Raw genomic sequence first — 57,671 nt, 5'->3', positions numbered from 1 at the left:
GAGCACTTGGCTTGATATTCATCGGATCAGAAAGCCAAGCCTCGTAGTTAGAAAAGCGAGCGCCATGAAAATACATGCCGCTCAGCCAGACAAAGATGACAGCTAAGTGTCCGAAGTGCGCGCTAAAGATTTTGCGCGATACGTCTTCTAGATCACTGGTATGACTATCGAAATCGTTGCCGAGAGCGTGAAGGTTCCAAATCCATGTTGTGGTTTTTGGACCTTTTACCAAGGTGCGGTCGAAGTGTCCTGGTTTTGCCCACTTCTCGAAAGAAGTGGGAACCGGGTCTTTATCGACGACAACCCTTACTTTCGCTTCGCCTCCAGGAGGGCCACCAGTAGGAGGTCTGGTAATTGTCATGAGGAATCTCCTCTCTAGACAAGGAACGAGAAATACCCCGAAGGGATGTGCTTTTTATCAATGAGGAAAGCTCGACCCGTTGGACGGCTTTCCTTTGAAACGAGATACCCGATTTGAAAACGTCAAAGGGAATACCTTCTGTTGTTGATGATATGGCTTGCGTCTGGAAGTCTTTGGAAGCCCTTAACAATAATTCAAATTTGAGCAAATCAAGGTCTACTTTGGCTTGTAATCCGAAAACCCCTCGAAAAAAAGTCAAGGGGAGTCTGCTTATTTTTCACAAAACGCAACAATTACCGGATGTGTCTAATGTACATAGTGACTTCGCTTTGGTTAGCGTTGAGGAAGAACAGAATATTTTGCGATGTAGAGCCGAGGAATGGCATAAGCTTTCTCTGTGTCTACAGGTGGCTGACTCTTTTTCAGTGAGTAATGCACTCTCAAAAAGGTAAACATACAGAAAATTTACCCAATACTAGAGAAGAGGTGGAACTGTATTCGGCTATAGTGCCTATGGACGGCTTCAGTTAAGATGGAATGCCCGTGGCAAAAGGAGATTGCGTGTTGGCTAGGAATCGCCAGTGGACAAGTGTGAGAGTATTTTTTTCGTTTCTGATGGCAGTGGTTTTTGCCTGGGGTTTAGTAGGATGTGGCGAACGCATTGAGACACCCCAGATCGGTAATACTAACGGGGCATCCAAAACTCAGTTATCTGGTTCACTTTCGGAGGTTGCACCGCCTCCTGTCATTCAGCAGCTAAGCCAAAGCTTGGAAGCTTACCAGCCGCAAGTGGCGATCGCAAGTCCTATAGCTGATCAAGTTCTCCAAGACACAACCGTATCTGTGCAATTCCAGGTTCAGGATTTGCCTATATTTAAAGACCCAGATCTAGGCTTAGGTCCTCATCTACACGTCATTCTGGACAACGAACCCTATAAAGCCGTTTATGACTTAAAGCAGCCCCTAGTTTTTGAAGACGTAGCTCCTGGAACTCATACATTAAGAGTTTTCGCCTCCCGTCCCTGGCACGAGAGCTTCAAAAACGAAGGAGCATATGCTCAAACAACCTTTCACATCTTCACAAAGACAACTGACAATAACCCCAACCCTGCTCTACCACTCCTAACCTACAGCCGTCCCACAGGCAGCTATGGAGCCGAGCCAATCATGCTCGACTTCTACCTGACTAACGCTCCCCTCCACATCGTTGCTCAGGAAAACCCTGATGATGAGATTGCTGACTGGCGGATTCAGGTGACAGTAAACGGTCAAAGTTTTGTTCTTGACCGATGGCAGCCGATTTATCTCAAAGGATTTAAACCGGGCAAAAACTGGGTGCAGTTAGAGTTTCTTGATGAGCAGGGGAACCCTGTCAAAAACGTTTTTAACGACACCGTCCGGCTGATCAACTACGAGCCGAAGGGCAAAGACACCCTTGCAAAATTAGTACGCGGTGAACTTTCCGCAGAAGCGGCTCGTGGCATTGTCCCCAATGCTAAAGTCATACCGATACCGATACCATCACCTGCCATAACGCCAACTCCCATCCCCTCACCCGAACCTGTAGTGCCTGAGGAGCCAGAGCTGACACCAGAACCGGACGACACCTCAGCAACGCCCAGCGAACTTCCAACAGAAGCAGAGGAACCAACCCCAACTGATGAACTAGTTCCAGTTGAGCCAGTACCGTCTGAAAAACCTAAATCAGGTGGCTTCTTTAATCGTTTCCGTCGTCCAGCAGCAGTTCCTATCCCAGCGCCTGAACTGCCAGAAGAACTAGAGGCTCCTACCCCCGAACTTATAGTGCCTGAGGAGCCAGAGCTGACACCAGAACCGGACACCTCAGCAACGCCCACCGAACTTCCAACAGAAACAGAGGAACCAACTCCAACCGATGAATTAGTCCCAGCGGAGCCAGTACCGTCTGAAAAACCTAAATCAGGTGGCTTCTTTAATCGTTTCCGTCGCCCGGCTGCCGCTCCTATCCCAGCGCCTGAACTGCCAGAAGAACTAGAGGCTCCTACCCCCGAACTTGTAGTGCCTGAGGAGCCAGAGCTGACACCAGAACCAGACACCTCAGCAACGCCCAGCGAACTTCCAACAGAAGCAGAAGAATCAACTCCTGCTGATGAAGCGGCTCATACTCCGCCCGTCTCCGTGGAAAACCCTAAACCTAGGGGTTTCTTTGGTCGGTTCCGGCGTCCTGTCGAGGCTCCCACACCATTACCTGCACAACAACTACCAGAGACACTGGAAGCTCCCTCCTCTGAACCATCCATTGTCCCAGAGCAACCAGAGCAGTTGGTAATCCCAAGTGAGCCTCCAGCAACTGTGGAGGAACTAACGACTGAACCTGAAAAGCTAGAAGTGGAACCTGCCCCAGTGATTAAGCCAGTTCCAGTACCAATAGAGCCGAGAGGCAAAGGTTTCTTCAATCGTTTGCGATCGCCAGCTCCTACTAAACCCATGCTAGATACTGGCTTACCACCAACCCTACCGGAGATTATCGAGACACCATCCCCAGAACTGTCGGAGCCAGATCTGTTACCAACTACCCCACCAGACGCTACACCCACAGAGGACTCACTTACAGAAACCGCACCAGCCGCTTCAGCTCCTGAAACACCAGAAACACCTAGCCCAGAACCAGCGGCGGCGGCACCAAAACTGGATTTGAAGGAAGTGTTTCTCACTCCTCCCGCCCTAAGTCCACCCCCTCGTATCATCCAAGCTCCTGCTGATATTAAATCAGACATACCGAGCCGCTTCCTCAAAAAATCAGTACCTGAGTCTCCAACAGATGTTTTAGAACCCGTGGAAGCCCCAGCCGCTGATTCAGAAGCTATTGATGTTCCACTAGAGGCAGAAGAGACTTCCTAAGTTCGCTAAGGTAAAGAAGTCTAAAGATACGGCTCATGTAAGGAAAAAGATTCAATGTCGCCTCGTGTGCGATCGCCAGAACTGCCCCAAAATAGAATCTGGTTCAATACAGACCACCCGTTGTTTCTCAAAGACTTAAGAGGACGGGTGGTTATTCTTGACTTTTGGACATACTGCTGCATCAACTGCCTGCATATCCTGCCAGACCTAAAATACTTGGAACAAAAGTATAAGGATAGCCTTACCGTTATTGGTGTCCACTCCGCCAAGTTTGATAACGAGAAAGAAGCAGAAAGTATCCGTCAAGCCATTCTCCGCTATGACATTGAGCATCCAGTCTTGGTTGACACTGATTTCAATGTCTGGCAACAATATGCAGTTCGAGCTTGGCCAACCTTAGTGGTGATTGATCCACAGGGGTATGTAATTGGCTCTGTAGCAGGTGAGGGCAATCGAGAGGCGTTAGATGAGCTAATTAGCCAGATAATTGACGAACACCACAAGAAAGGAACAACCAACTTTCAGGAACTCAGCCTTACTTTAGAAAAACAGCGGCAACCTCTAACAACACCTCTAGCTTTTCCGGGTAAAGTGCTAGCAGATGAAGCTGGACAACGCCTGTTTATTGCGGACTCTGGTCATCATCGTCTTGTGGTCAGTAGTTTATCGGGTGAAGTTCAGTATGTAATCGGTACTGGCAAATCAGGATTAACCGACGGCTCGTTCTCAGAAGCTCAATTCTTTGCTCCTCAAGGTATGGCACTTGATGCCAAAAATCAGCAACTGTATGTTGCTGATACAGAAAACCATTGCATACGGCAAATTGACCTTAAGGCTCAGCAGGTGAAGACTATTGCTGGGACTGGAGAGCAAAGTCACCAAATTCGTCCTCATGGTGGTGTGGCTTTAGAGACATCGTTAAATTCCCCCTGGGATTTGGCAAAAGTGGATAATCGCCTCCTGATTGCAATGGCTGGTTCCCACCAAATTTGGGAAATGCAGCTAGAAACGAGTAGGGTTAGCACTTATGCTGGCACGGGTGCAGAAGCTTGTATCGATGGAACACTCGCTGAGGCGGCTTTTGCTCAACCTAGTGGACTGACAACTGATGGTCGAGAGTTATACGTCGCTGATAGTGAAGTTAGCTCGATTCGGGGTGTGGGTATCGTTGACAATCGTCCAGTACGAACAGTTTGTGGCAGTGGTGAACTGTTTGGGTTTGGTGATGTCGATGGTGAAGGATTGGAGGTTCGACTTCAACACTGCTTAGGGGTTGAATATACGGAGGATTGTCTTTGGGTGGCTGATAGCTATAACCACAAAATTAAGCGCGTTGACCCTCGTACTGGTAGTTGTCAAACGGTGTTGGGAGATGGAACGGCTGGCTATCAGGATGGTCAGGGAACAGCTACTCGTTTCTCAGAACCATCAGGGTTGAGTGCGATCGCCAATCATCTCTATATTGCCGATACCAATAATCATGTTATCCGCCATCTTGACCTTGGCACTCTCCAGGTAACGACTTTACAGTTTCCTGGACTATGCACACCAGACGCATGTCTTCCTGCTTTTACCCCTTCGCCTCTTCCTTCTTCACAAGATTAATTCGCTTATTCTCCCATCTCATCCTCTTTTGAAGCAGAGAGAACCCGCAAGACTGTCTCAACATTGGTTACGTCACCAACTAGTCGTCGGACAGGCTGTGGCCAAACTCGAAGCAGGGTTGGTGTTGCTGAAATATGATTTGCCTCTGCTTGGTCAGGGTGCTTGAAAACATCAATTATTTTTAGAGTGTAAGGATGATGTAGAGAATTCTCTAATAGCTCATGCAGACCTTTAAGTGTATGCTCTGTCGCCTCACTATTCCCAGAAACAAATAAACGTAGAACATAACTGTGAGTACGTCGTGGCTGAGGATGAAGTTCAATTTCCTCAGAGGTGCTAATTGATGCCAAAGGTTGTAGTTCCTCGGAAGCTGTTGTGGTATCTTTATCGACCGAATGCTGTATCTGAAGCAACCCTCGCGCCCTTAGTTCGGTTTCCGAAGACCTAATGTCCTGGCTAACAATGGCTTCTTGCTTGGCATATTTTTTTGGAGAAACTGAAGAGTAGTCTGCTCTAAAGGAAAAAGAGTCAGGCAAGCGCACCGTGCGATCAAAACGCACAATTAGGTCATGGTCTTCCCACAGTTGAGGGAACTGAGAACGATAAGTTTCCAGCACACTTGAGTCGCATGACTCTTCCTGCCAAGGAGCCACTTGCCAGACTAAATTACCCGTATCAAAGACAGCATTCAGCAGGGCCTGATGATGTTGCACGGGTCGATAAAGTTCTGCTGATGTTCGCACTTGCTGAGTCCGAGGGTCGAGCCATCGATCTACAGCCGCTGTGTACCCTGGTACTAAAAAATGAGGTGGCTCCGGTAAACCTAATAGTTCTTGTAAGCCCACACACAGATGTAAATGCCAATGACCCTGCTTTGTCGGGTCAATACCATAAATTAGATCTCCCCCTGGCGTAAAAATGGCAATGCCTTTAAATAACTGGGGCAAGAGTGGTTTTTGTAGTTTCAATGCAAAGAGCCAGGGACTGGAGCAGTAGGAATAGAGCGTTAGAGCGTTGCCGTGTCAGAACTGTTGTTTTCAGGAATCGTAGAAAAATTCTCTTACAATCCTCTCGTTCGTCATCTGTATTCATAGGTTATTCGTCCTGGATTACCTGTGAAGAAGGAACGAGCGGTAAAAATAAAAGCGTTCTAGTGGATTTTATACGAACCCTAGGCTTCCTGTCTTACCTCTTGCCTACAATCCAGTCCCATTCATTCTATATGCGACCGCGTAGCATCATCGCCATCTCGTTTTGAGTCGGCGACATTTCCAAGGCAGTTTCTTCTGTGATACGCCCTTCCTGATAAAGGTTGAACAGAGATTTGTTCATCGTAATCATGCCATCATACTCACCCTCCTCCATAAGGGCTGCAATCTCATCGTTCTTCCCTTTCTGGATGTAGTCCTTAACCGTCTCTGTATTCACCATGATGTCGTGAAAAGCAGCACGCTTACCATCGGTTGTACGGCATAATCCTTGAGCAATGATTGCTACAAGAGATTCTGAAATTGCCGCCCGCATCGCTGGCTGCTCTTCAGCACTGTAGAGTGTGAAAATCCGCTCTAGGGTTTTGACAGCACTATTCGTATGCAGCGTACCCATAACCAAGTGACCTGTTTGAGCTGCTTTCAGCGCGGTGTTTACTGTCTCTCTATCTCGCATTTCCCCAATCAGAATTACATCAGGGTCTTCCCGCAGAGACGCTTTCAACGCATTATCAAATTTCAGGGTATGTATTCCAACTTCCCGCTGTCTAATCAGCGCTTTGCGACTTTGGTGAACGAATTCAATCGGGTCTTCGATAGTGATGATATGTTTGGGCATCTCCTTATTGATGTAGTCCACCATTGCTGCTAGCGTTGTGGACTTACCTGAACCCGTAGGACCTGTCACCAAAATTAAACCCTTATGGGAGTGACAAATATCCTTGAGTATAGGTGGCATCCGAAGTTGCTCTAGAGTCAAGATAGTCAAAGGAATAAGTCGCATCACCATCCCAGGACCACGTAGGCTGTCGAAGATATTAATCCGCACTCGCGCATAATCATATTCAGCAGCGCCATCAAACTCCAGGGTGTCCTGAAATTGACGGATTTCTTCGTCCTTTAGTACTTCGCGCAGCCAACTCATAAACGTGGCTCGGTCTGTCATTGGATAGTCAGTGGGTTCCATTTCACCACGGTTGCGAAAACGGGGAACCTCACCAACGCCGATGTGAATGTCAGAAAAGCCTTTATCAAAAGCTTGACGAGTAAGCTGAGCCAAAGTCGGTTGCCCTGGTGAAAGACTTGCGTCACGCATTGGCATCCGGGCTTTAGCGGCTGACGCGGCTGGAGGAGCAGTCTTTGAAGACGCTTGTACACCTGGATTAGCCGCGCGTGGAGGGGGAGCAGCGGCACCAGGCTGTTGCAGTGTTTGTGAAGGTATCCGTTGCGTAGCTACACCAGCGGCTTGTCCAGCAGCAGTACTCCTTGGTGGTGGCGCTGGTGGAACACGGGGGGGAGGTGGCGGTGAGATCGGCTGACGCTGTGGGTCTGTCATATTTCAACTACGACTTGGCTTGTGAGAATTGATTTTATGAACTCTTCTTTACAGTATTCCCAAACCTTAGGGTTCACTATCATTTACACACAACATTACTAAATCTGCTTGTAATTGTCTAAAACCACTGAATGAAAGCTCTTGAACATTGGTGAATAGAGACTGAATTTATGGTTTACAGCCTGTGAGGGGAATTATGAGAGTCAGGCTCAAAAATTATAAGAAGTGTTAAGCAAGACCAACAAGCTTGTTGATACGTTCCTACTTAGAGAAGTTTTGCGAGTCAGTTATCTATCCTATGGGACTGGAAATAAAGATAACTTAGTGCCTCTATCTTTTGGAAGATTATTTTTCCTAGTTATTACGGAGACTGTAGTTTATGTAACGATTTAGATCCATAAATGTTCCCAGGTGAGTGTAAATTTTTTTAAACATAAGCTCATCTGATTCGAGACATTACCTATACTGATTTTCACTAAGGAAATCCGCAAGGATTAGAAAAAGACTTTTCTCAAAATTCACTTTTTTTTAATGACAACTGGAGGAACAATATGCAATTGACAACACGCGAGAGCTTGGCAAAGACTTATTCTTTAGTGATGGTCAAAAGCTTTTTGATTTGGACTTTTACATTAGCCGTTTGCTTACTGGTAGTCGGTTTTCCCTTGATTGTATTGATGGTTACCATTGGCTCACTTTTGGCGATCGCATTACAATCTGTGCTACCTGTTAGTGCCGTTTTACTAGTAGCAGGAAGCTTAATTAGCATCAATGTTTTAGCCGTTTTAGTAGGCGCAGCCGCATTAACCTTTAAAGGTATTCATCCTAGCGAAGTTAGTTGGTTGAGCTGGCTACATGGTGAGCCTGATGCTTTGCATACCGCCGTTTATGCAGCTTGCCCTCTTACCTGCGATTTGAGATCGTAGAAATCAGGTAAAGACCACGAGCAACTGTTGGTCAATCTTTAATCAATTATTAAGTTTTGAATACAACAGCTTTGCTACCCGGTCAAAACCGGGTTTTTTCATGTTCAAACTTTGCTGCATCAAGGCAATCAAGTTTTTAAACAGGAAGGATGTCAAACGCTTGCCAGACGGGATAAGCTCAAGGGCAGACTGATAGCTGTAGACTAATAGCTCCCTCAAGAGTAAGACTGCTTTTCCGATTCGTTGCAACTTAACAAACTTTCATGACACCATCGCCGCTTCCGATTTGTATTACTTTAGGAACTCGTCCTGAGGCGATTAAACTCGCATCGGTAATCCAACAGTTTCGCCAATGTGCTGCCTTTAAGACTCATGTAATTTTGACGGGTCAGCATCGAGAGATGGTTGAGCAGGTTATGCAGCTATTTGAACTCAGTGCTGACCAAGACTTAGAAATCATGACCAGTAAGCAAACGCTGACGGATATCACCTGTCGGAGTTTGCGAGGGTTGGAAACGGTGTTTCAGGAGATTGAGCCGAAGCTCGTTATTGTCCAGGGAGATACAACCACGGCTTTTGCGGCAACGTTAGCGGCACTGTACCAACAAATTCCTGTGGGTCATGTAGAAGCGGGATTGCGTACAGATGATTTATTCAATCCCTACCCAGAAGAAGCTAATCGGCGTTTGATTTCCCAGCTAGCGCAGCTAAACTTTGCCCCAACTTCCTTAGCTGTAGAACATCTGAAACGTTCTGGGATTGTCGGGGAAATTCACCAAACTGGTAACACGGTGATTGATGCCTTGCTATCTGTAGCAAAGCGTGAACCGCCATGTAATATCAATGGCTTGGACTGGGGAAAGTACCGCACACTTTTGGCAACCGTGCATCGACGGGAGAATTGGGGCGAACCTCTGCGGGATATTGCTCAAGGATTTCTGCAAATTTTGGATAAGTTTCCCGATACGGCTTTACTGCTGCCACTACACCGTAATCCTACAGTTAGGGAGCCACTGCAAGCGCTTTTAGGCGACCATCCGAGGGTGTTCTTGACGGAACCACTGGATTATGCGGAATTGGTAGGCGCGATCGCACGTTGTTATCTTTTGCTGACAGACTCAGGAGGATTGCAGGAAGAAGCACCGAGTTTAGGTAAGCCAGTACTAGTATTGCGGGAAACCACCGAACGACCAGAAGCAATAGACGCAGGTACAGCCAAACTGGTGGGGACAAATCCGGCTCAAATTGTGGCAACAGCTAGCGAATTATTAAGTGATGCGAGTGCTTATGATGCGATGGCAACAGCGATTAATCCCTTTGGGGATGGTCATGCGGCTGAAAGAATTTTGGGAATCGTGAAAAACTATTTTGGGTTGTAGAAGCGATCACAATCAGCCAGATCTAGAGCAGAATTGCCATTAAATTGGTTAGAAAAAAAGCGATGTACACAGCAGGTAATCCAGACCCGCAGAAGGTTCCTGGAGATGTCAAATTCGCTAAGCAGCCCGGACTCGTCTTCAATGCAATGGTGGTTGTAGCCTTTGTCCTGGGTCTGTTCTGTTACTCCTTACCTGGTCTGCACATCGTTCTCAACCCCAGCATCATTAATGTTTTGCTAGCACCGTTATATTTCTTAGCGTTTATCCATGTGACAGCCCTGGTGGCGCTGGTGTCCCTACTGTTTTGGCTGAGTACTTTAGGAACAGATTCATCAATTACCTATGTAAGTGCCATCTTTTTTCCCTGTATGTTACTTTGGCTGGTACTCGTGTGGGTTTGGGTACTTCACCCACCTGTTCCTGTCAAAAAATTATCGGTTCGACGCTGGGAGCGATACAAAGGGTGGTTTGCGCCAATGATGCTATGGGTATTGTCAATTCTCTGGGCAACCCATATTCCACTATCTGTTAATTTCGCCCTTCACAAGTCAGAGTTTGAGAAATTAAGCGATCGCGTAATAGCGGAGCCGTCTGGGAAAATAGATTTCACACCTGTTAAGCCTATGGGAACTTTTTCGATCTCCGGAGCATTTCGTCAGTCCAAGACCATCGCCTCGATTGAAACTACCAGCGATCACAGTTTATGGGCGCATGAGGGGTTCGTGCGAGATTTATCTCGAAAACCAGGCGGACTCGAAGCTAATACCTATAGCCTCGCCCCTTACAGCAACAATGGCGATCAGGATATTGTTTACCTGGGTGATGGTTGGTATGTTTTCCAGAATCTCTTGGATTGAAGATACAAACTCTACAACAAAAGAACACCAAAAGTGCGATCGCAAAACCTCCTGAGCGATTCTCTCATCCTCCAATTAAGTCCCGTTCGATTTCCTGATCCATGACTACCCCTTCGCTAGCCGCTTTCAAAGCTGCACCAGCCCTAAAAAAGACATAGGATTGGCATTTTACCAATCCTACACCTTAAAAATTCAAACTAAAACGTCAAGCACTAAGGCTTACCAATTGTCGGTGCGACTAGAGACACTACTGGCTCATTCCTCTTTGCCACGGCTGGTTGAGCCAATGTAGGCACCGAAGCACGCAATCGAACTGTCAACTGCTGTGTCGTGGAGTCGTAAATCTGAGTCAGCATCTTGGGATACAAGCCAAAGCCAATAATTGGAACCAAGAGGCAAGCAACGATAAACACCTCTCGTGGTTCAGCATCAATAAGGGCTTCGTGTTCGACTAATTCCTTATTCTCCGGACCATAGAAGATCTCCCGGAGATTAGACAGCAGATAGATTGGTGTCAGAATTACCCCAACGGCTGCCAGGAATATCACAATTACTTTAAAAGTAGAGCTGTAGGCATCACTGGTTGCAAAGCCAACAAAAATCATCAACTCGGCAACAAATCCGCTCATCCCTGGTAACGCCAAAGAGGCTAGTGAACAGGTAGTCCACATCGCGAAAATCTTCTTCATCCTTTGACCCACACCCCCCATTTCATCCAGCATCAGGGTGTGCGTCCGGTCATACGTTGCACCAACCAAGAAGAAGAGGCTTGCACCAATCAAACCGTGGGACACCATTTGCAGGACTGCGCCACTCAATCCTAAGTCGGTAAAGGAAGCAATACCAATCAACACAAATCCCATGTGGGAAATCGAGGAGTAGGCAATCTTACGCTTCAAGTTACGCTGAGCAAAGGAAGTCAGAGCAGCGTAAACTATATTGACCACTCCCAAAATCACCAACGCTGGTGCGAAGACAGCATGGGCATCAGGCAGCATCCCGGCATTCATCCGAAGTAAAGCATAACCACCCATTTTCAGGAGAATTCCTGCCAGTAACATATGTACTGGAGCCGTTGCTTCCCCATGGGCATCCGGAAGCCAGGTATGTAAGGGAAAGATCGGGAGCTTAACGCCGTAGGCAATCAGGAATGCCGCGTAGAGCAGGAGTTGGAAGTTGAGGGCATAATCCTTGGCAGCAAGCGCACTCATATCAAACGTTACGGTATCGCCGTAAAACGCCATCGCTAACGCTGCTACCAAGATAAATAGCGAACCCCCAGCCGTGTACAAAATAAACTTCGTTGCTGCGTAGAGACGCTTTTTGCCTCCCCAAATTGACAACAACAGGTAAACCGGAATTAGTTCCAGTTCCCAGACGAGGAAGAACAACAGCATATCCTGAACAGCAAATACGGCAATTTGACCGCCATACATGGCTAGCATCAGGAAGTAAAACAGCTTCGGCTTGAACGTTACAGGCCAGGCGGCTAAAGTTGCCAGCGTCGTCATAAAGCCTGTCAGCAAAACTAAAGGCATTGATAAACCATCAACACCCACCGACCAATTCAAGTCTAGTTGGGGTACCCAAGAGTATTTCTCAACTAGTTGCAGTCCAGGAGTGGCAAAGTCATACTGACTGCCGAACACATAAACAATTAGGGCAAAATCAATCAAGCCCACGATCAGAGCGTACCAACGCTCCCACATACCATTTTTATTTGGCAGCAACGGAATCAGCAGCGAGGCTGCGATCGGAAACAGAATTATCGTTGTTAGCCAGGGAAAATCTGTCAAGTTCATGCTTCGTTGTTAGTTTTTAGTTTTTTGTTGTTAGTTAGGAGTCACTAAGTTTTTAGGGTTTAGAGCCTATCTAAAAAATCCTGAGTGGCAATGACCAATCATCCTCGTGTTTATCTTGATTTGCATCTATGGTTTTCCTATCTGATCTCAACAGCTTAGAGAAGCTTTTAGTGGTTAGCACTTGACTTATCACCTGAATTGCCTGACGACAAGCTATCTAACCACTAATACCCAATAACCAACAACTAACAACTTTTTAGGTAATGCCAGAGAAAATCACTAAACCCAATACCGCTCCAAAGATAATCAGAGCATAGAATTGAGCGCGACCATTCTCTAGATACTTCAGACCTTCGCCACTGAGCAACGTGAACAAGCCAGTTAGGTTAACTGCACCATCAACAACTCGGTAGTCCACTTCCATAATTTGGCGGGCTATCCGACGCAATCCCATCACAAAAACGCTGTGATAAATGTTGTCGATGTACCATTTGTTGAGAGACAGTTCGTACAGTGGCTTGATTTTTTGTGCGATCGCAGTAGGGTCGATCTTACCCCTCAAGTACATCAGTGAAGCCAGCGTAATTCCAATCAGGGCAATTCCCACAGAATTACCGCCCATAATCAGAAATTCCGTCCAGTCAAATCCCTCTGCCTGTAATGCTACTTCCGCCGCTGTTTCGCCTGCTGGGTGAATGAACTCCTCGAAGTAGTTATCAAACGGCATTCCAACCAAACCAATCAACGTCGATGGCACTGCCAGCAGTAGCAAAGGTAGCGTCATCGTTAACGGGGACTCATGAGGCAAGTCACTGTGATGACCAGGATCGTGTTCATGATCCGTCTCGGCTGACAATTCTCTGGTATCCATAGCACCAGGCCCAAAAGCTGGTACAGGTCTACCCGCTTCTGCTAAAAGCTGATGCCGGATTTGGGTGTCCTTACCCCGAAATTCTCCCTCAAAGGTTCTGAAATACATCCGGAACATATAGAAAGCGGTTAATCCTGCTGTTGACCAGCCAATCAACCACAATGCAGGATTCACTCCGAACGCACTCCCCAAGATTTCATCCTTTGACCAGAAACCAGCAAAAGGTGGAATTCCCGAAATTGCCAGAGTCCCAATCAAAAACGTTAAGGAGGTAATGGGCATAAACTTGCGTAAGCCCCCCATCATCCGCATGTCCTGCGCCAAAGCGGGGTCGTGACCGACAACGGCTTCCATGCCATGAATCACTGAACCCGAACCGAGGAACAGCATTGCTTTGAAATAAGCGTGGGTCATCAGGTGGAATAAGCCAGCCGTATAAGCTCCAATCCCCATCGCCATTACCATGTAGCCCAACTGGGAGATCGTGGAATAGGCTAGACCTTTTTTGATGTCATTTTGCGTAATTGCGATCGAGGCACCCAGAAACGCGGTAAATGCTCCTGTCCAAGCAATCACACTCATGACCACGGGAATGCCTTCAAATACTGGATACATCCGGGCAATTAAAAACACCCCAGCCGCCACCATCGTTGCAGCGTGAATCAAAGCTGAAATTGGTGTTGGGCCCTCCATCGCATCAGGAAGCCAGACATGGAGGGGAAATTGTGCTGACTTCGCGACTGGTCCTAAGAACACCAAAATCGCAAACAGGGCAGCTAAACCACCGCTGATATAACCGGAGGCAACAAAGTCTTGTAGACGGCTACCCATTACATCAAACTCGAAGCTATTCGTTGCCCAGTAAAGCCCCAGAATTCCCAACAGTAAACCAAAGTCACCCACACGGTTAACAACAAACGCTTTTTGACAGGCATCTGCTGCGGGTTTTCGGTCATACCAGAATCCAACTAGCAGGTAAGAACACATACCCACTAGTTCCCAAAAAATATAAACCTGCACCAAGTTAGGACTAACGACTAAACCCAACATTGAGGAACTAAACAGGCTCAAATAGGCATAGAAGCGAACATATCCTGGGTCATGAGCCATGTAGCCGTCGGTATAGATCATTACCAACAAGGCTACGGTTGTCACAATCACCAGCATCAAAGCGGTCAAATGATCGACTGTATAGCCCATCATTAAGTGAAAATTTCCGGCAGCTGCCCACTCAATAGTGCGGGTAAATGGCTCATGCCCGTGAAATTGACTCCAAAGCAACGCCAAGGAGAGGGCCATCGAAGCTCCCAACGTGGAGACAATAAACACGGCGTTCAACTGCCGCAGACGATTAGTTGCTTTGTTGAATGAGATTAGTCCTAGTCCTACCACCATTGCCGCTAGTAAGGGCAAGACTGGAATTAACCAGGCATATTGGTAAAGCGGTTCCATTGAAGACAGCCTACTTTAGATTTCTTTACTATTTTGGCAAACCGTTACTACAGTGACATATACCTACTTAAAAAAAAAGGCTAACTCTAACCTTTAGAAGTAATTGTCAAAGCACCCATACCATACAAAAACCATCGGTTGATGATTTATACCGATGGTCATACATAGATAAAACTAATGTTCGTTTATTAAAGATTGTGTGTTGACCTAAGCCTTGGTCGCTCAGGCAAAACCAACTTCATACCTTTGGGAAAAGAGCCTATGGCTCAAGTATGAGGTTGTTCAAAGAAGCCCTAGGCTGACTTGGGTAAAGAACTTAGCATCAGTTTTTTGAGTGCAATTTGTAGATCCTCCCGCCCCTGGAAACCGTCAAGTCGCTGAATCACCTGACCATCCTCGATAAAGAGTAACGTGGGCAGAGACTTGATGCGATAGATCGTAGCAAGCTTTAGATTCTCATCGGCGTTTACTCTCACCAACTTGACTTGATCGCTCCAGTCTGACTGAAATCCTCGGAGGATTGGGTGAATAATCCGGCATAGCCCACACCAAGGTGCCCAAAAATCGACTAGAACGGGTGTAGAAGATTCTAAAACTTCTTGTCTAAAAGTCCGCTCGTTTACAGACAACACCATGCTCCCTCGAAATATATCGCTTTTTACAATTGTTTGGGATCATGCTACATCCAATTGGGATCATGTGAGCAAGAAAAGTACCTGTAATACTTAAAATACATATCGACGAGTTATCGTAGTACATGTATTACAGATTAATCGTTGCTGTTGCTTGAATGAGTAGGGGATGTACCCACCACAACAGCACAATAAAGCCGATGACACCCAAGTACGCAGGACGAGCAAACTCCTCCCATTTTAAGTGCTGCCGTCCCTGGAGAATCGCCAAGAAGGGAATAACAGATGTGCGGGCTTTAGCTGCCTCAAATGCCTCACCATAGCGGGCTAATAGGCGTTTATCGCCGTGCCAAACGGCAAAAAGATGGTGCAAGACCAAACCAACAGAAGTCAATAGCGTAAACGAGGTACCAATCCAGAGGGTATGAGCAACACACCAGATTACTTGTCCAACCATCTGGGGGTGACGAGTAATCCGAATGATCCCAATCTCAAATAGGTGAACTTGTGGCTTTTGGATGGCGGCAATTTCCAGCAAGTTGAACGTCGCTGGATACAGAAACAGAAAAGAAATCGCTGAAAGCACCCAGACAACGGTTTGAATACCCGGAGTTCCCTGCACCTGCCAGAGTTGCAAACCATCATAGCGGTGATTAAAAAAGTAAATTATTAATACAACTGCGAAGGGGAGACTCACAAGGGCAAACAGAACCCGGTAGAGCCTTGCACCGATGCGTTGTTCACCCCAAGGGCGTAGTGCCGCTAAACCACTATGCGCGATCGCAAACCCAATAAGCAATCCAGCCATCACAAAGTGGCTGGATGTCAGCCAATCCGAGGACTTCATATAAATTAAAGTAGATTCTTCAAACATTCCATCCTAGCAAGGATTGGAGAGGGAGTTGATCCCTAGGTATGTTACTGTCGATTTCAGCAGAGGCTTACACATTCGCTTATTGGGGGCAATCTATGGCTTGAGCTAACAGTTCACTCTTCTCTAGTCCTTGGTTGTTTCAGTTGCTCCTTTCTCTCAGGTATAGCCGTATGTCTGACCTTCCTTTCACTCTAGATCAACTCCGTATTCTCAAAGCGATCGCTGCTGAGGGGAGTTTTAAACGTGCTGCTGATAGTTTGTACGTTTCACAACCCGCCGTTAGCTTACAGGTTCAGAATTTAGAGCGGCAACTCGATGTGCCGCTATTTGATCGAGGCGGACGCCGCGCCCAACTCACGGAAGCGGGACACCTACTCCTGAGTTATGGAGAAAAAATTTTGACCCTTTGCCAGGAAACTTGCCGCGCTATTGAAGACTTGCAAAATCTCCAAGGCGGTACTCTCATTGTTGGGGCATCTCAAACCACAGGCACCTATCTCCTGCCTCGGATGATTGGTTTATTTAGACAACGCTATCCTGATGTCGCGGTACAGTTGCAGGTTCACTCGACTCGCCGGACTTCGTGGAGCGTCGCTAATGGACAAGTGGATTTGGCAATCATTGGTGGCGAAGTACCCGCTGAGCTACAAGAAACCTTAGAAATTATCCCGTATGCCGAAGATGAACTGGCGTTAATCTTGCCAGTCTTCCACCCCTTGTCAAAAATCGGTACGATCCAGAAAGAGGATTTGTACAAGTTGCAGTTTATTGCCTTAGATTCCCAATCCACAATTCGTAAGGTAATTGACCAAGTGTTAACTCGCTGTGGCATTGATACTCGGCGCCTGAGGGTGGAGATGGAACTCAATTCAATTGAGGCGATTAAAAATGCTGTGCAATCGGGGTTGGGAGCCTCCTTTGTCTCAATTTCCGCGATCGAAAAAGAGTTACAAATGGGCGTTCTGCACCGTGCCCCCATTGATGAAGTCGTAGTGAAGCGAGGACTGTCTGTCATTGTCAATCCCCATCGCTACCGTTCTAAGGCAGCCGAAGCGTTTAGTCGCGAGATTTTGCCGGAGTTTACGTCTCACCTTTTACAACCGCCAACGGTAGTTCCCTCGGTAATCTCAGCGGAAACACTCAAGACAGCTTCTTCCCACATAACAGGAAGCTAACTTAGAGTTGGTTAGGGGCTGAGGCATGAACTGAGCGTTGAGCGAAGATGGCTAAAGTGAGAAGAGAAAAAAAATCAGTGGCTGACTTTCCCTAGTGCCTAATCCTTAGTCCCGACGCTCTCTCGAACATGGAAATTTACTGCACTCGTCCTGCTTGCCCTCGCCCCCAAAACTTCTTTGCTGATCTCGATGACAGAGAAACGCTCAAGACAACTCAGCAGAAATACTGCACAGCTTGTGGAATGCCGCTGATTTTAGTCGGTCGTTACATTCCCTCAAGGTTGCTAGGGCAAGGTGGATTTGGCGCAGCATTTCTGGCACGCGATCGCTATACTCCAGCCATGCGTCAGTGCGTGGTTAAGCAATTTCAACCGTCGGGTGACTTGAACCCGCAACAGCTAAAAATTGCCCAAGACTTATTTGAGCGGGAGGCAGAAGTTTTAGAGCAACTGGGCAGCGAAAATGACCAGATTCCTAATTTGTTTGCCTTTTTTCAGCTCAGTGTCCCCACCCAGCAAATCGGAAAAGATGACCAGTTTTTCTATTTGGTGCAGGAATTCATTGATGGGAAGGACTTGGAGGGGGAACTGGCTGAGAAAGGGAAATTCTCGGAAGCTGAGGTTCTGGAAGTGCTGCGAGAAATCCTCAAAGTGCTAAAGTTTGTCCATGAAAATGGTTCGATTCATCGAGATATCAAGCCCTCCAACATCATGCGCCATCGCAACGGGCGACTGTATCTCTTGGATTTTGGAGCAGTCAAACAGGTAACGAAAGCTGGAGCCGCCGGAGGGGCGGCTGGGCGCTCTACTGGCATTTATTCAATGGGATTTGCACCGCCAGAGCAGATGTCAGGTTCTCAAGTCTACCCATCAACTGACTTATATGCCCTTGCCGTGACATTGATTACATTGCTGACAGGTAAAGAGGCAGGGGAACTCTATGACTCCTACAACAACCAGTGGAATTGGAGAAACGATGCTCAGGTTAGTGACACACTAGCAGATGTTCTAGACCGGATGCTGTTGGCAACGCCGAATCAACGCTATGGCTCAGCACAGGAAGTCATGGATGCCCTGGACTATCGACCAACGCCTCAACCGCTGCCATCTCCACCACCGACTAATCCTCTACCACAGCGAACCACAGCACCCCCAACTAATCCGCTGCCTGTTCAAACATCTACACCTACGGCTGCACCGCCAGTTTCTCAACCGCCCAGTAACCCACCCGTAACAGTAGCCCCTAGTAGTCCTCCCCGCTCTAGACGTGGCACCTTTTCGACACTAGAGCTACTCCGTGGAGCTGCCTTCACAGGATTTGAGGGTGCATTGTTGTTTATTGCCTTGGGTAGCCTCCTACCATCACCCGCTCTTGGTATTGGCTTGTGGGGCATGGTTATGGGGGGGCTAATCTTTGCTCAGTTCCGTCGGGTTATAGAAAAGTTTGACTTCGTTATCATTGCAGTAATTACGCTGTTACCGCTTGTGTTCTTTCCGGCTTTACGCAACGATATGGTGATTCAGACTGTTATCGTGCTATCCGTTTTAGCCGCCGCTGGAGCGATCGCAGTAACAGCACTTTTTCGTCTGGTTTATCTGCTTTTATCCCGGTTGCTTTAAATCCCTGCAAGCGCCTTCCGGTGTCACCCGTTCATGTCCCAGAAAAACGAAACTGTAGTTCTTTTGCTTTCTTTGCTCGTTACGGTTGCACTCGTAGCGACTGGCTTGTGGTGGTTCACAAATCGAGGTGGCATTAATCTGGGAGGCTTAACGGGAAGCGACAATTCAGGTTCAACAACCTCGGCGGGACGGACATCTAATCAACCAGTTGAAGCACGAATTAGCCTAGGAGACAAGCTTTTATTCTCTTCAGGAGAAACACCTGAGAAACAAGCGGCTGTAGAAGCGATCGCTTCTAGTAACTACGAAGCGGCTGTTTCTAACTTGGAAGCGGCACTAAAAAGCGATCGCAACGACCCAGAAGCACTGATTTACCTCAACAATGCTCGTATCGGCAACCGAAAGTCTTATGCAATTGCTGCCTCTATTCCAATAGGTACTGCCCAGAATCCTTCTAAGGAAGTCCTACGCGGTGTTGCTCAGGCTCAAAATGAAGTTAATCAAGCTGGTGGAATTGGTGGTGTTCCCTTAAAGGTAATCATTGCTAATGATGACAATGATCCAAATGTTGCTCAACAAGTTGCTGAAGCCCTAGTAGAGAATCAACAAGTCTTGGGTGTTGTCGGGAACTTTGATAGTGATGTTACCCTTGCGGCGGGGAAAGTCTATGAAAAGGGTCAACTGGTACAGATTTCTCCCACAAGCACGTCCGTGCAGCTCTCAAACGCAGGTGAGTATATCTTCCGTACTGTACCAAGCGATCGCTTTGCGGGAAATGCGCTGTCTCGTTATATGTTGACTCAGCTCAAAAAACAAAAAGCGGCTGTCTTTTTTAATTCCAAAAGTAATTACAGCCAATCTCTAAAAAATGAATTCTCCACTACCCTGCTTGGCGATGGTGGAGAGGTAGTAGCTGAGTTTGACTTCAGTAGCCCTAATTTTGATGTTGCCAGTAGTGTCCAAGAAGCCATAGGACAAGGCGCAGAAGTTTTGATGCTTGCTCCCAATACAGCAGCTCTCGATCAGGCATTGCAAGTGGTGCAAGTGAATGAAAAACGTTTGCCAGTCTTAGCTGGAGATAGTGGGTACAGTTTTAAAACTCTAGAAGTTGGTCGTAGTAACGCAGTTGGCATGGTATTGGCTGTACCCTGGCATATTTTAGGTAACCCTGAAGCAGAGTTTCCAAAAGCCGCTAATCAACTTTGGGGAGCAGAGATCAATTGGCGGACAGCGATGGCGTATGATGCCACTAAAGCGCTAATTGCTGGAATCGAGCAAAATCCAACACGTACAGGTGTTCAACAAGCACTTTCTGCATCAAACTTCTCTGCCACAGGCGCTGCGAATCCGATTCGATTTTTACCTTCAGGCGATCGCAATCAAGTCGTACAATTGGTAACCATTCAGCCTGTAAATAATAAAGACCCTGGTTATGAATTTATTCCAGTACGCGAATAAAGCTGGTACCTAACCTATTGGTTATAAAGAGAAATAAACTTTCTTAACTTTGCTTAAAGCGCAAGTGCTTAGAAAGCGGATACCAGGAGAGCTTTTACTAGAAATTTAAACTACACACGCCAAGATGAAATAAACCCGTCCTCATTAGGGTCGGAGTACAACCTATTTCAATTCAGGATTATGTCTCAGAAAAACGAATCTACAGTTTTGGTCTTAGCTTTCCTGATTACAGCCGCACTACTAGGCGCAGGCTTCTGGTGGTTTACCCGTAGTTCTGGCTTTAATCCTGGAACTTTAACTGGAGGAGGCAATGACACCCAGCCAAATCAACCACAAGCATCTCCATCTGCTTCCAACCCTACTTTTACATCCCCAACGAGTGTACCCAGTGGAACAACAGTCAGAATCGAAGGTTCCACCAGTATGGTACAGATTAATCAAGCACTCAAAGGCAGCTTTGAGAAGCAATTTCCTGGTACAAAAATTAATACTCAAGCGAGGGGAACAGAAAAAGGGATTCAGGAACTCCAAGCGGGAATTGTAGATATTGCAGCAATTTCTCGTCCTCTCACCTCTCAAGAACAATCCCAAGGTTTGACAGCGGTACCTGTGGCTAAGGATGCCATAGCGATTGTTGTTGGCGAGAACAATCCTTTCCGGAAAGGACTAACCAGTGAGCAAGTTGTCTGGATTTTTACAGGACAGATCACAAATTGGTCAGAGGTAGGAGGAACAACTGGAACCATTCGGGTAATTAACCGACCACCCTTCAGCGGTACCCATCAAGCATTTCGAGAACTGGTGCTAAAAGGCGGAAATTTTGGCACAACGTCTAATATCACAACCCTAGAAAGGGATGCTACCACACCCTTACTTCAAGCTTTACAAACTGATGGAATTGGGTATGCGACCTATGCTCAAGTCGCAAATCAACAGACAGTGCGAACAGTTGCGGTTGATGGCTTAACTCCGGAAGCCGCTAGTTACCCCTATCAACGAGAGTTGTACTACGTTTACAAACAACCTGCTAGCCCCCAGGTTGATGCCTTTCTAGGTTATTTGAACTCACCCCAAGCACAACAAGCGATCGCACCTACCAATTGAGACACACGGCTACGGTAAGTGACTACATGCCTGTTTGAGTTAAATTTGTGATACTGCGCTGTATGTAGACAAAGAATAGACTTCTTGCATAAGTGGCAAAGCTTTGGGAGCTAAGTATTACTGTCTCCCTTGATTCATTAACTCTTACTTTTCTTTAAATCCCTACCGTCCATGTCCCAAAAAAACGAAACGAAAGTTCTTATTTTGTCTCTACTGGTTACAGCAGCTTTATTGGGAATTGGTTTTTGGTGGTTTACAAGACAAACTGGAGTGAATCCAGACAGTTTTTCTGGCTCAAAGTCCGGTCAACCTGGCTTAGATACCACTTCTGGAAGCCCAGAAAGCCGGATAAGTTTGGGAGATAAAATTCTCGTCACTGCTGATACAAACCCTAGAAAACAGGCGGGAGTCCAAGCATTTGCCAAGGGAGACTTTGCCACAGCTACCACTGAGTTTCAGGCATCGCTGCAAAGCAACCGCAACGATCCAGAAGCATTAATTTATCTAAATAATGCCAAGATTGGTCAAGGTAAGGGCATCAAAATTGCAGTGAGTGTGCCCATTGGCGGCAATTTGAATGTCGCAAAAGAAATATTGCGAGGGGTTGCTCAAGCACAAGATGAGGTGAATAAAAGTGGTGGGATTAATGGAGCATTATTGCAGGTAGAGATTGCCAATGATGATAATGCCTCTCTAGTCGCAAAACAACTCGCTGACAACTTTGTCAAAGACCCAAGTATTTTAGCGGTAATAGGGCATAACTCCAGTGATGTGTCCCTTGCCGCTGCACCAGAGTATGAAAAGGGAAAACTGGTGATGATTTCCCCTACCAGCGATGCTAGGAACCTATCAGGCTTTGGTAACTACATCTTTCGCACAATTCCCACGAATCGCTCTCAAGCAGAAACACTTTCCAACTACGCTACTAAGACTCTGGGCAAAACCAATATTGTCGTTTGTCTAGATTCCCAATCTCAATCAAGTCAGTCCTGGAAGGACGACTTTACTGCCGCTATTTTGGCTGCTGGTGGCAAAGTTGCCCCAATTGAATGCGATCTTTCTGCACCGACTTTCAATGCTAGTGCTGTGATTTCTCAAGCCATTAGTCAGGGTGCTGATGGCTTGCTACTTTTACCTTCTATTGAGAGGCTCAATCAAGCCATTGATGTCGCGCAAGTCAATCAAAAGCGTTTAGCTTTATTAGGCAGTTCTGCTCTGTATACAATCCAGACACTACAGCAAGGGCAAGCTGCTGTTAATGGGATGGTACTGTCTGTTGCTTGGCACCCTCAAGCGATTCCAGGAAATCCTTTTGCTGGGAACGCCGTTAAACTTTGGGGCGGTGAGGTAAATTGGCGTAGTGCGACGGCTTATGATGCGGCTCAAGCAATTATCACTGGCTTGAGGCAAACTAGCACTCGTGAGGGATTACAACAAGCACTATCGAGTCCTGCATTTTCTGCTAATGGTGCCACTGGAACAGTACAGTTTTCATCAGGCGATCGCAACAGTGCCGCTATCCTTGTACAAATTCAACCGGGTGAGAGTCCCAGTGGCTTTAATTTTGTACCCTTGAAGCCTTAACAAGAATTTTCAAAAAACCTTTTCACCCGCTCTATTCTAATGAATTAGCTAAATAGGGTGTGATCAAGTTTAATTGCTAGTAGTTTTTTCTGATTTAGCTGGTAGAAAAATTAAATTATCGCCTTGAATTCCAATCAGCCCCCGCTGGCGAAGCTTACCCATTAAACGAGTTACAGTCACACGGGTAGAGCCAATAGCGCTGCCAATTTGAGCATGGGTTAAAGGAAAGGGCAAACAATATCCGTTAGTACAGGGTTCACCAAATTCTTCTATTAATAACGTTAGAAATCCTAATAGTCGGTCAATCGTCCGTCGCTGCCCCAAGGTACTTAGCCAAAGAAGTTTACGTTGATGCTGATATCGAAATGCATCCAAAACTTCTCGCCGGAAGTGAGGCCAATTATCCAAGTCGTGCCAGTACATCCAGACAACAGACGTTTGGTCAACATGGGAATAAGCTTGAAGTGTAAAGGGAGACTGTACCACGATTTCAAAAGGTTGACCAGCACCCACAAAGCCCAAAAATGCTTCCTCAGAGACCTGATGCGACAATGGAGAAACACTATGACTTGTGCTAGCACTGACTTGAGCTGTACCCACCAAGCGAATTGCTCCACGCTGTACAAGATACAGTAATCCAGCACGAGCAGGAATCCGTTCATCTTTGCTAAAAGTCCGAAAGCGGTAGTGTTCCTGCGCCCAGTCTAGAATCCGTTGCCAGGTTATAAATGGTCGAGATGCCTCTGATGAGGAGGGTGGTGAGTGCATAAGCCTTAAGCGTAGTAGAAACGCCAATTTTTCTAGATTTTACATGGAGTCGAAGGTAGCAAAAAATACTTCTAACTGCCGTTCATTAAGTGTGAATATATCGCGTAATTTTATTGCGATTAAGCCACTATTACAGCAGCAACTTATAGCAGCAATGAATTTAGTTGGTACGGATATCGCCCCAGCTAATTTACCTAGTGATTTAAAGCTGATGTCACAGATGATTCCGCTGCATCGCTTATCAGATAATGCCTTTGTGGTTTATCGCTGTGCGATCGCATTTAAGCTTGCTCCCCTGTGGCAATTATCAGCCTTCGATATCGCCAATCAACTCGTTGCCTCTTTGCCAATAAATACTCAGAACACCAGTAATCAAATATGTTTAGACTTCACCATAGAGGTCGTGTTCCCCGGTTGGATTAACTTTCGATTAAGCTCTCAGGGTTTAGCGGCTTGGTTACAACAATCACTTCAGACATCTCCCAATCAGCAAGGACAGCTAGATAAAAATCAGAAAGAGGCTCACCATCTATTTCCAGCCCAGTATGCCCATGCTCGTTGCTGCTCACTCCTGCGTCTGGCTCACCAACAGGATTTAATCAAGTTACAGGACTTAAGCTTCAAAACTCTTAACTACCCGTTTATCGAACCTCATCCGATTCCTTGGCTAGATAACGACCAACAAGTAAATACAACTACAGGTCAAGTGCAACTACGTTTAGTACATCCGGCTGAACAGCATTTGATTACCCAGCTATTAGATTGGCAAGATGCCATCAACATTCAGAACCAAGGCAGTTCGATCAAGCTAGCTAGTGCTTTAAGCAAGGCTTTTGAGACATTTTACAGCAGTTGCCGCATTTTGGGAGAGGTGAAGATCGATACCCCGAAGCTTGCTCAGGCAAGATTAGGACTGCTGGGGGTAACTCAAATAATTTTGCGATCGCTTTTACAAGACCAACTCGGTGTAGCTGCGCCCACAGAATTGTGAGGTTTCGGTGAAATATAAAAGAAACTTAAAGAAGGTAGTGACAAATCCAATACCCTTCGAGTATTATTTCTTTAGTGTGAGGAGCGAACCAGTAAGGGAACCGAGACGAAACACGGCCAGTCGTCGGTTCCCTTCCTGATTTAAGGATTCTGGTAAGAGCAGATACGAGGTACTGCCTCTACATCAACAGTGCTTCACAACACAAAAGCTTCAATTGCTGCTGCTGCACCATCTTCCTCAACATCCGGAGCTACCCAGTTTGCGATCGCCTGTACTTGGGCTGGTGCATTCCCCATCGCTACACCTAAGCCAGCATATTCAAGCATTTCCACATCATTAAAGTTATCACCAATTGTCATCACGTTCTGGGCACTGAGTCCTAGCATTTCTTCAGCTAGATAGCGTACTGCTGTCCCTTTATTGGCGGCGGGATTCGTTGCTTCAAAGAACGTTGCCACCGATTTGGTTAAATAAAGCTCAGCCGGGGTGTATTGCTTACGCAAACTACCTAGCATCTGCTCAATGATTGCCGTATCATCACTCAGTGCTAAAACCTTTGTCGGTTCAGAGTCCAAAGTTTTTCGCAAGTCACCCACAGGCATCGGTTGAATATTGGCGCGTTCAGCATAAATCTTGGTTTCTGGCGTGACTTCCCGAACATACAACTGGTCATTGATATAGAAGTGAACTGAAAGAAGCGATCGCAGTGCATCACTCTCAAAATAATCCAACAATGCCTCGGCTGTAGTGCGTGAGACAGGTAAGTGTTGGTAAATCTGTTGCGTTGCGGGGTCTTGAATCCAAGCGCCTTGGTAAGCCAGTAGGGGTAGAGTAGAGGCGACTTCGTGGTAGAAGCGCAAAGCAGAACAATACATGCGACCTGTAGCGATCGCAACCTGAACCCCTTTTGCCTGTGCCGAACGGATCGCTCGCTTCACGGGTTCCCGAACATCATTAGACTGACCTGCAATTGTGCCATCAATATCCAGCACCAGCAATCGAATATCCAGGGCATCTATGTCATTAATCATTTGTCATTCGTCCCTAATGATGAGTCTAAGCGCCATTATTCATTACTTCTGATTGAAATCAACGATAATGTTAGGAAACCGTCGTTGGTTCCCTTCAGGCTATGACCGAAGGAAAAAATCGCGCTCAAGTCGGTCGTTTGATTTTATTTACGACTCTCTGGCTGACGTTATTCGTAGTATTAGTCAAAATTTCAGCCGCTTGGGCAACGCGATCGCTAAGTCTTTTGGCAGAGTCTCTACAAACTTTGCTTGTCAGCTTCAGCACACTTTTGAGCTTACTCAAACTTACAAAAAGTGACCGCTCCTGGAGTTTATCAGTCTACGATCATGGCAAATGAGAAACTATTTTAACATTCCTCGATCGCTCCAGAAGTTATCGCACAAATTGCCTGTCAAGTTGGAGGGGTAACACACTGTTATCAAATCCAATCCCAAGGAATTGTTGGACGCTTTGTATATATTCAGATGCACCTCATTATCCATCCTGAATTTGCCAACAGTACTTCCCTAATTGCGGCACACATTGAAAATGTAATTCAAGAACCTTACAGTCCTGTTCAAGTGACTTTTTACATCGACGATCCATCAATAGAATTAACCACTGGGAGTAAATCTTCGCTTTCACCAGAAGTTAATCGAAAAAACGACCCCATCAGTGGAAAATAACTGATAGGGTCGAGATTATTAGAGAAGCTAACGTTGTTTAATTACTGTGGCTTAGCAACGGTAGCATTAACAGTCACAGTCTTAACACCCTTAATTTCTTTCGCTAAGCTTTCTATTTTATTAAGCTGATCTTGATTTGGGACAGTTCCAGCTACAGTTACAGCATCGTCTTCAACCTCAACAGTAAGCTGACCATTAGGAATATTTGCTTCTAGCTTACTGCGAACTTGACTAGCAAGGTCTTCATCCGGCCGACCTTCTGCTTGACCTTGATTCAGTGCATTGTTGCGCTCCTCACGCGCTTTAATGTCAGCGTTAAGCTGTTGTCTACGAAGTTCGCTTTCTGCATCGGCTTTAGCTTGTTCGGTATCTTCTGCTTCTGGAGCCTGTACCGTTCCTTCATTAGCAGCAGGAGCATCGGCAGTCGTTTTTGCCTGTTCAGAGCAAGCTGCGGCACCAAACAATAAGACGCTACTGAGGAGAAAGACTGTAAGTTTTTTCATTGTTTGTTTTCCTCTTTTTAAAGGGTTGAATGATGGAATAGTTAAATAACTAAAGTGGAGAAACCCTGAGAGTTCAAGAAGTTTAAGCTTAGAAAAGGCTCCTGTGAGCAACTTTTTAGGGAGCTAAAAATTGTTATCTAAGTCCTGATTGGAGATGAGGAGGAGCAAGATTAATTAAGACCTTGCTCCTGGATAGCTCCTAGAAAGTTAGGATGGCAAACTACCTAGGGAGCCTACAAAGACTGGTCACGACGGTCAATGATGATAACCTCAGGTTCCTTAGAAACAACGTCAGCATGACCAGGAGTTGTACTAACGCCTGGTGTAGTGTCATGAGCAATCACCTGGCGAGTTGCAGTCGTGGGAGTAGCATTTACAGCACGAGACTTATCTGTATCTGGTGCATCAAAAATTGCCCAATCCTGAATACCACGACGGCTAAGAATCGCTTCGGCACGGCGAATTTCTTGCTCCGTACCATCAACCATCACTAGGTAATCACCACGGTTTACCCGGTCGTTGTATAAATGGGCTTTCTCGTCAGGAATCCCTAAACCAACCAAAGCACCTGTAAGACCACCAGCCGCAGCACCAATTGCACCACCTGCAGCAGTTGTAGCTAAAGCGGTTGCCAAAGCACCACCAGCAAGCACTGGCCCAATACCAGGAATCGCTAATGCACCTAAACCGACTAATAAGCCACCTAAACCGCCAAGTGCGCCACCTGTAGCTGCACCTGCTTTCGCACCTTCGTCCGTCTTGGTGCGGTCAGTAATGTTACCACCACCAACAGCGCCTGTGCCCTTAGCATCTTTGCCAACAACAGACACTTGATTCATGTCGAAACCAGCATCGCGCAATTCTCCGAGTGCGGCTTCAGCATCGCGACGGTGAGGGAAGACACCGATGGCACGATGACGAGTGTAACTAGTGCGTTGCGCCGTAGGAGTAGCAGCAGGAGTAGCAGTAGCATAGGCAGTGCGATCGCGTTCTAAGTTAGACTTACCGCTATCTCCAGCAGCCACGTCTGATTTATCGTAGATACCCCACTCCTGAATTCTGTGTCGGCTGAGAATCGGTTCGGCACGACGGAGTTCGTCTTCTGTGCCATCAACCATCACGAGATAGTCACCTCGATTCACTCGGTCGTTATACAATTTTGCCTGCTCTTCCGGAATTCCCAAACCGACTAGTGCGCCAGTTATACCGCCAGCCGCAGCACCAATTGCACCACCTGCTGCTGTTGTTGCTAAAGCGGTTGCCAATGCCCCACCAGCAACAACAGGTCCAATACCGGGAATTGCTAAAGCCCCCAAGCCGACGAGTAAGCCGCCTAAACCGCCTAGCACACCACCTGTCGCGGCACCAGCCTTTGCACCGTCATCCGCTTTGTTGCCTTCAGCACGATTGCCCCTTTCCACACCAGCAATCTGATCATTACCGTGGGCATCTTTGCCAACGACAGACACATGATCCATGTTAAAGCCAGCCGTTCTCAAGTCTGTGAGTGCAGCTTCAGCATCACGACGGTGGGGGAAAACACCAACCCCACGGCGGGTGCGACCTGTATCACGTTGGGGAGTACCAGTAGCAGCGGCTGCATAACCAGGACGAGATTTGTCTGCATCTGGCGCATCAAAGATATCCCATTCTTGAATTCCGTGGCGTCTAAAAATCGCTTCCGCACGACGAACTTCATCTTCCGAACCATCAACCATCACCAGGTAATCACCATGGTTTACCCGGTCGTTGTACAACTTAGCTCGCTTATCAGGAATTCCTAAGCCCACCAATGCCCCCGTAAGACCACCAGCCGCAGCGCCAATTGCGCCACCTGCTGCTGCCGTTGCTAACGCAGTCGCCAAAGCACCACCAGCAAGAACGGGTCCAATACCAGGAATTGCTAACGCACCTAAGCCAACTAACAAACCACCTAAACCACCAAGTGCGCCACCTGTAGCCGCACCTGTAGCGGCACCTTCGCCTGTCTTAGTGCGGTCAGCAACGTTACCGCCAGCAAGACGATTTGCATCATTCGCATCTTTGCCAACGACAGACACTTGATTCATGTCAAAGCCAGCCGTTCTCAAATCTGTGAGTGCAGCTTCGGCATCACGGCGATGGGAGAAGACACCGACTGCACGCTTGTTGCGGACTAAAGCACTACGGGGAGTGGTTTGATAATCGCTACGAGAATGAACCACTTCGGGTGCATCAAATAGTCTCCAATCTTGGATACCACGACGACTCAGAATCGCTTCAGCACGACGAATTTCATCCGCTGTACCGTGAACCATTACTACATATTCACCACGGTTCACTCGCTCGTCGTAGAACCGAACACGATCATTGGGAAAACCATAACGTGTATTATCCAAGCGATCGCGAACATCAAGCCCTGTAATTCCGTGGTTCCGATCATAGTCACGCGCCACTAGCGAGACTTGACTCATTGAAAATCCAGAATCTCTAAGTTCGGCAAGTGCTTCGTGTGCCTCACGGCGGTGGGGAAAGACACCAACAGCACGATGACGGCGAGTCGCTACCGCATCAGTGTTGGGCATATCATAGATTCCCCAATCCTCAATACCTTGACCGTGCAGAATCGCTTCTGCATGACGGATTTCGTCATCCGTACCTTCCACCATTATTAGGTAATGCCCTCGCGAGACTCGCTCGTTGTAAGCTCTCGCCCGTTCTTCAGGAATACCTAAACCGATAAGTGCGCCAAGAAGACTACCAGCTACCGCACCAATTGCTCCACCAGCGAGAGTTGTTGCGATCGCAGTTGCCGTTGCTCCAGCTAGCATGATTGGTCCAATTCCAGGGAGCAATAGGGTTCCTAAACCAACGAGTAAACCCGTAACACCCCCTGCTATCCCGCCAGTCGTTGCACCAATCGCAGCCCCTTCGTCAGCTTTATTGCCAGCGCGATCGCGCACATCAGCACCAGACATATCACCTTGCTGGTCTGTATCTTGCGTGATTACGGAAACTCTATCCATCGGAAAGCGAGAATCTCTAAGTTCCCGCAAAGCCCCTTCCGCATCCCGGCGATTTGAAAAAACACCTACAGCTCTTTTGTGTTGCCCTAAAGCCATATTATCCGCCCCCCTAAGGGAAAATACTAATACTCACAACACCAAAATGTGTTTTTTATCGGTGCTGGTTGTTACTATTTAGGCATCTCTATAATTAGGGCTTCATCAGTCGAGAGAAATAACTTCTATCTCTACCACTGGAGAGGTGAAAACTAATTCTAATTTGCTATATTACAAAACTAAATGTTTAGCTTTAATTTCCAGTTTATAGCGTTTCCTTGACTGATGAGGTACAACCAATCCTTGCCTAGTAATAGTTTCAGCTCTAAAAATGTACCTCACTTGACGGAGAAACGCTATATCCCTCTTCTGTCACTCTCCGGTTTTTCCTATTATTAATATTTTCTACAAAGGAGGTACATTAGGGAATACAGCGTTTGCCCATCTAATTTTGGCAATTGCCCTACTCTAAGCAATTTCTATGAAGAAAAAGTTTGCGATCGCCTACCATAGGTTAGTTCTAGAATTCAGCAATGGCAAAAGTTTTCGGAGAGTGACAGAAGAGGGATATCCCTCTTCTGTCACTCTCCGGTTTTTCCTATTATTAATATTTTCTACAAAGGAGGTATATTAGGGAATACAGCGTTTGCCCATCTAATTTTGGCAATTTCCCTACTCTGATCAATTTCTATGAAGGAAAAAGTCTGCGATCGCCTACCATAGGTTAGTTCTAGACTTCAGCAATGGCAAAAGTTTTCGGAGAGTGACAGAAGAGGGATATAGCGATTCTCATGTGGATGAGGTACAGACTTCTGGGTTTTCGGGAATTGGGTGACGCTGGCATCCGGAGGGAACCTCCGGATGAGGAAGCGCACCCGCAGGGAATTGGGAATTGACAAGAAACTTAGATGTACCTCACTGAAAAACCAACAACCAACAACCAATAACCAACAACTAACACCCAATGTCTTCGATATACTGATTGAAGGCTGTCTATTTTCCATGCCCTCCGGCAAAAGGTTTTTATAGCGTTTCTCAGTTACGCGCGTGTACATCAGAATAACCTAACCCCCAACCCCTTCCCACCTCTCCCTAACCCTCTCCTACAAGGAGAGGGAAAAGGAATAATGTTTTTAGCTGGAAGGGGAGTAAGAATCAAAGCCTCACTCAAGAGTAGGAGAGAGGTTTTTCAGAGAGGTAAGAGTTTACCGCATCCAACCGAGAACCGCTATATCTACACACCATCCAATCAGACAGCTACACTCCGCCACCACAACACGGCTCAGTACCCTTTTAAAATTACGGTTGTCCGCATGGTATTTTCAAAAACACAGCTAGTTGGTCTTAAAGCAGACCATTTTCGTCATCCTCTGGATTTGCGAGCGACTAATAGCCTCAAGCAAGTACCAGGACTAGACTTAATGGTGCGGAGCGTCCTCGGCCCATTAGCAGAACAGTTTTTTTACCTGAATAATATTGCTGCTAGCGTTTTGGTAGGGGAAAATCAACTCCCGCATCTTCATCAGCTACTCTTGGACGCTTGCAAAACCCTGGATTTAGATCCGCCTCAACTGTATGTACAGCAGCATCCCGTTCCTAATGCCTATACCTTTGCTATGCGAGGTAAGCAGCCTTTCATTGTTTTGCATACGTCTTTAATCGATATGCTGACACAGGAAGAAATTCAAGCGGTGATTGCTCATGAACTGGGTCACCTCAAGTGTGAACACGGGGTTTACCTGACACCACTTAATATCATCGTCTTAGCGGCTGGTTTATTTCCTGGCTGGGGGACAGTAATTGCTCAAAGCGTACAGGCGCAGATGCTGGAGTGGCTACGCTGTGCAGAATTTACTTGCGATCGCGCTGCCCTACTTGCCACTCAAAACCCTAAAGTCGTGATGTCGGTACTGATGAAACTCGCTGGCGGTTCCCCAACCCTGGCACCGCAACTAAATCTCGATGCCTTTATCGATCAAGCTAGAGCGTATGATGCTGTGAGTGAGACAGAACTCGGCGAAATGCTTAAATCTACACAGACAGCACAACTGACGCATCCCGTCCCAGTTCTACGCGCACGAGAAATTGATCGTTGGGCGAGTTCTCAAACTTATCAATCCTTGTTGCAGCAGCAGCCATTAGGTTATAATAATAAGGTTGCCCCAGATAAGGGCGGATGGCGGAATTGGTAGACGCACCACACTCAAAATGTGGCGACCTTACGGTCGTGGGAGTTCGAGTCTCCCCCCGCCCACTGTAGTTGAGAGGCAACGACCATGACACAGCGACTCAAGCGGTGGGAATCTCCTCGGCGTCAGGGGAGAAACGATAAGGGAAAAGGTGGCTCCGCAAGACAACGCCAGCTAAAGAAGCAAACTCAGATGCTGCGTAAGAAGCTCAAAGAGAGCCAGAAAGAAGACAACCAGAAGAATAAAGGGGAAGAGACTTCAATTCTCTCCCCTTATTTTTTTGCAAAATTGTCTGATAAGGTTTCTCTTGCTTAAGAAGCGTCTTCAATACCAAGGACTGAATCTTCTAAGGAGCGTTCGACATCACCTAATTCTTTTTGAGTAGATACGTCAAGTTCTTTTTCATCGTCCGAGTTGGCACTTGTCTCATACTCGTCAACCACTTCATTGACAGCTTCTTTATTCAATGTCGGGTCGCTAGCGACAGAGGCAGCTTCCTGGTCTTGTTGTCTTGCTTTGTCCTGTGTCATCGCTCAACTCCTGACAGTGTTTTTGGCTTATTGTCCTAGAATCTCTTTAATGTAGCCAAACGAACATCTATCTGGAGTCAACTGTTAAAGGCAAAGCAAGCGCGGAATGGAAGACATTACTGCAAGGTAAACTGTTGAAAGCGGCTCGTAATCTCCAGCCCTCAATTGTTAAAGACAGTGCGTTATGCCTACATTTTTATTAGAAGTTGGTACAGAAGAATTACCTGCAAGCTTTGTGGATGATGCGATCGCACAGTGGCAGTCGCGTCTTCCCAAATCCCTCAATGAGCAATTCCTCACACCTGAGGCAATTGAGGTTTACGGAACACCCCGCCGCCTTGCCCTCCTGATTAAAGGGCTACCCACACAACAACCTGATCGGGAAGAAGAAGTGAAAGGGCCACCCGCAAAGGCTGCATTCAAAGATGGTCAACCCACACAAGCAGCCGTTGGGTTTGCTCGTAAGCAAGGGGTAGAATTGGATGCCCTGGAAGTAAGAGATACAGACAAAGGCGAATTTGTCTTTGTTCTCAAAAAAACTGCGGGTCGTCCAGCAACCGAGATTTTAACCGAACTGATTCCTCAATGGATTTCCGGGTTGGAAGGAAAGCGGTTTATGCGCTGGGCAAATGGAGACTTCAGGTTTTCCCGACCGATTCGCTGGTTGGTTGCCCTGATGGATGATGCTGTGTTGCCAGTTGAGTTGGTTAGTGGTGCAGAAACGATTAAAAGTGATCGCATTTCCCGTGGGCATCGAATCTTACATCCAGAACCGATTCAAATTCCTCAGGCATTAGATTATGTACAGTCTCTCCACTCTGGCTTTATTGCTGTAGACCCCTCAGAGCGTCGAAGTAATATTCAAGCACAAGTGAAGTCAGCGGCTCAAGAATTGGCGGGTATTGCTCCGCAGTATGAGGAATTGTTAGCAGAAGTGACTAACTTAGTGGAATGGCCGACAGCCGTTATTGGGAAGTTTGACCCAGAATTTTTGAGCCTACCATCAGAGGTCATTACAGAAGTAATGGTGACTCACCAGCGTTACTTCCCTGTATTCAAGAACCAAGAAAACGGCGAATTACTCCCTTACTTCATCACCCTTTCTAATGGTGACCCAGCTAAATCAGAGATTATTGCAGCAGGAAACGAGCGGGTTATTAAAGCACGATTAGCAGATGGTCAATACTTCTACAAAACTGACTTAGCCTCACCTTTGTCTAGCTACTTACCCAAGTTGGAGAAAGTGACATTTCAGGACGAGTTGGGTTCAGTTCGCCAGAAAGTAGAGCGGATTGAAAAGATTGCAGGTCAAATTGCTGACCAATTACAAGTATCAGCCTCAGAGCGTACTGATATTTTACGAGCGGCATTGCTTTGTAAGGCTGACCTCGTTACCCAGATGGTCTATGAGTTTCCTGAATTGCAAGGGGTAATGGGTTCTAAATATGCAGCGGCTAGTGGAGAATCAGAGGCAGTAGCGACAGCAATTTTTGAGCATTATTTACCCAAAGGTGCAGGAGATAAGCTGCCTCAAACCCTAACGGGTCGAGTTGTGGGTTTAGCTGACCGTTTGGATACTTTGGTAAGTATCTTCGGATTGGGGATGCTGCCAACAGGCTCCTCTGACCCTTTTGCCTTGCGTCGTGCAGCGAATGCAGCGATTAATATTACTTGGGATGCCGATTTACCTATCAATTTACAGCAGTTATTAACCCAAGTTGCGGCAGATTTTATCGATACTTTTTCAAAACAAGAGTCACCCGCTACTGCTTTAGAAGAGTTTTTCTTGCAACGCATTCGCACACTGCTACAAGAAGAACGGAACATTGACTATGACTTGGTAAATGCAGTTCTGGGAGAGAATGATGCTGAGTATAAAGAACGGGCGTTAACAGATTTGCTGGATGTACGCGATCGCGCCCTGTTCCTCCAATCCATCCGCGATAACGGTAAGCTAGACGAAATCTACGAAACCGTTAACCGTTCTACCCGTTTAGCCGCTCAAGGGGATTTGGATACAACCCAATTAGAACCCAGTTCTGTGGTGAATCCACAATTATTCCAAAAGTCCTCAGAGCAATCCTTCTATAATGCACTTGTGGAATTAGTACCCCAAACTCAGGCAGCTCAACAACAGAGGAATTACCAACAACTGGTAGACGCTTTAGCAAACATTGCTCCTACGGTTAGCACCTTCTTTGATGGTGCTGACAGTGTTTTGGTAATAGACCCCGACCTGGAAATCCGGCATAATCGTTTAAATCTACTAGGATTACTGCGGAATCATGCGCGTGTACTGGCTGATTTTGGAGCGATCGTGAAAAGTTAGAGGCATTTAAAAAAGAATGCCCAGCGATGAAAAAACGTTTTTCTCGTCTTGGCAATTGGCAATGTCATGGTTCCCTGGATAGTATGGGGGATGCTCAACCAGGGACTTCTGCCTTTTAATTTATGCCCAATGCTCAGGTAATTGGTTTAGGACGCTCCGGAATCGCCGCCGCACGTCTCCTTCAGCAGGACGGTTGGGAGGTGATACTGAGTGACCGCAATACCTCCGAAACCCTACACCAACAACAACAGGAACTTTTAAGTCAAGGCATTACCGTCAAGCTAGGTTATTCCTTGGAGCTAAACGACTCAGACTTACCGCAACTCATTGTCGTTAGTCCTGGTGTACCTTGGGATATTCCTGTATTGGTGGAAGCGAGAAACCGAGGCATCGATACGATTGGTGAGATGGAACTAGCTTGGCGACATCTCCAATCAATTCCTTGGGTAGGCATCACTGGCACGAATGGCAAAACCACGACGACTGCCCTAATTGCAGCAATTTTCCAAACGGCTGGATTTGATGCTCCTGCTTGCGGCAACATTGGCTATGCTGCGTGTGAAGTTGCTTTGTCAGTTGTTACCCACCCTTACCAAGGGGGGGAAAAGGCAGAGTTGGACAAGGGACAACAAACAAATGTGGATTGGGTAATTGCGGAGGTTAGTAGTTATCAAATTGAATCTTCGCGTGACCTTGCACCTCAGATTGGTGTTTGGACAACATTTACACCCGACCACCTTAGCCGTCATCAGACACTAGAAAATTACTACGACATCAAAGCCCAACTCTTAAAGCGATCGCATAACCAAGTCTTCAACGGTGATGACCCTTATCTACGCAATATGGGTATTAATCACTGGCCAGATGCTTATTGGACAAGTGTAAAAGGCAAAGAGTATTTATTGGGCGATCCACAACGGGGAATCTACATCGAAGATGGCTGGGTAATCGTCCAGAAGCAGCCAATTGTACAGACAGCCACGTTACGGATGGTGGGCGAACACAATCAGCAGAATTTGTTGATGGCAGTCGCCACCGCACGGTTAGCAGGTATTGAGAAAGAGGCAATCCAAAAAGCGATCGCAAACTTCCCCGGTGTTCCCCATCGCCTCGAACACATTATCACTCTTGCGGGAATTGACTTCATCAATGACAGTAAAGCCACTAACTACGATGCCGCAGAGGTAGGATTAGCCTCGGTTGCAACGCCTACTATCCTAATTGCGGGTGGTGAAGCAAAAGCAGGTGATGATACCCGTTGGATTGAAGCCATTCAAGCAAAAGCGGCGGCTGTCTTACTCATCGGTGATGCGGCGACTGCCTTTGCAGAACGTTTGAAGCAAGCTGATTACGACCGATACGAGATTGTCGAAACAATGGCGCGGGCAGTGCCGAGGGCGGCTGAACTTGCCCAACAGTATGATGCCCGTGTGGTTTTACTTTCACCTGCTTGCGCGAGTTTCGATCAGTATCAAAGCTTCGAGCATCGGGGTGATGATTTCCGTCAATTGTGCCAGCAGTTGCTGCATTAGTGCGATCGCTCGTTTTTAATTAACACTCTCATCTCAGAGGAAGTCAATGGGCGCTATGGTTTCGGTCATTTAGACGTGGCATAAAAATGTTATTTGTTGTTGGTTATTGGTTATTTATATAATTCTTTAACAAACAACAAACAACATTCATCGCTCTAATCACCGCCGGAAATCCTGCAGACAGATGTTTCCTTGCTTTGAAGTTGATAGATTGAAGCTATATCTAGAAAATAGAAATAACAGAGAGACTGAAGCTTTGCACGCTTAGGGCATTGAAACAGGATCGGAGAATCTGGAACCTTAACAAAAGAATGATACGAACTGACCGAGAAAACCTTGGCTATAGCACCGCTGTCATAGGCATTATGGTAGCACTGATACTGTTATGGTCAGGGGTGTCGCAAGATCTCTTAGCTGGGAACGGTTTTATTCCCCACGGGCATTGCTACCTGTGGAAACCAGGGTTAGTCTGGCTCCATGCTGCCTCAGATTCTCTAATCGCCCTGGCTTACGTCGCCATTTCAGCCACGCTTGCCTACTTGGTTCATAAAACTCGTAAAGAAATCCCATTTCATTGGATGTTCCTTGCCTTTGGTTCTTTCATCGTTGCTTGTGCCAGTACCCATTTTATGGAGGTCTGGACACTGTGGCAGCCCGTCTATTGGCTAGCAGGAGGACTGAAAGCGCTGACGGCTGTAGCATCCATAACCACAGCGATCGCTTTACCGCCATTAGTACCAAAGGCGCTGGCACTGATTCAAGAAGCCAAGCTCTCTGAAGAACGCCGCTTGCACTTGGAGACAGCAAACCAAGAGTTGGAGACACTCTACGGCAAGCTAAAGGAACTTGACCAACTCAAAACTCAATTCTTCGCCAATGTCAGCCATGAGCTACGGACTCCCCTAGCTCTAATCTTAGGATCGACTGAGAAGCTGCTGACAACAGGAGGACTACACGAGGAGCAACGTCACGACCTGGAAGTGGTAGACCGTAACGCCCGTCTCCTCCTCAAACAGGTTAATGACCTGCTTGATGTCTCCAAACTGGAGGCAGGGAAGATGGACATCGACTACGTTGAAGTTGACTTGGCGCAACTGGTACGCCTGACGGCTGCTAACTTCGACGGATTAGCACCAGAGCGTCAAATATCCTTTGCCATTGAGACACCACAGTCTGTCTTTGCACAGGTCGATGCCCAGAAGGTGCAGCGCGTCCTCTTAAACCTCCTCTCCAATGCCTTTAAGTTCACTCCCCAAGGCGGGCGTATCCACTGCGTCTTGTCTACCCATCCCAACCCAACTGATCAATTAAAAGAGGGTGATGTAGTTGAGCGTGCCGTAATTGCAATCTCTGATAGTGGTCCAGGAGTGCCGAACGAGCTACGGGAAAAGATTTTCGAGCGCTTCAGCCAAGGGGATGGAGGGTCTACTCGTCGCTTTGGTGGTACTGGGTTAGGGTTAGCGATTGTCAAAGAATTTGTGGAGCTACACGGCGGCACCATAAGAATTAGTGATGCTCTAGGCGGGGGAGCTATCTTTACAGTCGAGCTACCGCTCGTTGCTCCGCCAGATTCGAGAGTGTCTAAGACGGGAGGTGAACCGAGTAACGCGGAAGAAATCGCTCTTCCCGTGCTGGAGCAACTACGCACTTCTAGTCAGAAGATTGGCACAACTTCGGAGCCGGAGGCGGGGAAACCGTTGGTACTGGTGATCGAAGACAATCCAGAAATGAATCAGTTCATCGCACAAACCTTAGCAACTGAATATCGCACTGCTACTAGCTTTAATGGTCAGGAGGGTTTTGAGAATGCGATCGCGCTGCACCCCGATCTCATCCTCAGCGACGTGATGATGCCCCAAATAAGTGGTGACAAGTTAGTGCATCAGTTACGAACTCACCCCGAACTGGATACTACCCCAATTATTCTTCTCACAGCTAAGGCAGATGACGAACTACGAGTGCAGCTTTTGCGCTCTGGCGCTCAGGACTACTTAATGAAACCCTTCTCCATTGAGGAGCTACGGGCGCGAGTTGGTAACCTAATTGCTATCAAGCGGGTTCGAGATTTATTGCAACAGGAGTTGGACAGCCAAAATCAAGATTTGGAAGTATTGGCACAGGAAGTCACCCTCGGCAGGAGGGAATTACAAATCGCTCTAGAAACATTACAGGAGCAAGCAAAGGAATTAGAGGAAGCGAACCGCTTGAAGGATGAGTTTTTGGCGATCGTCTCTCACGAACTGCGTACTCCCCTCAACGCTGTCCTTTTAGGCGCTCAAATCTTGCGTAACCGCAAGCCGAATGAATCAACAAAAGCTCGTGCCCTTGAGACAATCGAGCGCAATGCTAAGTTACAAATACAACTGATTGAAAATCTCTTAGATATCTCACGTCTGCTTCGAGGAAAGCTCCTTCTGGATAAGCATCCAGTTGCGCTTCAACCCATTATTGAAGCCGCTATTAGTACTGTGCAGACAGCAAGTGAGGCGAAAGCGATTCAACTTGAGTCTTTCCTTGATGCCTCAGTCGGTTTGGTTTCCGGACAGCCAGACCGTTTGCAACAGATTGTTGAAAGTTTATTAACTAATGCAATTAAATTTACTCCAAAAGGTGGGCGAGTTGATATTCGACTTGAGTGCCAAAATGATCAGGCTCGGATTCAGGTCAACGATACAGGTATTGGTATCAGTGGTGAGTTTCTACCTCATGTTTTTGATTACTTCCGCCAAGGAGATAGTTCAAGGACAAGAACGCATGGTGGATTAGGACTGGGCTTAGCGATTGTACGGCAATTGGTACAACTCCATGATGGGAAAATCTTAGTAGAAAGTCCCGGAGTTGGACAAGGAGCAACATTTACAATTACTCTTCCCTTAACAGTTACGCCTAAGCCAATCCGCTATATTGGCTGAATCAAGGGTTACGCACTTCTCCCCATCACCCCATCAGCTAGGTCTACTATCTTTGAATAGACCTCCTGCATGAATCATGAAATACCCCCTCGCATCCCCCAAGTCTGGGGGACTTTAAATTCTTATTCCCCCAAAAATTGGGGAGAACCAGGGGGCAAAAATTCTATTCGTGCAGGAGGTCTGATGCGACTTGGTAAGCTCTTACGCATTTAATTTGTAGTAGGCACTTAGGGAAAAAAGGTTTTTCCCTTTTACCTTTCCCTTTTCCCTAAAAGCGATCCATTAAATAGGTGACGAAAGATGCACAACAAGCTTATCAAGCCATTGCTTGCTCCAAACGCTTGTTCACTTCATTCCACTTCACAACATTCCACCAAGCGGTTAAATAATCAGCCCGTTTGTTTTGGTATTTCAAGTAATAGGCGTGTTCCCAAACATCGTTGCCCATAATTGGAAAACTACCCTCCATCAACGGGCTATCTTGGTTAGGTGTACTAGTCACTGCTAGCTTGCCATCTTGAGTACGAACGAGCCAAGCCCAACCACTACCAAAACGTTTGGCTCCAGCATCATTAAATTGCTTTTTGAACTCATCAAAACTACCAAAATTTGCTTTAATTGCTGTTGCGATCGCACCTGTGGGTTCCCCACCCCCATTGGGACTCATGATTTCCCAAAACATTGTGTGGTTTACATGACCCCCACCATTATTCCGTATCGTTGTCCGAATATCTTCGGGTATGGAATTGAGGTCACTAATTAATTGTTCTACACTCTTGCTTTTCAACTCTGGGTACTTATTTACCGCATCATTCAAGTTTTTGACATAAGCCGCATGGTGCCGATCGTGATGGAACTGCATTGTCGCTGCATCAATATGCGGTTCCAGAGCATTGTAGTCATAGGGTAGAGGTGGCAGTTGGAAGGTATCACCAGTTTGAGTTGGATTTTGCTTTGTGCCTCCAAGGGATTTCAAAAGCGGTTGAGCGACAGAGGGTAATGTTCCTAAAGCTGCTGCCCCTGTAGTTGCACCCAGTAAAATTAGGAAATTGCGACGATTAAGAGCCATAAGAAGTTAAAACTTGACAGGGTTAGTTTCAAGTTTTACATACTTCCTTTCCCGCAGATCCCCGACTTCTCTCATCAGATGCAGCAATCAAGGTTTCAACAAAGAAGTCTGGGATCTGGATAGCTTAGTTTGTGAAGCTTTATCACCCGTGGACTGGTAGTCTTAGCTCAAGAACACTTGGGAATGAGTCTACATGAGTAAGCTGCAAGCATTGATTTTTGACGTTGATGGAACGTTAGCAGATACTGAGCGGGATGGTCATCGAGTTGCCTTCAACCGTGCTTTTGCTGGATCGGGGTTGGATTGGGACTGGACAACCTCGTTGTATGGTGAATTACTAGCAATCACAGGTGGTAAGGAACGCATTCGCTTTTACTTGGAGCAGTATCTACCCGATTTTGAGCCGCCTACGGAATTAGATAGCTTTATCGCTAACCTACACGCGGCTAAGAGTAAGTATTACCACTCACTATTAGCGGAAGGAGCAATTCCCTTACGTCCTGGTGTGGAACGATTGCTCAAGGAAGCGCGTGAGCAAGATGTGCGTTTAGCGATCGCAACAACAACTACCCCGTCGAATGTCACTACGTTATTAGAACAGACACTAGGTTCAGATAGCCCGTCTTGGTTTGAAGTCATTGCGGCTGGTGACATCGTGCCTGCCAAAAAGCCCGCCCCAGATATTTATCAATATGCGTTGCAGGAGATGAACCTACAAGCACAGGATTGCCTTGCTTTTGAAGATTCGCACCACGGTTTGACATCTGCTTCTCAAACGGGGTTAAAAACAGTTGTTACTGTCAACGATTACACGCAAGACCAAGATTTTACTGGGGCAATACTGGTGTTAAGTGATTTCGGAGAACCGAATCAACCTTTTAAAGTTCTTGGTGGTGATGCTGGAGATAAAAGTTATCTAGACATGGCACTCGCGCATCGCTTGCTCACTAGCCAAGGTTAAGAAACTAAAACATCTTGCCTTCTGCCTTCTGCCTTGCTCCAACGACAAATATTAATGCCGACCTGCTTACGTGCTTAGCAAGTGTGCTAAAGTACCAAAATCTAATCGGTTCTTGTGGGGGTCAGCCACCAGAGGTAACGGGGAAAGCTCGGTGTAAATCCGGCGCTGTACCGCAGCTGTAATTAGTTCACAGATTGTGAACAAGAAAGCCAGAATGCCCACCGATATGGTTATAACTTCTGATGTGCGAGATACACTATCGAGGTAAAACATGAAAAACGCTTCAATCAGCACCCTTGGTTCCTTACGGCAGCAGACAATCCGTGTTACGCTGTCGCTGCCTGTGCAAGCCACGCTTTACACGTCTTTGTGTGCCCTAACACTCTGGACTGTCTACTTCTCTACCTATCCGGCTGTCCACAATCAAATGCATTCGGTGCGCCACCATACCCTAATGGTTGGTTGCCACTAGAACGTTGCACAATCCTGGAAAGAGGGCGTGAGAACTTCTCTACAGAATCTTCTCGCGTCTTTCCCAATCTCCACTCTCTTTAAGGTGCAACACCATCACTACTCGTCCCAGTCCGGAGTTTGTTCCGAGTCCAGAATTCAGAATGTCAAAATTCAAGATAGCTGCTTTCGTCAGCGCTATTTGCCTGATGGGTGTGGTTTTCTATTCCTCAGTGGTGTCTTCCCAGACTCCACAACCGACTGTTCGTCTGAGTACAGAGCCACCACTCAGCGAAATCTTACCCTTTGAAGCAGAGGCAACGGTGCCGTCGTCTCCGGTGAGATTAACGTTGCAAGCGGTAGATGCTGCTGGTAAACCGTTGGAGAATGCCAGGATTCGCTTGCAAATTCTCACCCCACCCCACAATCCTTGGTTTCCTACAGATTTTCCAATTGTTGAGGGAACAGAGTTACTCGATATTGAGGGAGTGGCTGTCAAGGGTGAGTTTGAAATCCAGCAAATGTTACCGATTCGGGGTAACTACCAACTGTTGGTAAGCGTTAACCCAATTACAGCAAATGCTTTTGCACCAATCCAGCAAACACTTACGCTAGCGGTGCCGGAAAATTGGGTTAAATATCGAAACTTTGGTATTTTAGCGGTAATTCTGCTGGCGGTTGGACTTGGTGGGGGATTGGTGTTGGGAGGAAAGCAAGACATCCAGCCAGGAGAAATTGCTCCTGAACGGGTGCGGCTGTTGTTGAGTGGAGCAATTGTTGTTGCGATCGCATCCTTACTCATTATTAACATCACGGCTGAACGCGCAGATTCTCATACTCAGGGGCATTCTTCCCAAAAGCTAGAACCATCCGTTGTTCAGTCTCAGGCAGTTAAAGCACAGATAATTGGGGATGTCAGTGCAACTGTTGGTCAACCTGCAAAGCTGGCTGTCCAAGTCACCGATCCTACAACAGGTCAACCCGCAACAGATGTGCTGTTGAAGATCAAAACGACTCCTGCTGAAGATGAATGGGTTGCATTTGCCTACGAGGGAGTACCTGATGCCAAAGGTCAATTGACGTGGGATCAACAGTTTTTTGATGGTGCACCCCACAAGGTTGAAGTAGAAATTTTGCCTCAACCTCAAGCAAGACAGCAATTTTCACCATTGCGAATTGCACAAAACATTGATGTCGAGGGAGTAGCGCCTCCCCTACACAGCCGATTAATTGTCTTAGCTTACTTTACAAGCCTCATTGTTCTGGGTTTGGTAATTGGATTGAGACTCAGAAACCGTTTAGTTTGGTAATAGAAAGATTGATGAATACACAACACGTTTTATTGGTTTGCAAAGCCTGTGCAACCGTTCGCCTAGAAGGAGAACCACAAGGAAAAAGCGGTGGTCAGCAGTTGCTAGAACAGTTACAGGAACTTCATTCTGATTGGGAACTTCGAGATGACTTCCAAATTCAGGAAGTTGATTGTATGAGTGCTTGCAGTCATTCCTGTGCTATTTCTTTTGTGGCTCCTAATAAATACACTTATCTGTTTGGTGACTTACCCGCTCAAAGCTGTGCAAAAGCAGTGTTAGATTGCGCCAAGCTCTATTTTGCGAATCCCGGCGGGTATCTGGCATGGGCAGACCGACCGAAAGCTCTGAAAAATGGGATTATTGCACGGATTCCGCCTGTTGCCTAACCTCAAGAAAGCAAAAGGCAATGTGTTGTAAGTACGTCTTGGGTAAAAGTGCGATCGCTTTTCAAATAGCCATATTCAGCTATTTAGCTGATTCAAAGAGATTAGGGTGGATAGTACCACCCTAGTACTCTAAATTGAAAGTATATTACTTGCAAACCATTCATTTGTACTTTTCAACCCTTGCGATCTATTCACCATAGTGAGTTTTAGCTCTGATTACAAAAACAACTCTATCATCTTCAATAATTTCATAGACAATACGGTCTTTCCGGTTGAGTCTGTAGGAATACAACCCAGTCAACTTCCCTTTCAAAGCTTTGCCTATGTAAGGGTTAACCGCCAAAACTTGTTGCAAAATTTCTTGCAATTTTACTTTTTGTGTTGTCGTAAGTTGAGCTATATCTTTCTGTGCTTTCTTGGAAAACAGAATTTGATAGTCTGCCATTCATTTAGCTAAACACTTGATCCATTGTTAAGGTTTCTCCTTTTTGATATTCTTCGCGTGATTCTTCAATATCTGATAGTAAACTTGAATCTTGGAGTAATTCCGCAGTCTCAACTAAAGCCTCTAGTTCTTCTTGACTAATTAAGATGAAACTTTTATTTTCCTGGACAATGACAACACCACCCGAATCGTTGCTGGCGCGTTCAATTACTTCATTGAAGTTATTTTTGGCGTACTCTGCTGTAACCCGATACATTATTTATCCTCTCGTTTAGAATTTGTGTATTTTAGCCTATGATTTAAAGACCTAACCAATTGTAGATTTTGCTGCACTTGTTTTTCAATATATCTCTAAAATCTAACATTTATTGGAGTTTCTTATGGGTGCTAAAATTCCCGTTACTGTTGTTACTGGTTTTCTCGGTAGCGGTAAAACAACATTACTTCGCCACTTACTACAAAACAATCAAGGACGACGAATTGCTGTTATCGTGAATGAGTTTGGTGAAGTCGGGATTGATGGGGAACTGCTGCGTTCCTGCCAAGTTTGTGAAGAAGAAGACGCAACGACTAACATTGTGGAATTGACGAATGGTTGCCTGTGTTGTACCGTTCAGGAAGAATTTCTCCCAACAATGCAAGAACTGCTAAAACGTAGTGAACAGATTGATTGTTTGCTCATTGAAACATCGGGATTAGCCTTACCTAAACCGCTGGTTCAAGCGTTTCGTTGGCCGGAAATTCGCACGGGTGCTACGGTGGATGGTGTTATTACTGTTGTGGACTGTGAAGCTGTTGCGGCAGGTACACTTGTTGGTGACCTTGATGCGTTGACCGCGCAACGGGAAGCTGACCCGAATCTGGAACATGAAACGCCAATTGAGGAACTGTTTGAAGACCAGTTAGCTTGTGCGGATTTGGTGCTACTAACTAAGGTTGACCGGGTAGATGCTGAGACTCAAACCAAGGTAGAGGAGTGGTTACGACAGCAGTTGCCCATAGGGGTGAAGGTGGTTCCCTGCCGGGATGGAGAAATTAATCCTAACCTCTTGTTGGGATTTAATGCCGCAGTGGAAGATAATTTAGAGGCTCGTCCTAGTCACCACGATACTGAGGAAGAACACGAGCATGATGACGAAATTAATTCGGTTCACTTGGTTTTAGATCAAGCCTTTGAACCGAAAGCGCTTACAGCAACACTGAAACAGTTAGTGCAAGACCAGGAAATTTACCGGATAAAAGGTTTTGTGGATGTTCCCAATAAGCCGATGCGGATGGTGGTACAAGGAGTAGGCGATCGCTTTGAGCATTTTTTCGACCGTCCCTGGCAAGTATCTGAACCCCGCCAGACTCGCTTGGTATTGATTGGTCGGGCGCTTGACCAAGAACAAATTCAAGAAGTTTTGTGTTCTATTTAACGGGACTTAAACAAAAATTAAGCCCAAATGAACCCAAGTCTGGCTTTATAAGCAGCAAACACGTCACGATCCCACTCCGGCTGTGAAATTACGACTTTTTCTATTATTTATGTATTGATGCCCCTTCTAGCTGTTGCCCTAATTCCTGCCGCAGACGATAGAGAATGGTATCTTGCTCTACTTCACTGAGAATGTTTTGAATGACTGTACTAGGACCAAGGGGTCCCCAAGTGCAGCCTTGTTCTAGATAAACCTGCGCCGCTTGACCGACAGCATAAGCCCCATAACCAGCGACTCCAGCTTGTGCGATCGCAGCCCCAGCATAGGCAGTGATTCCTGTTGGGCTGTCAATGGTGGTAGCAACGGCAGATGCACTCTTTCCCACTCCCAATAGGAGACTACTACCCAGTTCACCCAGTAGTAAGCCGCCAGAACTGACCAAAATCTTTTTCCAAAGCTTTCCAGCTTCGTAACTGGTCATCGGTAGACCATACAGTTTAGAAAGAGAACGGATAAGTGCCAAATCTGCGATCGCACCTCCTACAACATCCAAAACCCCAATCGGATTGAGTGCAACCGCTAAAGCTTTGTACTTCGTGAAGCGCCAGATGAGTTCTTCCGCTTCGCTTCTGCGTAGATCAAGTGTTTTTTTTGCAATACTCACTTCCGCATTCCGGGCTTGAAATAGAGCATTAAGGGCTAAAAGCGATCGCCCTTCCCGGTTGAGTATCCTTAAAATTTTCTGCTTAAGTTCATCAACCTGAGGCGGCGGCGTTTCCCATTCATACGTCACCTCACCATCTGGCCATTCGACTCGGACTTCCAGGGGCGCGGGTTCTGCTGCTACCATTACAATCTCATCCGTTGACAGCATCTTTTGCAGTCGCCGATCTTTAGGGCTACCCGTGCCAAGTTGTTGTAATTGTTGGTAAATTGCCTCACGATCTTGTTCTGGATAGAGGTCGATTTTGTTAAACACAAGAATCAGAGGCTTTTGGGTTTGTCGTAATTCACAAAGCGCCTGATACTCCGTGCGTGTGATATCACCAGCCACCACAAACAAAATTAAATCCGCGCTTAGCGCCACCTCCCGCGCCATCTCAGCGCGAGACTCACCCTCAATTTCATCCAATCCCGGAGTATCAATCAACTCCACCTGCACTTTTCCCTTGTTACTGGGTGTCCAGCGAACAGATTTCGGCCATTGGGTCACGCCATTGATGGGGCCCGTTTGCAGAATTTTCTTTCCTATCAAGGCGTTGACCACTGCCGATTTCCCACGACTGACCAGACCAAAAGCGGCAATACGAATCACTCCTTGGTCTAGCTTGTCGAGGGAAGACTTCAAAACCTCCAACTCGCTTCGCAACGCGGCTTGTAGTTCAAAATCCGGTAGATGGTTCTGGTGGCGACGCAAGTTAGCATACCAGGACAACGCCTGACGCAAACTCGCGCGAGTGCGGTTGAAGTGAGTTTCCTGCTGGTTGCTACGCCCAGTCGGGGTTTGACTTTCAGTAGATGGGTTGGGTTGAGAGGTTTCGGAATAACTCAAGGTTAGACACAGAAGACAGGCTACAGATCTATTTTCCTCTAATAGCCAATCTGTTGGTGTGCCTCTTCACATTGGCGCGGAGAGGGCTTCACCTAAAGATTATATAAAGACAATAGAGACAATATGAAGGTTTGATGAAGACAGACCCGCAACCGATCTCAGAACACGTCATATATTCAGCTTATAGTTCAAACCCATTTGCGTAATCATGCGGTCATGGCTTTTTGAACAAGTATAAAAAGTATTGCAAACTATAGGCAGGATACAGGCGAATCCAGCATTATTTAACTTTTTTAACTTAATAAGCCTTTACATATATAAGATTTTATAAAAATTAAATATATATAGATTAGATGAAGACAAGGCTTTATTTAAGAACTTTGTCTTTACTAAATCTTATTATTTTTAAATAGGTAGAGTAATAAAAATGGAGGATTTATCCAGGTTGCCGCTACAAAAAATAGGGTAATCAGCATTTGCTCCTTACTTTTTATAACTACCTGTTTTTAAAATTCGAGGTAGGTATAAATGACTGTTTTCTTAGGTACACCTGATGATGAACTAATTATTGGAACCAATGAGGGCGATGAAATTTTTGGGGAGGCTGGTGATGATGGAATATTTAGTCTTGATGGTGACGATACAGTCTTTGGTGGTGCTGATGTTGACCTGATTGTTGGTGGCGGTGGCAGTGACTTCCTATATGGAGAGGACGGCAACGATGTAATCTTTGGTGATGCCGAAATCATTGGTGTAAGTGGGAATGACTTCATCAGTGGTGGTAATGGGGAAGACGTTGTATTTGGATACACTGGCGACGATACTATCAACGGTGACAATGGAAATGATCTCCTCAATGGTGATGCAGGAGATGATGTTCTTAATGGTGGTGATGGGTTAGACACCCTTAATGGTGGTGATGGCTTTGACCAACTATCCGGTAGCTTCGGGGATGACAACCTTTTTGGTGAAGCTGGCAATGACGAACTTTTTGGTGACGATGGATTAGACGTTGTATTTGGTGGGGATGGAGATGACCAAATAGCTGGTGGCTTGGGAGATGACCGACTCTTTGGTGATGCTGGCGATGACGAACTCTTGGGCGAGGCAGGGGAGGATATCATCAGTGGCGGAGATGGCAACGACACAGGCTTTGGTGGTAGTGGAAATGATCGAGTTTTTGGTGGTGGCGGCAATGATCAATTTTTTGGTCAGGACGGTAATGACTTAGCTGATGGTGAAGATGGGGATGACCTCCTAGATGGTGGGAGGGGTGATGATACACTTTTCGGTAGCCTGGGGAATGACAACCTAATTGGTAGAGCCGGAACGGACGCACTCGTGGGTGGAGTCGGTAGCGACACTCTCTCTGGTGGTAGTGGAAATGACACACTCGTTGGCGCAGACCCCTTTGTACCAGCATTTGGATTTGGCGGAAACGGAAGCCCAATTGCTCCCTTCGAGATTGATACGTTGACTGGTGGTCGAGGACGCGATCGCTTTGTCCTCGGTGACAATGGCAGCGTACTAGGCATCTCTAGAGAAGACGCGGAACCTGCGATTTACTATCTTGGTGGCGGCAATAGTGACTACGCCCTCATTACTGACTTCACTCTCGGTCGGGATGTAATACAACTAGCTGACCTTGATTTTCTACCTGATAGTGTGGCTGAATCAGGTGACGCAGGACAGCTACCCTTTGAGGCTCAGGTCATTGCACCAGGCATCGAGTCTATCACTGGGGAGATTTCTGTCGGGAACGATGTTGACCTGTTCCAAATCACTCTGGACGGCGGAACGTTTTCTGCGACGACACTCGGCCAGGCTGCTTTCGACACGCAGTTGTTCCTGTTCGACGAGAATGGTTCGCTGGTTGCTGGCAACGACGACTCTGGCGGAACCCTTCAATCCACGATTGAACTATCACCGATAGATGCTGGAACCTACTTCCTTGCAATCTCCAGTTTTGATAACGATCCAGTTTCTCAATCAATATTTAATGGTTTCACCGGTGATGGGTTCTCAACTGGTAGCTATTCGATTGAGCTAACTGGAGTTCAAGAAGCTACTTATACCTTGGGTTCATCCCCTGAAGGAGTGCCCTCAGGGACAAGTATATCTTTTGGGAACGACCTCATTGCGGTTGTTCAAGGAGTTTCGCCTGAAGAACTGAGTCTAAATAGTTCTAACTTCGATTTCGTTTAGAAACTCCAGACTTCAGTCCTAAACCAGAACTCCAATGTGTATCCCATTCTAGCCATCGGCTGGGATGGGGTTAGTTTTGCAAGAGCCTAGGCTGCATCTCAAATCCAGTTAAATAGTTCAGCGTTTGAGTAACATTCAGTTAAGTCTTGATTAACGATCGCCCTCAAAGACGGAAAGTAGTAAAAAAACGATAGTCAGCGTTCTCGCACTCATATCGATCATGAATCAGATGATCTTAAGTCAAGCCAGTGCTTGGGGCTTTCCTTGTGCATGTTCTGTCCAGGGCAACTGTCAGATTCTACCCCAACAGAAAACTGAACGATGGACATTGCAGTTGGTTGAAGAGAGATGGTTACTGCTTGTTGGTGATGTTCCTCAGATTAATCTTCACCCACAAGAGGCGACAGTTTTCTTAGAGCGTCGTCGGTTAAGCTGCGAAAACTTGGAAGCGGTTGAGTTTTAGAAAGAGTGCTATTGCTTAACTTCTAGCTGAACGCCTGGAATTTTTTTTACCAGGATTGCTTGACCAAAGTAACTGGTTTGAACTTCTAAGTCGGTATTAGGTGGGGCATAAAACAAAAGCCGTTGTCCTGGAAAAATTACTCGCTCGAAATGCCAGTTGGGAATATTGACAATCTGAATCACTTGTAGTGAACTTGTGGTGTTGATATAGCTATAGAGCAATTGGGAAGAGGTAGTGATTGGGCGTAAATTTGCCGATAGTGTCATCAGGTTTCACTCCTCGTAAAAGCTCTAGGGAATAATCTTCCTAACAAAGAACCCAAATGTTATTACCACTGGGTTCATCAGGACACGCACTCAATTCTCCAAAACGGCTGGAGAAAGGCGGCTTCACTAGCATCCTAACTGGCACAGGTTAGGTAATGTTTATTCGGAATTTAAGATTCATTCACACTTTGCTGCAAACAAGAGTAGATTTGTTTTGTTGAGGAGCAACGAACGATACAAAACTGTTCTATTAGCTAAGTTTGAATAGAAAGGCTCTCTCAAGCATCAAGAATGCATAAAAGAGAGACTCAGCACTTGCTCCTCAACAACACTACATACTGACTATGGTTTGCAAGGGTACGAGCGTTCACCGATGAACAGCTCGTTTAAACACATTATCCTTGGCGCGATCGCCTTTATCATGACTATCCTTGTCGCGGTAGCTGGCTACATTCTGGCTGGCTGGAGTTTACTCGACGCGATTTATATGTCAGTCATTACAATTTTTGGCGTTGGCTACGGTGAAGTAAAGCCGATAACTTCTCCACAACTGCGAGTCTTTACAATTTTAGTCATTGTTGCTGGCTACACTTCTGTTGTTTACATTGTGGGAGGCTTTGTTCAAATGGTGACAGAAGGCGAAATCAACAAAGCTCTTAACTCTAGACGCATGACTCGCGATATCAACACTCTAAAACAACACGTACTCATCTGTGGCTTTGGCCGCATTGGTCAGATTCTGGCACGACGTTTGGCTTCATCGAAACAGCCGTTTATTGTCATTGATAATAATGGCGATCGCATTGCTGAAGCGCAAGCTTCTGGATACTTAGTTCTTTGTGGTAATGCGACAGATGAGCGAGTCTTGAAATCAGCAAGTGTCGAACAGGCAAAGGCTCTAGCAACCGTGTTGCCTGATGATGCTGTCAATGTATTTATCACACTAACAGCTCGTGAGCTGAACCCAGCTTTGCTAATCTTGGCTCGTGGTGAGTTCCCTTCAACAGAGAAGAAGCTGAAACTAGCAGGTGCTAACCAAGTCGTGCTGCCAGCTTCAATTGGTGCAGAACGCATGGCGCAGATGATCACTCACCCAGCCGCAATGGATTTTCTCAATCAAGATGATGGACGCCAAACGATAAATGAATTGCTAGCTGAGATTGATGTCCAGATGGATGAGCTAGTTATATTAAGTGACTCTCCCTTAGTGGGTCAAACTATTAGTGATATTGAAGTACGTGGGAAAGGTAGCTTTATTGTCGTTGCTTTGCGAAAGGGAGACGGCACAATGGTGATTCACCCCAAGCATGAAGTGCTGCTAGAGGCAGAGGATACTGTGATTGTTATGGGACACCGTGGTGATATTCCTCAATTTGCTAGGAATTATGTACTCAAACGCGATCTCAGATATAGAGGTTCGCGAGTGTGATTGAGTTTTATTATTAGTTTTTGGTTGTTGGTTGTTGGTGAGCTTGTTGCTACACACTCCACTAAAATTGTTTCTTGGGAGAGGGATTCTGCTCGGCTAACTTATCGAGTCTTTCCCGAATCGATAAATCAATCAGCGATCGCACTAAAGTAACAAACGCAAGTGACGATAAGGTAAAAGCAGCGATCGCCCAACCACTATAAGACCCTATTAGCAATACTGTCCCTGAGAGCAGCGTAAATCCAGTTAAGCAAGCATAAATTAGGCTCTTTATCGCTAGGTTAATCCGTTTGAGAGCGCGATCGCTTTCTCTGGAACGCGCACGTACTTCTAACTCACTCTGTTCAATTCGGGCTTCCAAGCGTCGAATTAAAACTTCATTAGCATTAGGCTGTTGTAGTTTATATTTGATGAAATTCCGCGCTTGCCTTGCCAGTTCTCCTACAACATTACCCTGCCCTCTAGAAACTGTAAGGCTCTTGATAAAAGGCTTACTAGCCGCAACTAAGTTATATTCTGGGTCTAGGGTACGAGCAATCCCATCCAGCGTTGTTAAAGCCTTTATAATAAACGTCATCTGCGCGGGTAAGCGAAACGGTTGCTGCTCAAACATCAAGTAGATGTCACTACGCATTTGGTCAAAAGACTGCAAATCTATTGGCTTTTCAGTAAATCTCTCTAAAATAAAGTCTACTAATCGTCTGACTGGGGTCATGTCCGCCACGGGTTCAAGTAATCCCATGTAAGTCAGGGTATTCACAACCTCGTCAGTGTCCTTTCTGAGAACAGCAAAAAATGTCTTGATCATCTGGTCTTTGGCAATGGGTTTCACCTCTGCCATCGTCCCAAAATCATAGAAAATCAACTTGCTATCTTGGCTAACTGCCATATTGCCGGGATGAGGGTCAGACTGAAAAAAGCCATCTTGTAATAACTGCTTGAGGTAAGCACAAATTCCAAGCTGAATAATTTCTTTGGCGTTGATACCACAAGCTTCTAAGGTTTGGCGGTCATCAATTTTGATGCCTGGTAGGTATTCGAGTGTCAGTACTCTTTTCGTGGTGTACCGCCAGTAGACCGTTGGGACAGCAATCCGAGGATAGTCACGAAAGTTCTCGCTGAAACGATCAGCATTTTTACCTTCATGAAGATAGTCAATTTCTTGATAGAGAAGGTTAAAAAACTCGTGGTAAATCGCTTCTAAATCGTACTTCGTTATTCCTGGTACATATCGATTAGAAAAGCGCACTAGCCGATGGAGAACTTCAAAATCTAGATTGAATAGCCTTTCTAATCCTGGACGCTGCACTTTAACGACAACATCTTCCCCAGTGTGCAGTCGTGCTTTATGGACTTGCCCTAAGCTGGCAGCCGCGAGAGGAAAGCGATCAAAATCTCGATATAAGGCATGGATCGAGTTACCGAGTTCAGATTCAATAATTGCGATCGCTTCTGTTGCACCGAATTCAGGTACCCGATCCTGCAATTGCCCCAAAGCTTGCACGTACTCTAAAGGCAGCAAATCAGCGCGAGTCGATAGGGCTTGACCAATCTTGATAAATGTTGGGCCTAAATCGAGGAGAGTGCCAACTAGCCACTGAGCGCGACGATTTCTATGCTTGGGGGAGTTGTTAGCAACAACCTTGTCCCACCATAAATAAAACATCAACCTTGCTGCCGAACCAAAAATGTCGATCTGGCGTGCCAGTGGAGAGTATTTAGGTCGTTGCCAACGGAGTGGCTTAGGTGCGGCAGTTGTTGTGAGCATACTGTTGGAATTTTAAGTCTTTATCCCAGAGTTCTTCCAACAAGTAGTCGGCTATGGTTGCTGTAGCTATCGGTAATTATATTTTCTTATACTGATTAACTACTGATTTGGACTTTAATGTTGTTGAAACTGGGGTAAGGTAACGGTAAACGAGATAATTGAAGTCTGTGAATCTTCAGATGGACAGCTAGAGACATCAATCGTGCCATTAAGATGCTGTACCAAGCACTTTACCAAAGCCAAGCCCAGACCAGTGCCTTGAACAGCTTTTTGCGTAACCCCTTGACCGCGACGAAACTTATCAAATATATGTTTCAGATCTGTTTCTTGGATACCCGTACCAGTATTGGATAAGGTGAGAACAACTTGATTCCCTGATTGCTGGGCTTGCTGAGTGACCTGCAAACAAACCTTTGTGTCTGGATCGGAATACTTGCCAGCATTCGTCAAGAGTTCCAGCAGAATGCGGTTCAGGCTGTCGGGGTCGGTGTTGAGCATCAGCGAGGGTGCTGGAGACTCTACACTCAAGGTTAACCTCTTACCTACCCATTTCTGCTCAAACGACTTAGCCAGTTCTTTGATCATCAACATCAGGTCAATCTTTTGCGGCTGGAGGTGGGATTGGTCAGATTCCAGTCGCTGTAAACTGAGTAAGTCGTTGATCAGGTCAATTTCTTTATTACACTCCTGCTCTAGGATCGATAAGTACTTTTGACGACGCTCTAAAGGGAGTTCCGGTTGACGCAGCATCCGAATTGCTAGACTCATCGTTGTTAGAGGCGTTCGCAATTCATGACTCATGCTACTCATGAATTCTTCTTTGAGTTGATTTAACTGCTGTAGCTGGTCAATCTGCCTACGTGTTTTTTCATACAATTTCGCTTGTACTTCCAAACTCCGTTGCAGTTGGGCAGTGCGATCGTCAACTAGAGATTGTACTTGCCGTAGCGTTTGATTTTGAATCAGAGTAGTACTTACTTGGGTACTCACCCATTTGACTAACTCTATTTCATTTGTGTACCAGGAGCGCGGCTGGTGATGCTGCAATACTAGAAACCCTAATACCGTAGATGTATCACTATGTATCCCAACCAGGGGAACGATGAGGACAGAACCTTGCATTGTTCGGTCAAAGATTGAGCGATCGCTATTCTCCTCGGCATCAGGAACATTGTGTTGAGTGCCAATGACTAGCGGTTCAGGGGCATTTCTAAAAGCTTGTTGGCATAGGGAAGATTCGGAAAGCCAGAAGGATTGGTTTAAGAGTGTAGTACGGCTTTGGGTTATCGGTGTAGCGTTGCTGGTTGTGTCCTGTTCCTCTAACCACTCACAAGTTACCGTTACCTCAGTTTTTGGCAGCTTCTTGGAAGGTCGATGTTTAAAGAGTGGATCGGTGTACTTCAACAATAGGAGCAAGCCGTGACTAACATTAAGCGCTTGTGCTGTACCTCTGATCGCGATTTGGAAGATATCTTCAAGATTAAAATCGCTACGAATTGCCACACTCAACTGATTGAGCAGAGTTTGGTGTTGAGTTGCTGTCTGCACCTGCTGAGTTAGTTGGGCTTGAGAAATCGCGACAGCTACCGATTCTGAAACGACTCCTAGTAGTTCTTTCTCTTGTGTAGTCCATTGGTGCGGTTGCGATCGCCCCAAAACAATTACCCCGTTGGCAACTGCCTGAAATTGGGTGTAGTTCCTCAATACGGCCCTACACGCTAGCGCTTGTGAGTACCAGCCAAAGGCTTGATCAACTTCTGATGACTGAAGATCTGCGATCGCCAGAGGATTTACATCACCTAAATCTTCTACTCGCCCTTGATGTTGCAACAACTGCGCTTGGTACTTAGGTTCATGAATTAAGTGGTCGTCAGAAAACCATGTACCCGTTTGGGTTGTCATTCCTCGGTTAACTCCCGCCACAATTAAGCAAACATCTACCTGAAAAATCTCTCCTACAGCCTTAGCTGTTCTCGATAATAAGGTGTGCGAATCTCGACTTGTAAGGATGATGTGAGTAACTTCTTGCCCGATTCGATTAGATTCTTCCGGGTGCTGCATAAGTGAACCTTTCTGCTCCTGCATGAAAACTGGTTCAACGATGTCGGACAGACCTGAAGTCAAAGGATTTACCGTTGGGGCTGCGTTATTGAAGCAGCTCTTAGAGAGCATTGCGCTTTCTATATCCATGACGCTTGTTGCACAACTTATATTAGCGGAGCTTGTTTAGGGATTAATAGAAAGCCAGTATCAAACTACAGGATTCACTTCCTACAAAGCGCTAGTACTATGACTAGCCGTCAACTTTCTAGTTAACGTTTTGTAAAAGCTCACTGTACTCTCTTCATCCCCCGATTGGTCAGACCGACTGTCAAAGCAGTAATCTTGCCAACATTATTGTTCCCAGTTTTATCCCCCTTTTACCAAAACACTAAACTTTTTTCTGTAGCAACGGACAACTCACTGCTGTTTGTGTAGTAGGTTCTCGTCTGCGTTCCGGAAGTGCTTTAGTTGACAGGTATTACTTGGCTAAGAACGCCTCTGTATGGCTTGTTTTTGTGCCGCCTCACTATTCTTGCGGTAGAGTTTCATCCGATCTTGAGCCGTCTTGTAGCGCTGGTCATTCGGTTTCACTGCTCCCATTAAATCTGAAGCTCGCTCCCACTTTGCCGCCAAATCTAACCACTGAGCAGAAGTCTTGACCGTTTGACCCGCAACAGATGCCTGCTCTGCCAGTCGTACCGCCTCAACAAATGGATCGGTTGTGGAGGATGTTGGTGTCAGTGAGGACTCGCCTGTTGAATTTGGTGATTGGGTTGTTATCTTGACAGCCACTTTTGAGCCTAGCCAATCATAGAGGAACCAACCCCCTATGATTAAAAGCAAAGTCAAGCCAACACCGTTCAGAATGCCACGTTGGTATCGCTTGTTGTGTCTATGGTTGTGCGAAGAGGCATTCGTGAAACTCGGCGTTTTCCTCGGTACTGTTTGTTGATCTTTAATGCCTTGGGCGATTCGCTTGAAGAGGTTCGGCTTGGCAAGAATTATTTCTTCAGACCAAAGTAACTGATCTTCTGGGTCGCGCATTATTTCTTCTAGCCAAAGCAACTGCTGCTCTCGCACAATTCGGCTGTTGATTCTGACGCGGCGGATGTTACGCGGTGCAATGCCTTCAAGAATCTGCCGGATTTGCGCGATTAGTACAGACGGCTCTAACTGCTCTTTACTTGCCGCCTCACATAACAGTTGTAAGACACCATCAGCAAAAACAGCTCTAGTTCTGACACCAACGTCTGCTAGCTGTTCATTCAGCGTTTGAATAATTGCCGCCACACTACCCTGGCGAGCTTGTCTAGCGATGTCATCCATCGGATGATGTATTTTTCTTTGAGCCATGGATTTGTAGTTATGGCTGACTTTCCTAACTTAGAGTATCAGCGTTTTGTACAATCTCCTCCTGAATGACGTTTTTTAATCTTCTAGTGTCGAGCCTTATAGAAGTTTACAATTAGCTTAGATATCTTAAAGAGAGTAAATAAGAGGGTTTTCATGCTGCTCAAGTCCACTACCCGACACATTCGCATCTATACAGCAACCGTTGAAAACAACGAGATGGTTGAGAGCGACAACGTTCTCACGTTAGATATTGACCCAGACAACGAATTTAACTGGAACGAAGACGCCCTGCAAAAGATGTATCGCAAATTCGATGAACTCGTTGAGTCCTACAGTGGGTCAGATCTGACAGAGTATAATCTTCGCCGTATCGGTTCTGACCTGGAACACTTTTTGCGATCGCTTTTGCAGAGCGGTCAAATTAGCTATAACCTTGAGAGTCGGGTTCTCAACTACAGCATGGGACTACCACAAGTAGCTCCTCAAGAGCAGTGATTAAATCCCCTAGCGCCAAGTACGATTTCCTTCTTCATCCGTGCGGGCTTGGCGAATCACATCAGAAATTTCTTCAGCATCCTTAACGTGGTGTAGAGCCTCCTCATGCCCATCTGGGGGTTCTTGAACCACAAAATAGGTGGGAACTTTAACGTGGTCACCTGTAATGTCAGGGGCATCAACAGCAATCTGCTTTGCCTTTTCTTCAACAGTTTGAGCCTCTGGGTCGATTTTATCGCCGGGATTAACAACATCAAGCTGATCAGGCTTGTCAGGCTTTTCTTGAGAAGCGCCTGCGTTATGACCTTCTTGATCGACCTTATTGTCAGGATTAGTAATATTAGTTTCTTTGATTGCTTCTGGCTGACTCATAAAAACTCCTAGCGTTTTTAACACTTGCTATTCTTAGCCTGATAGTAGAAAAAAAAGCTAATCCGTAC

At 46.3% G+C, this 57,671-nt stretch carries 48 protein-coding genes, 1 tRNA gene and 1 riboswitch (1 of these 50 only partly in view); of the genes, 28 read left to right on the top strand and 21 right to left on the bottom strand.

What is annotated here, in order from left to right:
• Positions 1-361, bottom strand: partial view of a photosystem I core protein PsaA gene (psaA, locus tag H6F98_RS25185; protein WP_192221459.1) — the 5' end (the start) only. Its footprint begins 1,913 nt before the window's first position; the window shows 361 of its 2,274 coding nt (coding positions 1-361); the start codon lies at positions 359-361; the stop codon falls past the left edge of the window.
• A 564-nt stretch (positions 362-925) separates the two neighbouring features.
• Between psaA and H6F98_RS25180 the strand changes: the two genes are divergently transcribed.
• The gene (locus tag H6F98_RS25180) at positions 926-3,241 is read left to right on the top strand and encodes a hypothetical protein (RefSeq protein WP_192221458.1); all 2,316 of its coding nucleotides are present in this window, start codon (positions 926-928) and stop codon (positions 3,239-3,241) included.
• A 54-nt stretch (positions 3,242-3,295) separates the two neighbouring features.
• Complete coding sequence (locus H6F98_RS25175) at positions 3,296-4,846, top strand: thioredoxin-like domain-containing protein (protein ID WP_192221457.1); 1,551 nt, start codon at positions 3,296-3,298, stop codon at positions 4,844-4,846.
• Positions 4,847-4,851: 5 nt separating this feature from the next.
• Here H6F98_RS25175 and H6F98_RS25170 read toward each other — a convergent pair whose 3' ends face one another.
• Both H6F98_RS25170 and H6F98_RS25165 read right to left on the bottom strand, forming a co-directional pair.
• The gene (locus H6F98_RS25170; RefSeq protein WP_192221456.1) at positions 4,852-5,814 is read right to left on the bottom strand and encodes a circadian clock KaiB family protein; all 963 of its coding nucleotides are present in this window, start codon (positions 5,812-5,814) and stop codon (positions 4,852-4,854) included.
• 250 nt (positions 5,815-6,064) lie between these two features.
• Positions 6,065-7,390, bottom strand: coding sequence for a type IV pilus twitching motility protein PilT (locus H6F98_RS25165; protein ID WP_192221455.1), 1,326 nt, complete (start codon positions 7,388-7,390; stop codon positions 6,065-6,067).
• 551 nt (positions 7,391-7,941) lie between these two features.
• Between H6F98_RS25165 and H6F98_RS25160 the strand changes: the two genes are divergently transcribed.
• The 3 genes from H6F98_RS25160 to H6F98_RS25150 all read left to right on the top strand — a co-directional run bounded on the left by H6F98_RS25160 (position 7,942) and on the right by H6F98_RS25150 (position 10,552).
• Entirely contained in the window at positions 7,942-8,316 is a 375-nt protein-coding gene (locus tag H6F98_RS25160) for a hypothetical protein (RefSeq protein ID WP_192221454.1), read from the top strand.
• A gap of 263 nt (positions 8,317-8,579) precedes the next feature.
• Positions 8,580-9,695: a non-hydrolyzing UDP-N-acetylglucosamine 2-epimerase gene (gene wecB, locus H6F98_RS25155; protein WP_192221453.1), complete on the top strand. Its 1,116-nt coding sequence runs from the start codon at positions 8,580-8,582 to the stop codon at positions 9,693-9,695.
• Positions 9,696-9,757: 62 nt separating this feature from the next.
• The gene (locus tag H6F98_RS25150; protein WP_192221452.1) at positions 9,758-10,552 is read left to right on the top strand and encodes a hypothetical protein; all 795 of its coding nucleotides are present in this window, start codon (positions 9,758-9,760) and stop codon (positions 10,550-10,552) included.
• A 212-nt stretch (positions 10,553-10,764) separates the two neighbouring features.
• Here the strand turns inward: H6F98_RS25150 and ndhD1 are convergent, their stop codons facing one another.
• From ndhD1 to H6F98_RS25130, 4 genes are all read right to left on the bottom strand, one after another.
• Complete coding sequence (gene ndhD1 / locus H6F98_RS25145; protein WP_192221783.1) at positions 10,765-12,348, bottom strand: photosynthetic/respiratory NAD(P)H-quinone oxidoreductase subunit D1; 1,584 nt, start codon at positions 12,346-12,348, stop codon at positions 10,765-10,767.
• A 262-nt stretch (positions 12,349-12,610) separates the two neighbouring features.
• Complete coding sequence (locus H6F98_RS25140; protein ID WP_192221451.1) at positions 12,611-14,677, bottom strand: NAD(P)H-quinone oxidoreductase subunit 5; 2,067 nt, start codon at positions 14,675-14,677, stop codon at positions 12,611-12,613.
• A gap of 293 nt (positions 14,678-14,970) precedes the next feature.
• Entirely contained in the window at positions 14,971-15,312 is a 342-nt protein-coding gene (gene trxA, locus H6F98_RS25135) for a thioredoxin (RefSeq protein WP_192221450.1), read from the bottom strand.
• Positions 15,313-15,439: 127 nt separating this feature from the next.
• Positions 15,440-16,183, bottom strand: a complete 744-nt coding sequence (locus H6F98_RS25130) for an NnrU family protein (protein WP_396813330.1) — start codon at positions 16,181-16,183, stop codon at positions 15,440-15,442.
• Positions 16,184-16,353: 170 nt separating this feature from the next.
• Here H6F98_RS25130 and H6F98_RS25125 point away from each other — a divergent pair, with 170 nt between their 5' ends.
• From H6F98_RS25125 to H6F98_RS25105, 5 genes are all read left to right on the top strand, one after another.
• Positions 16,354-17,358: a LysR family transcriptional regulator gene (locus H6F98_RS25125; RefSeq protein WP_192221449.1), complete on the top strand. Its 1,005-nt coding sequence runs from the start codon at positions 16,354-16,356 to the stop codon at positions 17,356-17,358.
• A 128-nt stretch (positions 17,359-17,486) separates the two neighbouring features.
• Positions 17,487-18,977: a serine/threonine-protein kinase gene (locus H6F98_RS25120; protein WP_192221448.1), complete on the top strand. Its 1,491-nt coding sequence runs from the start codon at positions 17,487-17,489 to the stop codon at positions 18,975-18,977.
• Positions 18,978-19,010: 33 nt separating this feature from the next.
• Positions 19,011-20,435: an ABC transporter substrate-binding protein gene (locus H6F98_RS25115; protein ID WP_192221447.1), complete on the top strand. Its 1,425-nt coding sequence runs from the start codon at positions 19,011-19,013 to the stop codon at positions 20,433-20,435.
• A gap of 180 nt (positions 20,436-20,615) precedes the next feature.
• On the top strand, positions 20,616-21,539 hold the full coding sequence (locus H6F98_RS25110) for a phosphate ABC transporter substrate-binding protein (protein ID WP_192221446.1): 924 nt from the start codon (positions 20,616-20,618) through the stop codon (positions 21,537-21,539).
• A 171-nt stretch (positions 21,540-21,710) separates the two neighbouring features.
• Complete coding sequence (locus H6F98_RS25105; RefSeq protein WP_192221445.1) at positions 21,711-23,123, top strand: ABC transporter substrate-binding protein; 1,413 nt, start codon at positions 21,711-21,713, stop codon at positions 23,121-23,123.
• 69 nt (positions 23,124-23,192) lie between these two features.
• On the opposite strand, the gene H6F98_RS25100 is transcribed toward H6F98_RS25105, so the two are convergent.
• The gene (locus H6F98_RS25100) at positions 23,193-23,891 is read right to left on the bottom strand and encodes a Crp/Fnr family transcriptional regulator (RefSeq protein WP_192221444.1); all 699 of its coding nucleotides are present in this window, start codon (positions 23,889-23,891) and stop codon (positions 23,193-23,195) included.
• A 91-nt stretch (positions 23,892-23,982) separates the two neighbouring features.
• On the opposite strand from H6F98_RS25100, the gene H6F98_RS25095 reads away from it, so the two are divergent.
• A complete protein-coding gene (locus tag H6F98_RS25095; protein WP_192221443.1) occupies positions 23,983-24,882 on the top strand; it encodes a DALR anticodon-binding domain-containing protein in 900 nt (299 codons plus the stop codon).
• A 194-nt stretch (positions 24,883-25,076) separates the two neighbouring features.
• On the opposite strand, the gene H6F98_RS25090 is transcribed toward H6F98_RS25095, so the two are convergent.
• A complete protein-coding gene (locus H6F98_RS25090) occupies positions 25,077-25,913 on the bottom strand; it encodes a Cof-type HAD-IIB family hydrolase (protein ID WP_192221442.1) in 837 nt (278 codons plus the stop codon).
• Between the two features lie 101 nt (positions 25,914-26,014).
• Between H6F98_RS25090 and H6F98_RS25085 the strand changes: the two genes are divergently transcribed.
• Together H6F98_RS25085 and H6F98_RS25080 are read left to right on the top strand one after the other, a co-directional pair.
• Entirely contained in the window at positions 26,015-26,251 is a 237-nt protein-coding gene (locus H6F98_RS25085) for a hypothetical protein (RefSeq protein ID WP_192221441.1), read from the top strand.
• 127 nt (positions 26,252-26,378) lie between these two features.
• Positions 26,379-26,579 carry a hypothetical protein gene (locus tag H6F98_RS25080; protein WP_192221440.1) on the top strand — a complete coding sequence of 67 codons (201 nt, stop codon included), beginning with the start codon at positions 26,379-26,381 and terminating at the stop codon, positions 26,577-26,579.
• 41 nt (positions 26,580-26,620) lie between these two features.
• Here H6F98_RS25080 and H6F98_RS25075 read toward each other — a convergent pair whose 3' ends face one another.
• Positions 26,621-27,082 carry a BON domain-containing protein gene (locus tag H6F98_RS25075; protein WP_192221439.1) on the bottom strand — a complete coding sequence of 154 codons (462 nt, stop codon included), beginning with the start codon at positions 27,080-27,082 and terminating at the stop codon, positions 26,621-26,623.
• Positions 27,083-27,315: 233 nt separating this feature from the next.
• The gene (locus tag H6F98_RS33735) at positions 27,316-30,183 is read right to left on the bottom strand and encodes a general stress protein (protein WP_242058688.1); all 2,868 of its coding nucleotides are present in this window, start codon (positions 30,181-30,183) and stop codon (positions 27,316-27,318) included.
• Positions 30,184-31,436: 1,253 nt separating this feature from the next.
• Here H6F98_RS33735 and H6F98_RS25065 point away from each other — a divergent pair.
• From H6F98_RS25065 to H6F98_RS25055, 3 genes are all read left to right on the top strand, one after another.
• A complete protein-coding gene (locus H6F98_RS25065; protein WP_192221780.1) occupies positions 31,437-32,315 on the top strand; it encodes a M48 family metallopeptidase in 879 nt (292 codons plus the stop codon).
• Positions 32,294-32,377: transfer RNA gene (locus tag H6F98_RS25060), tRNA-Leu, on the top strand. Before H6F98_RS25065 ends, H6F98_RS25060 begins: the two co-directional genes overlap by 22 nt.
• 22 nt (positions 32,378-32,399) lie before the next feature.
• Positions 32,400-32,627, top strand: a complete 228-nt coding sequence (locus tag H6F98_RS25055) for a hypothetical protein (RefSeq protein ID WP_192221438.1) — start codon at positions 32,400-32,402, stop codon at positions 32,625-32,627.
• Here the strand turns inward: H6F98_RS25055 and H6F98_RS25050 are convergent.
• Entirely contained in the window at positions 32,624-32,842 is a 219-nt protein-coding gene (locus H6F98_RS25050; RefSeq protein WP_192221437.1) for a hypothetical protein, read from the bottom strand. The two genes, H6F98_RS25055 and H6F98_RS25050, sit on opposite strands and share 4 nt — an antisense overlap.
• Positions 32,843-33,026: 184 nt before the next feature.
• On the opposite strand from H6F98_RS25050, the gene glyS reads away from it, so the two are divergent.
• The 3 genes from glyS to H6F98_RS25035 all read left to right on the top strand — a co-directional run bounded on the left by glyS (position 33,027) and on the right by H6F98_RS25035 (position 39,615).
• The gene (gene glyS / locus H6F98_RS25045; RefSeq protein WP_192221436.1) at positions 33,027-35,171 is read left to right on the top strand and encodes a glycine--tRNA ligase subunit beta; all 2,145 of its coding nucleotides are present in this window, start codon (positions 33,027-33,029) and stop codon (positions 35,169-35,171) included.
• Between the two features lie 122 nt (positions 35,172-35,293).
• Positions 35,294-36,703, top strand: a complete 1,410-nt coding sequence (gene murD, locus H6F98_RS25040) for a UDP-N-acetylmuramoyl-L-alanine--D-glutamate ligase (RefSeq protein WP_192221435.1) — start codon at positions 35,294-35,296, stop codon at positions 36,701-36,703.
• A gap of 311 nt (positions 36,704-37,014) precedes the next feature.
• Positions 37,015-39,615: an ATP-binding protein gene (locus tag H6F98_RS25035; protein ID WP_192221434.1), complete on the top strand. Its 2,601-nt coding sequence runs from the start codon at positions 37,015-37,017 to the stop codon at positions 39,613-39,615.
• Between the two features lie 316 nt (positions 39,616-39,931).
• On the opposite strand, the gene H6F98_RS25030 is transcribed toward H6F98_RS25035, so the two are convergent.
• Positions 39,932-40,684, bottom strand: coding sequence for a superoxide dismutase (locus tag H6F98_RS25030; protein ID WP_192221433.1), 753 nt, complete (start codon positions 40,682-40,684; stop codon positions 39,932-39,934).
• A gap of 193 nt (positions 40,685-40,877) precedes the next feature.
• Here H6F98_RS25030 and H6F98_RS25025 point away from each other — a divergent pair, with 193 nt between their 5' ends.
• The 4 genes from H6F98_RS25025 to H6F98_RS25010 all read left to right on the top strand — a co-directional run bounded on the left by H6F98_RS25025 (position 40,878) and on the right by H6F98_RS25010 (position 43,794).
• Positions 40,878-41,645, top strand: coding sequence for an HAD-IA family hydrolase (locus tag H6F98_RS25025; protein ID WP_192221432.1), 768 nt, complete (start codon positions 40,878-40,880; stop codon positions 41,643-41,645).
• Between the two features lie 89 nt (positions 41,646-41,734).
• Positions 41,735-41,886, top strand: a riboswitch (cobalamin riboswitch).
• Positions 41,887-41,916: 30 nt separating this feature from the next.
• A complete protein-coding gene (locus H6F98_RS25020) occupies positions 41,917-42,117 on the top strand; it encodes a CbtB-domain containing protein (RefSeq protein WP_192221431.1) in 201 nt (66 codons plus the stop codon).
• 142 nt (positions 42,118-42,259) lie between these two features.
• On the top strand, positions 42,260-43,405 hold the full coding sequence (locus tag H6F98_RS25015; protein ID WP_192221430.1) for a hypothetical protein: 1,146 nt from the start codon (positions 42,260-42,262) through the stop codon (positions 43,403-43,405).
• An 11-nt stretch (positions 43,406-43,416) separates the two neighbouring features.
• On the top strand, positions 43,417-43,794 hold the full coding sequence (locus H6F98_RS25010) for a DUF1636 domain-containing protein (RefSeq protein ID WP_192221429.1): 378 nt from the start codon (positions 43,417-43,419) through the stop codon (positions 43,792-43,794).
• 187 nt (positions 43,795-43,981) lie between these two features.
• Here H6F98_RS25010 and H6F98_RS25005 read toward each other — a convergent pair whose 3' ends face one another.
• Both H6F98_RS25005 and H6F98_RS25000 read right to left on the bottom strand, forming a co-directional pair.
• Positions 43,982-44,239 carry a type II toxin-antitoxin system mRNA interferase toxin, RelE/StbE family gene (locus tag H6F98_RS25005; protein ID WP_192221428.1) on the bottom strand — a complete coding sequence of 86 codons (258 nt, stop codon included), beginning with the start codon at positions 44,237-44,239 and terminating at the stop codon, positions 43,982-43,984.
• A 4-nt stretch (positions 44,240-44,243) separates the two neighbouring features.
• Positions 44,244-44,495 (bottom strand): type II toxin-antitoxin system Phd/YefM family antitoxin, encoded by a 252-nt coding sequence (locus H6F98_RS25000; RefSeq protein ID WP_192221427.1) that lies wholly within the window; start codon positions 44,493-44,495, stop codon positions 44,244-44,246.
• 124 nt (positions 44,496-44,619) lie between these two features.
• Here H6F98_RS25000 and cobW point away from each other — a divergent pair, with 124 nt between their 5' ends.
• Complete coding sequence (cobW, locus tag H6F98_RS24995) at positions 44,620-45,657, top strand: cobalamin biosynthesis protein CobW (RefSeq protein WP_192221426.1); 1,038 nt, start codon at positions 44,620-44,622, stop codon at positions 45,655-45,657.
• A gap of 103 nt (positions 45,658-45,760) precedes the next feature.
• Here the strand turns inward: cobW and H6F98_RS24990 are convergent, their stop codons facing one another.
• Positions 45,761-47,209: a GTP-binding protein gene (locus H6F98_RS24990; RefSeq protein WP_192221425.1), complete on the bottom strand. Its 1,449-nt coding sequence runs from the start codon at positions 47,207-47,209 to the stop codon at positions 45,761-45,763.
• A gap of 528 nt (positions 47,210-47,737) precedes the next feature.
• Here H6F98_RS24990 and H6F98_RS24985 point away from each other — a divergent pair.
• Both H6F98_RS24985 and H6F98_RS24980 read left to right on the top strand, forming a co-directional pair.
• Positions 47,738-49,414 carry a DVUA0089 family protein gene (locus H6F98_RS24985; RefSeq protein ID WP_192221424.1) on the top strand — a complete coding sequence of 559 codons (1,677 nt, stop codon included), beginning with the start codon at positions 47,738-47,740 and terminating at the stop codon, positions 49,412-49,414.
• Between the two features lie 220 nt (positions 49,415-49,634).
• On the top strand, positions 49,635-49,877 hold the full coding sequence (locus H6F98_RS24980; RefSeq protein WP_192221423.1) for a hypothetical protein: 243 nt from the start codon (positions 49,635-49,637) through the stop codon (positions 49,875-49,877).
• A gap of 8 nt (positions 49,878-49,885) precedes the next feature.
• Here H6F98_RS24980 and H6F98_RS24975 read toward each other — a convergent pair whose 3' ends face one another.
• Complete coding sequence (locus tag H6F98_RS24975; protein ID WP_192221422.1) at positions 49,886-50,143, bottom strand: DUF1830 domain-containing protein; 258 nt, start codon at positions 50,141-50,143, stop codon at positions 49,886-49,888.
• A gap of 373 nt (positions 50,144-50,516) precedes the next feature.
• On the opposite strand from H6F98_RS24975, the gene H6F98_RS24970 reads away from it, so the two are divergent.
• On the top strand, positions 50,517-51,572 hold the full coding sequence (locus H6F98_RS24970) for a TrkA family potassium uptake protein (protein WP_192221421.1): 1,056 nt from the start codon (positions 50,517-50,519) through the stop codon (positions 51,570-51,572).
• A gap of 61 nt (positions 51,573-51,633) precedes the next feature.
• On the opposite strand, the gene H6F98_RS24965 is transcribed toward H6F98_RS24970, so the two are convergent.
• The 3 genes from H6F98_RS24965 to H6F98_RS24955 all read right to left on the bottom strand — a co-directional run bounded on the left by H6F98_RS24965 (position 51,634) and on the right by H6F98_RS24955 (position 56,736).
• Positions 51,634-53,340: an AarF/ABC1/UbiB kinase family protein gene (locus H6F98_RS24965; RefSeq protein ID WP_192221420.1), complete on the bottom strand. Its 1,707-nt coding sequence runs from the start codon at positions 53,338-53,340 to the stop codon at positions 51,634-51,636.
• A 114-nt stretch (positions 53,341-53,454) separates the two neighbouring features.
• The gene (locus tag H6F98_RS24960; protein ID WP_192221419.1) at positions 53,455-55,530 is read right to left on the bottom strand and encodes an ATP-binding protein; all 2,076 of its coding nucleotides are present in this window, start codon (positions 55,528-55,530) and stop codon (positions 53,455-53,457) included.
• A gap of 339 nt (positions 55,531-55,869) precedes the next feature.
• Positions 55,870-56,736, bottom strand: a complete 867-nt coding sequence (locus H6F98_RS24955) for a hypothetical protein (RefSeq protein WP_192221418.1) — start codon at positions 56,734-56,736, stop codon at positions 55,870-55,872.
• Between the two features lie 153 nt (positions 56,737-56,889).
• On the opposite strand from H6F98_RS24955, the gene H6F98_RS24950 reads away from it, so the two are divergent.
• Positions 56,890-57,231, top strand: coding sequence for an NAD(P)H-quinone oxidoreductase subunit M (locus tag H6F98_RS24950; protein WP_192221417.1), 342 nt, complete (start codon positions 56,890-56,892; stop codon positions 57,229-57,231).
• Positions 57,232-57,240: 9 nt separating this feature from the next.
• Here H6F98_RS24950 and H6F98_RS34675 read toward each other — a convergent pair whose 3' ends face one another.
• A complete protein-coding gene (locus tag H6F98_RS34675; protein WP_192221416.1) occupies positions 57,241-57,603 on the bottom strand; it encodes a hypothetical protein in 363 nt (120 codons plus the stop codon).
• Positions 57,604-57,671 lie beyond the last annotated feature (68 nt).

Origin of the sequence: Microcoleus sp. FACHB-SPT15 (genome assembly GCF_014849525.1) — a bacterium.
Classification (GTDB): domain Bacteria; phylum Cyanobacteriota; class Cyanobacteriia; order Cyanobacteriales; family Coleofasciculaceae; genus Symplocastrum; species Symplocastrum torsivum.
This window is presented reverse-complemented; position numbering and strand designations above follow the sequence as displayed.

Excerpts from the sequence above, each read along its gene's own strand:
- H6F98_RS25175 (WP_192221457.1), top strand. The coding sequence starts at position 3,296 with ATGTCGCCTCGTGTGCGATCGCCAGAACTGCCCCAAAATAGAATCTGG.
- H6F98_RS25165 (WP_192221455.1), bottom strand. The coding sequence starts at position 7,390 with ATGACAGACCCACAGCGTCAGCCGATCTCACCGCCACCTCCCCCCCGT.
- H6F98_RS25160 (WP_192221454.1), top strand. The coding sequence starts at position 7,942 with ATGCAATTGACAACACGCGAGAGCTTGGCAAAGACTTATTCTTTAGTG.
- wecB (WP_192221453.1), top strand. The coding sequence starts at position 8,580 with ATGACACCATCGCCGCTTCCGATTTGTATTACTTTAGGAACTCGTCCT.
- H6F98_RS25150 (WP_192221452.1), top strand. The coding sequence starts at position 9,758 with ATGTACACAGCAGGTAATCCAGACCCGCAGAAGGTTCCTGGAGATGTC.
- H6F98_RS25140 (WP_192221451.1), bottom strand. The coding sequence starts at position 14,677 with ATGGAACCGCTTTACCAATATGCCTGGTTAATTCCAGTCTTGCCCTTA.
- trxA (WP_192221450.1), bottom strand. The coding sequence starts at position 15,312 with ATGGTGTTGTCTGTAAACGAGCGGACTTTTAGACAAGAAGTTTTAGAA.
- H6F98_RS25130 (WP_396813330.1), bottom strand. The coding sequence starts at position 16,183 with ATGTTTGAAGAATCTACTTTAATTTATATGAAGTCCTCGGATTGGCTG.
- H6F98_RS25125 (WP_192221449.1), top strand. The coding sequence starts at position 16,354 with ATGTCTGACCTTCCTTTCACTCTAGATCAACTCCGTATTCTCAAAGCG.
- H6F98_RS25120 (WP_192221448.1), top strand. The coding sequence starts at position 17,487 with ATGGAAATTTACTGCACTCGTCCTGCTTGCCCTCGCCCCCAAAACTTC.
- H6F98_RS25115 (WP_192221447.1), top strand. The coding sequence starts at position 19,011 with ATGTCCCAGAAAAACGAAACTGTAGTTCTTTTGCTTTCTTTGCTCGTT.
- H6F98_RS25110 (WP_192221446.1), top strand. The coding sequence starts at position 20,616 with ATGTCTCAGAAAAACGAATCTACAGTTTTGGTCTTAGCTTTCCTGATT.
- H6F98_RS25105 (WP_192221445.1), top strand. The coding sequence starts at position 21,711 with ATGTCCCAAAAAAACGAAACGAAAGTTCTTATTTTGTCTCTACTGGTT.
- H6F98_RS25100 (WP_192221444.1), bottom strand. The coding sequence starts at position 23,891 with ATGCACTCACCACCCTCCTCATCAGAGGCATCTCGACCATTTATAACC.
- H6F98_RS25090 (WP_192221442.1), bottom strand. The coding sequence starts at position 25,913 with ATGATTAATGACATAGATGCCCTGGATATTCGATTGCTGGTGCTGGAT.
- H6F98_RS25085 (WP_192221441.1), top strand. The coding sequence starts at position 26,015 with ATGACCGAAGGAAAAAATCGCGCTCAAGTCGGTCGTTTGATTTTATTT.
- H6F98_RS25080 (WP_192221440.1), top strand. The coding sequence starts at position 26,379 with ATGCACCTCATTATCCATCCTGAATTTGCCAACAGTACTTCCCTAATT.
- H6F98_RS25075 (WP_192221439.1), bottom strand. The coding sequence starts at position 27,082 with ATGAAAAAACTTACAGTCTTTCTCCTCAGTAGCGTCTTATTGTTTGGT.
- H6F98_RS33735 (WP_242058688.1), bottom strand. The coding sequence starts at position 30,183 with ATGGCTTTAGGGCAACACAAAAGAGCTGTAGGTGTTTTTTCAAATCGC.
- H6F98_RS25065 (WP_192221780.1), top strand. The coding sequence starts at position 31,437 with ATGGTATTTTCAAAAACACAGCTAGTTGGTCTTAAAGCAGACCATTTT.
- H6F98_RS25055 (WP_192221438.1), top strand. The coding sequence starts at position 32,400 with ATGACACAGCGACTCAAGCGGTGGGAATCTCCTCGGCGTCAGGGGAGA.
- H6F98_RS25050 (WP_192221437.1), bottom strand. The coding sequence starts at position 32,842 with ATGACACAGGACAAAGCAAGACAACAAGACCAGGAAGCTGCCTCTGTC.
- glyS (WP_192221436.1), top strand. The coding sequence starts at position 33,027 with ATGCCTACATTTTTATTAGAAGTTGGTACAGAAGAATTACCTGCAAGC.
- murD (WP_192221435.1), top strand. The coding sequence starts at position 35,294 with ATGCCCAATGCTCAGGTAATTGGTTTAGGACGCTCCGGAATCGCCGCC.
- H6F98_RS25035 (WP_192221434.1), top strand. The coding sequence starts at position 37,015 with ATGATACGAACTGACCGAGAAAACCTTGGCTATAGCACCGCTGTCATA.
- H6F98_RS25030 (WP_192221433.1), bottom strand. The coding sequence starts at position 40,684 with ATGGCTCTTAATCGTCGCAATTTCCTAATTTTACTGGGTGCAACTACA.
- H6F98_RS25025 (WP_192221432.1), top strand. The coding sequence starts at position 40,878 with ATGAGTAAGCTGCAAGCATTGATTTTTGACGTTGATGGAACGTTAGCA.
- H6F98_RS25020 (WP_192221431.1), top strand. The coding sequence starts at position 41,917 with ATGAAAAACGCTTCAATCAGCACCCTTGGTTCCTTACGGCAGCAGACA.
- H6F98_RS25015 (WP_192221430.1), top strand. The coding sequence starts at position 42,260 with ATGTCAAAATTCAAGATAGCTGCTTTCGTCAGCGCTATTTGCCTGATG.
- H6F98_RS25010 (WP_192221429.1), top strand. The coding sequence starts at position 43,417 with ATGAATACACAACACGTTTTATTGGTTTGCAAAGCCTGTGCAACCGTT.
- H6F98_RS25005 (WP_192221428.1), bottom strand. The coding sequence starts at position 44,239 with ATGGCAGACTATCAAATTCTGTTTTCCAAGAAAGCACAGAAAGATATA.
- H6F98_RS25000 (WP_192221427.1), bottom strand. The coding sequence starts at position 44,495 with ATGTATCGGGTTACAGCAGAGTACGCCAAAAATAACTTCAATGAAGTA.
- cobW (WP_192221426.1), top strand. The coding sequence starts at position 44,620 with ATGGGTGCTAAAATTCCCGTTACTGTTGTTACTGGTTTTCTCGGTAGC.
- H6F98_RS24985 (WP_192221424.1), top strand. The coding sequence starts at position 47,738 with ATGACTGTTTTCTTAGGTACACCTGATGATGAACTAATTATTGGAACC.
- H6F98_RS24980 (WP_192221423.1), top strand. The coding sequence starts at position 49,635 with ATGAATCAGATGATCTTAAGTCAAGCCAGTGCTTGGGGCTTTCCTTGT.
- H6F98_RS24975 (WP_192221422.1), bottom strand. The coding sequence starts at position 50,143 with ATGACACTATCGGCAAATTTACGCCCAATCACTACCTCTTCCCAATTG.
- H6F98_RS24970 (WP_192221421.1), top strand. The coding sequence starts at position 50,517 with ATGAACAGCTCGTTTAAACACATTATCCTTGGCGCGATCGCCTTTATC.
- H6F98_RS24965 (WP_192221420.1), bottom strand. The coding sequence starts at position 53,340 with ATGCTCACAACAACTGCCGCACCTAAGCCACTCCGTTGGCAACGACCT.
- H6F98_RS24960 (WP_192221419.1), bottom strand. The coding sequence starts at position 55,530 with ATGGATATAGAAAGCGCAATGCTCTCTAAGAGCTGCTTCAATAACGCA.
- H6F98_RS24955 (WP_192221418.1), bottom strand. The coding sequence starts at position 56,736 with ATGGCTCAAAGAAAAATACATCATCCGATGGATGACATCGCTAGACAA.
- H6F98_RS24950 (WP_192221417.1), top strand. The coding sequence starts at position 56,890 with ATGCTGCTCAAGTCCACTACCCGACACATTCGCATCTATACAGCAACC.
- H6F98_RS34675 (WP_192221416.1), bottom strand. The coding sequence starts at position 57,603 with ATGAGTCAGCCAGAAGCAATCAAAGAAACTAATATTACTAATCCTGAC.